Annotated in this window: 52 protein-coding genes, 2 tRNA genes and 1 pseudogene (2 of these 55 running past the window's edge); 21 read left to right on the forward strand and 34 right to left on the reverse strand. The window is 60.7% G+C overall.

From position 1 onward, the window contains the following. A protein-coding gene (locus tag FA90_RS13735) for an intradiol ring-cleavage dioxygenase (RefSeq protein WP_036169583.1) crosses the window boundary here: on the reverse strand, positions 1-219 show its start. Its footprint begins 675 nt before the window's first position; only the first 219 of its 894 coding nucleotides appear in the window; it begins with the start codon at positions 217-219; its stop codon lies off the left edge, out of view. Positions 220-408: 189 nt separating this feature from the next. Here FA90_RS13735 and FA90_RS13740 point away from each other — a divergent pair, with 189 nt between their 5' ends. Then, the gene (locus FA90_RS13740) at positions 409-873 is read left to right on the forward strand and encodes a hypothetical protein (RefSeq protein ID WP_081933847.1); all 465 of its coding nucleotides are present in this window, start codon (positions 409-411) and stop codon (positions 871-873) included. Positions 874-899: 26 nt separating this feature from the next. Here the strand turns inward: FA90_RS13740 and FA90_RS13745 are convergent, their stop codons facing one another. The 7 genes from FA90_RS13745 to FA90_RS13775 all read right to left on the reverse strand — a co-directional run bounded on the left by FA90_RS13745 (position 900) and on the right by FA90_RS13775 (position 6,750). Further along, positions 900-1,832 (reverse strand): CysB family HTH-type transcriptional regulator, encoded by a 933-nt coding sequence (locus FA90_RS13745; RefSeq protein WP_036169587.1) that lies wholly within the window; start codon positions 1,830-1,832, stop codon positions 900-902. Beyond that, on the reverse strand, positions 1,829-2,911 hold the full coding sequence (locus FA90_RS13750; RefSeq protein WP_036169589.1) for a sulfate/molybdate ABC transporter ATP-binding protein: 1,083 nt from the start codon (positions 2,909-2,911) through the stop codon (positions 1,829-1,831). The genes FA90_RS13745 and FA90_RS13750 overlap by 4 nt, the downstream gene beginning before the upstream one ends. Beyond that, positions 2,908-3,813: a sulfate ABC transporter permease subunit CysW gene (gene cysW / locus FA90_RS13755; protein WP_036169591.1), complete on the reverse strand. Its 906-nt coding sequence runs from the start codon at positions 3,811-3,813 to the stop codon at positions 2,908-2,910. Before cysW ends, FA90_RS13750 begins: the two co-directional genes overlap by 4 nt. Positions 3,814-3,823: 10 nt before the next feature. Further along, positions 3,824-4,666, reverse strand: a complete 843-nt coding sequence (cysT, locus tag FA90_RS13760) for a sulfate ABC transporter permease subunit CysT (protein ID WP_036169594.1) — start codon at positions 4,664-4,666, stop codon at positions 3,824-3,826. Positions 4,667-4,829: 163 nt separating this feature from the next. Continuing rightward, on the reverse strand, positions 4,830-5,603 hold the full coding sequence (locus tag FA90_RS13765) for a sulfite exporter TauE/SafE family protein (protein WP_036169596.1): 774 nt from the start codon (positions 5,601-5,603) through the stop codon (positions 4,830-4,832). A gap of 100 nt (positions 5,604-5,703) precedes the next feature. After that, entirely contained in the window at positions 5,704-6,342 is a 639-nt protein-coding gene (locus FA90_RS13770; protein WP_036169598.1) for a peroxiredoxin, read from the reverse strand. A 21-nt stretch (positions 6,343-6,363) separates the two neighbouring features. Then, positions 6,364-6,750 (reverse strand): diacylglycerol kinase, encoded by a 387-nt coding sequence (locus FA90_RS13775; RefSeq protein ID WP_036169600.1) that lies wholly within the window; start codon positions 6,748-6,750, stop codon positions 6,364-6,366. Positions 6,751-6,887: 137 nt separating this feature from the next. Here FA90_RS13775 and FA90_RS13780 point away from each other — a divergent pair, with 137 nt between their 5' ends. Beyond that, positions 6,888-7,673: an IclR family transcriptional regulator gene (locus tag FA90_RS13780; RefSeq protein ID WP_036169603.1), complete on the forward strand. Its 786-nt coding sequence runs from the start codon at positions 6,888-6,890 to the stop codon at positions 7,671-7,673. 29 nt (positions 7,674-7,702) lie between these two features. On the opposite strand, the gene pbpG is transcribed toward FA90_RS13780, so the two are convergent. Continuing rightward, positions 7,703-8,809 (reverse strand): D-alanyl-D-alanine endopeptidase, encoded by a 1,107-nt coding sequence (gene pbpG / locus FA90_RS13785; protein WP_051971782.1) that lies wholly within the window; start codon positions 8,807-8,809, stop codon positions 7,703-7,705. Positions 8,810-8,990: 181 nt separating this feature from the next. Next, positions 8,991-9,686: a nitroreductase gene (locus FA90_RS13790; RefSeq protein ID WP_036169605.1), complete on the reverse strand. Its 696-nt coding sequence runs from the start codon at positions 9,684-9,686 to the stop codon at positions 8,991-8,993. A gap of 304 nt (positions 9,687-9,990) precedes the next feature. Between FA90_RS13790 and phaP the strand changes: the two genes are divergently transcribed. Continuing rightward, positions 9,991-10,566, forward strand: coding sequence for a TIGR01841 family phasin (gene phaP, locus FA90_RS13795; RefSeq protein ID WP_036175662.1), 576 nt, complete (start codon positions 9,991-9,993; stop codon positions 10,564-10,566). A 146-nt stretch (positions 10,567-10,712) separates the two neighbouring features. Here the strand turns inward: phaP and FA90_RS13800 are convergent, their stop codons facing one another. From FA90_RS13800 to ltrA, 8 genes are all read right to left on the reverse strand, one after another. Continuing rightward, the gene (locus tag FA90_RS13800) at positions 10,713-11,435 is read right to left on the reverse strand and encodes an ABC transporter ATP-binding protein (protein ID WP_036169607.1); all 723 of its coding nucleotides are present in this window, start codon (positions 11,433-11,435) and stop codon (positions 10,713-10,715) included. Beyond that, entirely contained in the window at positions 11,435-12,205 is a 771-nt protein-coding gene (locus tag FA90_RS13805; protein ID WP_036169609.1) for an ABC transporter ATP-binding protein, read from the reverse strand. Before FA90_RS13805 ends, FA90_RS13800 begins: the two co-directional genes overlap by 1 nt. Continuing rightward, entirely contained in the window at positions 12,202-13,422 is a 1,221-nt protein-coding gene (locus FA90_RS13810) for an ABC transporter ATP-binding protein (RefSeq protein WP_036169610.1), read from the reverse strand. Before FA90_RS13810 ends, FA90_RS13805 begins: the two co-directional genes overlap by 4 nt. Before the next feature lie 13 nt (positions 13,423-13,435). Beyond that, positions 13,436-14,365, reverse strand: a complete 930-nt coding sequence (locus FA90_RS13815) for a branched-chain amino acid ABC transporter permease (protein WP_036169612.1) — start codon at positions 14,363-14,365, stop codon at positions 13,436-13,438. Between the two features lie 239 nt (positions 14,366-14,604). Continuing rightward, entirely contained in the window at positions 14,605-15,117 is a 513-nt protein-coding gene (locus FA90_RS13820) for an adenine phosphoribosyltransferase (protein ID WP_051971783.1), read from the reverse strand. Positions 15,118-15,127: 10 nt separating this feature from the next. After that, entirely contained in the window at positions 15,128-16,102 is a 975-nt protein-coding gene (gene ispH / locus FA90_RS13825) for a 4-hydroxy-3-methylbut-2-enyl diphosphate reductase (RefSeq protein ID WP_036169614.1), read from the reverse strand. A 38-nt stretch (positions 16,103-16,140) separates the two neighbouring features. Next, complete coding sequence (locus FA90_RS13830) at positions 16,141-16,596, reverse strand: peptidylprolyl isomerase (protein ID WP_036169616.1); 456 nt, start codon at positions 16,594-16,596, stop codon at positions 16,141-16,143. 112 nt (positions 16,597-16,708) lie between these two features. Next, complete coding sequence (gene ltrA / locus FA90_RS13835) at positions 16,709-18,412, reverse strand: group II intron reverse transcriptase/maturase (RefSeq protein ID WP_036169618.1); 1,704 nt, start codon at positions 18,410-18,412, stop codon at positions 16,709-16,711. Positions 18,413-19,643: 1,231 nt separating this feature from the next. Here ltrA and FA90_RS13840 point away from each other — a divergent pair. From FA90_RS13840 to FA90_RS25720, 4 genes are all read left to right on the forward strand, one after another. After that, positions 19,644-20,429 carry an AraC family transcriptional regulator gene (locus FA90_RS13840; RefSeq protein ID WP_036175667.1) on the forward strand — a complete coding sequence of 262 codons (786 nt, stop codon included), beginning with the start codon at positions 19,644-19,646 and terminating at the stop codon, positions 20,427-20,429. 94 nt (positions 20,430-20,523) lie between these two features. Continuing rightward, positions 20,524-22,113, forward strand: a complete 1,590-nt coding sequence (locus FA90_RS13845) for an FAD-dependent monooxygenase (protein WP_051972184.1) — start codon at positions 20,524-20,526, stop codon at positions 22,111-22,113. Positions 22,114-22,171: 58 nt separating this feature from the next. Then, positions 22,172-22,630 carry a DNA repair protein RadC gene (radC, locus tag FA90_RS13850; protein WP_081933848.1) on the forward strand — a complete coding sequence of 153 codons (459 nt, stop codon included), beginning with the start codon at positions 22,172-22,174 and terminating at the stop codon, positions 22,628-22,630. Between the two features lie 28 nt (positions 22,631-22,658). Further along, positions 22,659-24,368, forward strand: a complete 1,710-nt coding sequence (locus FA90_RS25720) for a recombinase family protein (RefSeq protein ID WP_081933849.1) — start codon at positions 22,659-22,661, stop codon at positions 24,366-24,368. Between the two features lie 336 nt (positions 24,369-24,704). On the opposite strand, the gene FA90_RS13860 is transcribed toward FA90_RS25720, so the two are convergent. The 6 genes from FA90_RS13860 to FA90_RS13890 all read right to left on the reverse strand — a co-directional run bounded on the left by FA90_RS13860 (position 24,705) and on the right by FA90_RS13890 (position 32,904). Beyond that, positions 24,705-25,508, reverse strand: a complete 804-nt coding sequence (locus FA90_RS13860; protein ID WP_036169624.1) for a helix-turn-helix domain-containing protein — start codon at positions 25,506-25,508, stop codon at positions 24,705-24,707. 902 nt (positions 25,509-26,410) lie between these two features. After that, entirely contained in the window at positions 26,411-26,815 is a 405-nt protein-coding gene (locus FA90_RS26485; protein ID WP_156116704.1) for a hypothetical protein, read from the reverse strand. A gap of 2,133 nt (positions 26,816-28,948) precedes the next feature. Beyond that, positions 28,949-29,389: a hypothetical protein gene (locus tag FA90_RS13880; protein ID WP_036169631.1), complete on the reverse strand. Its 441-nt coding sequence runs from the start codon at positions 29,387-29,389 to the stop codon at positions 28,949-28,951. 9 nt (positions 29,390-29,398) lie between these two features. Further along, positions 29,399-29,803: a hypothetical protein gene (locus tag FA90_RS13885; protein ID WP_036169633.1), complete on the reverse strand. Its 405-nt coding sequence runs from the start codon at positions 29,801-29,803 to the stop codon at positions 29,399-29,401. Positions 29,804-30,035: 232 nt separating this feature from the next. Then, positions 30,036-31,232 carry a reverse transcriptase domain-containing protein gene (locus FA90_RS25725; RefSeq protein ID WP_081933850.1) on the reverse strand — a complete coding sequence of 399 codons (1,197 nt, stop codon included), beginning with the start codon at positions 31,230-31,232 and terminating at the stop codon, positions 30,036-30,038. A 685-nt stretch (positions 31,233-31,917) separates the two neighbouring features. Next, positions 31,918-32,904, reverse strand: a complete 987-nt coding sequence (locus tag FA90_RS13890; RefSeq protein ID WP_036169635.1) for a DUF4917 family protein — start codon at positions 32,902-32,904, stop codon at positions 31,918-31,920. A gap of 450 nt (positions 32,905-33,354) precedes the next feature. Between FA90_RS13890 and FA90_RS25730 the strand changes: the two genes are divergently transcribed. Further along, positions 33,355-34,422: an AAA family ATPase gene (locus FA90_RS25730; protein WP_081933851.1), complete on the forward strand. Its 1,068-nt coding sequence runs from the start codon at positions 33,355-33,357 to the stop codon at positions 34,420-34,422. Beyond that, positions 34,415-35,122 carry an HNH endonuclease gene (locus FA90_RS26490; RefSeq protein WP_156116705.1) on the forward strand — a complete coding sequence of 236 codons (708 nt, stop codon included), beginning with the start codon at positions 34,415-34,417 and terminating at the stop codon, positions 35,120-35,122. The genes FA90_RS25730 and FA90_RS26490 overlap by 8 nt, the downstream gene beginning before the upstream one ends. Positions 35,123-35,393: 271 nt before the next feature. On the opposite strand, the gene FA90_RS25735 is transcribed toward FA90_RS26490, so the two are convergent. Then, positions 35,394-36,413 carry a DUF4365 domain-containing protein gene (locus FA90_RS25735; RefSeq protein WP_081934097.1) on the reverse strand — a complete coding sequence of 340 codons (1,020 nt, stop codon included), beginning with the start codon at positions 36,411-36,413 and terminating at the stop codon, positions 35,394-35,396. A gap of 324 nt (positions 36,414-36,737) precedes the next feature. Here FA90_RS25735 and FA90_RS13900 point away from each other — a divergent pair. Next, positions 36,738-36,998 (forward strand): annotated as a pseudogene (locus FA90_RS13900) (JAB domain-containing protein); the annotation flags it as partial. A gap of 30 nt (positions 36,999-37,028) precedes the next feature. On the opposite strand, the gene FA90_RS13905 reads toward FA90_RS13900, so the two are convergent. Continuing rightward, on the reverse strand, positions 37,029-38,672 hold the full coding sequence (locus FA90_RS13905; RefSeq protein ID WP_036169638.1) for a glycosyltransferase family 39 protein: 1,644 nt from the start codon (positions 38,670-38,672) through the stop codon (positions 37,029-37,031). A gap of 436 nt (positions 38,673-39,108) precedes the next feature. On the opposite strand from FA90_RS13905, the gene rpmB reads away from it, so the two are divergent. From rpmB to FA90_RS13925, 4 genes are all read left to right on the forward strand, one after another. Then, positions 39,109-39,345, forward strand: a complete 237-nt coding sequence (rpmB, locus tag FA90_RS13910) for a 50S ribosomal protein L28 (RefSeq protein ID WP_036169640.1) — start codon at positions 39,109-39,111, stop codon at positions 39,343-39,345. A 16-nt stretch (positions 39,346-39,361) separates the two neighbouring features. Beyond that, positions 39,362-39,529: a 50S ribosomal protein L33 gene (gene rpmG, locus FA90_RS13915; RefSeq protein ID WP_029755886.1), complete on the forward strand. Its 168-nt coding sequence runs from the start codon at positions 39,362-39,364 to the stop codon at positions 39,527-39,529. A gap of 148 nt (positions 39,530-39,677) precedes the next feature. After that, positions 39,678-40,622 (forward strand): hypothetical protein, encoded by a 945-nt coding sequence (locus FA90_RS13920; RefSeq protein WP_036169647.1) that lies wholly within the window; start codon positions 39,678-39,680, stop codon positions 40,620-40,622. 101 nt (positions 40,623-40,723) lie between these two features. Continuing rightward, positions 40,724-41,938, forward strand: coding sequence for a fatty acid desaturase (locus FA90_RS13925; RefSeq protein ID WP_036169650.1), 1,215 nt, complete (start codon positions 40,724-40,726; stop codon positions 41,936-41,938). A gap of 77 nt (positions 41,939-42,015) precedes the next feature. Here the strand turns inward: FA90_RS13925 and FA90_RS13930 are convergent, their stop codons facing one another. The 5 genes from FA90_RS13930 to FA90_RS13950 form a co-directional block, all read right to left on the reverse strand. After that, entirely contained in the window at positions 42,016-43,227 is a 1,212-nt protein-coding gene (locus FA90_RS13930; protein WP_036169652.1) for a fatty acid desaturase, read from the reverse strand. A gap of 132 nt (positions 43,228-43,359) precedes the next feature. Then, on the reverse strand, positions 43,360-44,712 hold the full coding sequence (locus FA90_RS13935; RefSeq protein WP_036169654.1) for a mechanosensitive ion channel family protein: 1,353 nt from the start codon (positions 44,710-44,712) through the stop codon (positions 43,360-43,362). 9 nt (positions 44,713-44,721) lie between these two features. Further along, a complete protein-coding gene (locus FA90_RS13940; RefSeq protein WP_036169656.1) occupies positions 44,722-46,026 on the reverse strand; it encodes an RsmB/NOP family class I SAM-dependent RNA methyltransferase in 1,305 nt (434 codons plus the stop codon). Positions 46,027-46,045: 19 nt separating this feature from the next. Further along, positions 46,046-46,657, reverse strand: coding sequence for a phosphoribosylglycinamide formyltransferase (gene purN, locus FA90_RS13945; protein ID WP_036169657.1), 612 nt, complete (start codon positions 46,655-46,657; stop codon positions 46,046-46,048). 72 nt (positions 46,658-46,729) lie between these two features. Next, entirely contained in the window at positions 46,730-47,179 is a 450-nt protein-coding gene (locus FA90_RS13950; protein ID WP_051971784.1) for a barstar family protein, read from the reverse strand. A 443-nt stretch (positions 47,180-47,622) separates the two neighbouring features. Here FA90_RS13950 and FA90_RS13955 point away from each other — a divergent pair, with 443 nt between their 5' ends. The 4 genes from FA90_RS13955 to FA90_RS13970 all read left to right on the forward strand — a co-directional run bounded on the left by FA90_RS13955 (position 47,623) and on the right by FA90_RS13970 (position 51,321). Then, positions 47,623-48,165: a glycine zipper 2TM domain-containing protein gene (locus FA90_RS13955; RefSeq protein WP_036169659.1), complete on the forward strand. Its 543-nt coding sequence runs from the start codon at positions 47,623-47,625 to the stop codon at positions 48,163-48,165. A gap of 289 nt (positions 48,166-48,454) precedes the next feature. After that, complete coding sequence (locus FA90_RS13960) at positions 48,455-49,294, forward strand: spermidine synthase (RefSeq protein ID WP_036169661.1); 840 nt, start codon at positions 48,455-48,457, stop codon at positions 49,292-49,294. An 83-nt stretch (positions 49,295-49,377) separates the two neighbouring features. Further along, on the forward strand, positions 49,378-51,132 hold the full coding sequence (locus FA90_RS13965; RefSeq protein WP_036175681.1) for a GspE/PulE family protein: 1,755 nt from the start codon (positions 49,378-49,380) through the stop codon (positions 51,130-51,132). Between the two features lie 113 nt (positions 51,133-51,245). Next, positions 51,246-51,321: transfer RNA gene (locus FA90_RS13970), tRNA-Lys, on the forward strand. A 235-nt stretch (positions 51,322-51,556) separates the two neighbouring features. Here the strand turns inward: FA90_RS13970 and FA90_RS13975 are convergent. Beyond that, positions 51,557-52,525: a diguanylate cyclase gene (locus FA90_RS13975; protein ID WP_036169663.1), complete on the reverse strand. Its 969-nt coding sequence runs from the start codon at positions 52,523-52,525 to the stop codon at positions 51,557-51,559. Between the two features lie 160 nt (positions 52,526-52,685). On the opposite strand from FA90_RS13975, the gene FA90_RS13980 reads away from it, so the two are divergent. Beyond that, positions 52,686-52,761: transfer RNA gene (locus FA90_RS13980), tRNA-Lys, on the forward strand. A gap of 67 nt (positions 52,762-52,828) precedes the next feature. Here FA90_RS13980 and FA90_RS13985 read toward each other — a convergent pair. Then, complete coding sequence (locus FA90_RS13985; protein ID WP_036169665.1) at positions 52,829-53,971, reverse strand: ABC transporter substrate-binding protein; 1,143 nt, start codon at positions 53,969-53,971, stop codon at positions 52,829-52,831. A 151-nt stretch (positions 53,972-54,122) separates the two neighbouring features. On the opposite strand from FA90_RS13985, the gene FA90_RS13990 reads away from it, so the two are divergent. After that, entirely contained in the window at positions 54,123-54,725 is a 603-nt protein-coding gene (locus FA90_RS13990; RefSeq protein ID WP_036169667.1) for a YigZ family protein, read from the forward strand. A 188-nt stretch (positions 54,726-54,913) separates the two neighbouring features. Continuing rightward, positions 54,914-56,077: an MFS transporter gene (locus tag FA90_RS13995; protein WP_036169668.1), complete on the forward strand. Its 1,164-nt coding sequence runs from the start codon at positions 54,914-54,916 to the stop codon at positions 56,075-56,077. On the opposite strand, the gene FA90_RS26495 is transcribed toward FA90_RS13995, so the two are convergent. Beyond that, positions 55,975-56,080 carry the 3' end of a hypothetical protein gene (locus tag FA90_RS26495; RefSeq protein ID WP_156116706.1) on the reverse strand. The gene runs 212 nt beyond the window's last position, so the window shows 106 of its 318 coding nt (coding positions 213-318); its start codon lies beyond the right edge, outside the window; its stop codon occupies positions 55,975-55,977. The genes FA90_RS13995 and FA90_RS26495 overlap by 103 nt on opposite strands.

The raw sequence follows: 56,080 nt of genomic DNA on the forward strand, positions 1-56,080 counted from the left end.
GCCGGTCGTGCCGGTCGTGGTGCCGCTGGTCGTGCTGGCCGCGCTCGCAATGGTTGCGCCGGCGACCGACGCGTCGGAAGAACCGGCGCCGCAGCCGGCCAGGGGCAGCGCCGCGGCGCCGGCTCCGGCGAGCAGCCAGCGCAGCGAATTGCGGCGGCTGGCGTGGGTGGCGAGCATGCGCTCGAGGGCTTCGGCAAGGCTGTCGTGCTGGTGTTCCATGGCGCTCTCTCGTGTGTTGAACGGGAGCGATTGTCGTTCTGCCCAGCGTTAAGCGCAGTCAAGCGGCGCAAAGATACGTAAATACGATCCTCGTGCGCCCTTTCGGCGGCGGACGGCCGCGTCCGAAAGCAATTGCAAACGGTCGTCCTGCCCCGATATACAGTGGAAACAGGACAGGGAGAACGTGCAATGAATACCCCTACATTGGCCAAGGCAACACGCTGGGCGTGCGCGCTGGCCGCGGGCGCTGCCTTATCCGGCTGCGCGACCTACGGTCCGGCCTATCCCGCCTATCCAGCCTATGCGGCGGCCCCGGTGACGGCTTATCCGGCCTCTCCGGCCTATGGCTACGCCTACGGCGATCCCTACTACGATTACTACGGCGGCTACGGTCCAGGCTACTTCGGACCGGGGCTGGCGCTCGATTTCCGCTTCCACGACCGCGGCTACCGCGGCTATCGCGGTGCGCCGGGCTACTATCGCGGCTATGCCAATCGCGGTCACGCATGGGGCGGACCGCGCCCCGGTGGCGGTCACTGGGGCGGTGGACATTGGGGCGGCGGTCGCGGCGGCTTCGGTGGTGGACGTGGCGGCTTTGGCGGTGGGCACGCGGGCGGCTTCGGCGGCGGGCACGGCGGCGGCGGCCACCGCTGACGCCTCCGCCGGTCACATCAGGGTACTTATTCCGCCAGCGCCACCTGCACCGCCTTCTCGACGTCGGCGCGCGTAAAACCCTGGGCGAAGCGCTCGATGAAATCGTAGGCGTACGCGCGCAGGTAAGCGCCGCGGCGCACCGCCAGGCGCGTCACGTTGGGCGCAAACAGGTGCGACGATTCGATTGCGCGCAAGCCGCGGTCGCGCCCGTGGTCGAACGCCATCGAGGCGACGATGCCGACCCCCATCCCGAGCGACACGTACTGCTTGATGACGTCCGAATCCATCGCGGTCAGCATGATGTCCGGGTTCACGCCGGCGGCGGCGAACGCGGCGTCGATGTGGCTGCGGCCGGTGAAGCCGACGTCGTAGGTAATCAGGGGATACTCGGCCAGGTTGGCCAGTTTCAGGGGTGTCTGCGACAGCAGCGGATGGCCGTCCGGCACCACCACCAGGTGGCTCCAGCGGTAGCACGGGAACGACACCAGGTCGGGGAAGGTCGACAGGCCCTCGGTCGCGATGCCGATGTCGGCGCGGCCGGACAGCACCCATTCGGCGATGTGTTCCGGCGCGCTCTGCTGCAAGGCGATGCGCACGCCCGGGAAGCTGGCGCGGAAGGCTTGCACCACCTGCGGCAGCGCATAGCGCGCCTGGGTGTGCGTCACGGCCACCGTCAGCGTGCCGCTGTCCTGCGCCGCGTATTCGCTGCTGGCCTGCTGCAGGTTCTCGGCCTCGACCAGCAGGCGTTCGATGATCTTCAGGATGCCCTTGCCGGGATCGGTCAGCCCGGTCAGGCGCTTGCCGTTGCGCTCGAAGATGACGACGCCGAGTTCATCCTCGAGCTCGCGGATCTGGCGCGACACGCCCGGCTGCGACGTGAACAGCGCGTTGGCCACGTCGGTCAGGTTGTAATTGCGGCGCGCGGCTTCGCGCACCGAACGCAGCTGCTGGAAATTCATATGCCCCCACCCTGTTCATTTTGATCGACGAAGACGTGCATGCGCTTCGGCCTGACCAGCAGGGTCTCGCCATCGCGCAGGTTCAATTCACGGAAGCGCTCGTTCGGGATGGTCGCCTCGACGATCTGGGCGTTGTCGGCGCGCTCCAGGTCGAGCTGGGCCAGCGGGCCGATCGCGTGCGCGCGGCGCAGCTTGACCACCACGCCGTCCTGGCCCGGGGCGTAGCGCTCGACGTCCAGGTCGTGCGGACGCACGTAGGCGATGCCCTCGCCGTTGACCACGTTGGCGTACTGCGGCGCGGCGAAGGTGGCGTCGCCGCTGGCCAGCACACCGTCGTTGACGCGGCCGTGGAACAGGTTGACGTTGCCCAGGAAGCCGTACACGAATGGCGACGCGGGCTGGTTGTACACCTGGGACGGCGTGCCGAGCTGCTCGACCCGGCCCTTGTTCATCAGGACCACCTGGTCGGCCACTTCGAGCGCCTCTTCCTGGTCGTGGGTCACGAAGATCGAGGTGACGTGCAGCTCGTCGTGCAATTGGCGCAGCCAGCGGCGCAGTTCCTTGCGCACCTTGGCGTCGAGCGCGCCGAACGGTTCGTCCAGCAGCAGCACGCGCGGCTCGACCGCGAGCGCGCGAGCGAGGGCGATGCGCTGGCGCTGGCCGCCGGACAGCTGCGGCGGGTAGCGGTCGGCGATCCAGTCGAGCTGCACCAGCTCGAGCAGGCGCTTGACCTTTTCCCGGATCTGCGCCTCGGACGGCCGCTCGCGCCGCGGTTTGACGCGCAGGCCGAAGGCGACGTTCTCGAACACGGTCATGTGCTTGAACAGCGCGTAGTGCTGGAACACGAAGCCGACCTGGCGCTCGCGCACGTGGCGGCTGGATGCGTCCTCGCCGTCGAGCAGCACGCGGCCCGCATCCGGGAATTCCAGCCCGGCGATGCAACGCAGCAGCGTGGTCTTGCCGCAGCCCGAGGGCCCCAGCAGCGCGGTCAGCTCGCCGTCGGCGAACTGCAGCGAGATGTCGTCCAGGGCCGTGAACTGGCCGAACTGCTTGTGGATGTGTTGGACTTCGATCGTCATGCTTCAGTGCTCCGGGTTGTCTTTTTCGCCTGGTTCAGGCGCCATTCGATGAAGGCTTTCACCGCCAGCGTGACCAGGGCCAGCAGCGCCAGCAGCGAGGCGATCGCGAAGGCGGCGGTGAAGCTGTATTCGTTGTAGAGGATCTCGACCTGCAGCGGCATGGTGTTGGTCTCGCCACGGATGTGGCCCGAGACCACCGACACCGCGCCGAACTCGCCCATCGCACGGGCGTTACACAGGATCACGCCGTACAGCAGGCCCCATTTGATGTTGGGCAGCGTCACGCGCCGGAAGGTGGCCCAGCCGGACGCGCCCAGCACCAGCGCCGCCTCTTCCTCTTCGCTGCCCTGCGCCTGCATCAGCGGGATCAGTTCGCGCGCCACGAACGGGAAAGTCACGAACACGGTGGCCAGCACGATGCCCGGCACCGCGAACAGGATCTTGACGTCGTGGTCCATCAGCCAGGGACCGATCCAGCCCTGCGCGCCGAAGATCAGCACGTAGATCAGGCCGGCGATCACCGGCGAGACCGAGAACGGCAGGTCGATCAGCGTCAGCAGCACGCTCTTGCCGCGGAATTCGAACTTGGCGATGGTCCAGCTGGCCGCCACGCCGAACACCAGGTTCAGCGGCACCGAGATGGCGGCCGCCAGCAGTGTCAGCCGGATCGCGGCCAGCGCGTCGTCGTCGAAAATGGCGTCCTTGTAGGTGTTCCAGCCGCCTTTGAGCGCTTCGGTGAACACCGCCACCAGGGGCACGAACAGGAACAGCGTCATGAACAGCAGCGCCACCGTGATCAAGGCATAGCGCACCCAGCGCGGCTCGAGCGTATTGGTGGCCTTGTGCGGCGCGGCGCTGCTTGCCGCCGGCTTGTTGTCGATCTTGTCGAGTACGGCACTCATCGGGGTTCCCTTATTTGCCGGCGCGCTTGCGCGACCAGGCTTGCAGCAGGTTGATCGCCAGCAGCAGGATGAAAGAGGCGACCAGCATCACCACGGCGATCGCGGTGGCGCCGGTGTAGTCGTACTGTTCGAGCTTGGTGATGATGAACAACGGCGTGATCTCGGACACCATCGGCATGTTGCCGGCGATGAAGACGACCGAGCCGTATTCGCCGGTCGCGCGCGCGAAGGCCAGCGCGAAGCCGGTCAGCAGCGCCGGCGTGATGCCGGGCAGGATCACGCGGCGGAAGGTTTGCCACGGGCTGGCGCCCAGGCTGGCGGCGGCTTCCTCGAGCTCGCGCTCGGCGTCTTCCAGCACCGGCTGCACGGTGCGCACCACGAACGGCAAGCCGATGAAGGTCAGCGCCACCACCACGCCGAGCGGGGTGAAGGCGACCTTGATGCCGAGCGGTTCCAGGTATTTGCCGATCCAGCCATTGCCGGAGTACAGCGAGGTCAGCGTGATGCCGGCCACGGCGGTCGGCAGCGCGAACGGCAGGTCGACCAGGGCGTCGACGATGCGCTTGCCGGGAAACTGGTAGCGCACCAGTACCCAGGCGACGATGCCGCCGAACACCACGTTCAGCGCCGCGCCGATCAGGGCCGCGCCGAAGCTCAGGCGATACGAGGCCATCACGCGCTCCGAGGTGACGGCGCTCCAGAACGCGTCCCAGTGCATCGTGAAGGTCTTGAGGAAGATCGCCGACAAGGGGATCAGGACGATCAGCGCGAGATAGAAGATCGTGAAGCCGAGCGAGAGCCCGAAACCGGGGATCACCCGGTTGGCGCTGCTGCGGCTTGTGAATATGTTCATGGCGGCCTTATTACCAATTCTTCTAATAACGCCGAATAATCTCACGCGTTACTTATATTGCAAACGATACGTTCTTCATTTGCATAGAAGATTCGGCTATAAGATTCGGCACGAAGACCTGGCTGTCAGGCGGCAGCCCGGGCGCCGGGCGCCCTGCATGTCATCAAGCGATCATCTTGTAGGCGACGCCGGCCAGCGTCATCGCCAGCACGCCGCGCAGAAAACCCTCGGGCACGGCGCGCGCGGCCCAGGAACCGAGCGTGATGCCCGGCACCGAGCCGATCAGCAAGGTCACCAGCAGCATCCAGTTGATCGAGCCGAGCCACCAGTGGCCAAAGGCGGCGATCGCGGTCAGCGGCACGGCATAGGCGATGTCGGTGCCGGCGATTTCGGCGGGGCTGAGCTTGGGATACAGCATGACCAGCAGCGTCGCGCCGATCGCGCCGGCGCCGATCGAGGAAATCGTGACCAGGGTGCCGAGCACGGCGCCGGCCAGCACGGTGGCGGCGGTCAGCGCCCTGCCCTGCAGCTGGCGTTCCGGATGCTTGTGCACCCAGCCCAGCATGCGCTTGCGGAACAGGATCGCGACCACGGTCAGCAGCACGGAACTGGCGATGGAATAACGGATGATGCCGCCGATGGCGGCGTTCAGGGGGCCGAAATGATGCAGCGCCAGCGTGGCGACGAGCGCAGCCGGCAATGCGCCCGCGCACAGGCGGCCGACGACTGTCCATTGCACGGTCCCGCGCGCGCGGTGCGTGAGCGTGCCGGCGCTCTTGGTGAGCGAAGCGAACGCGAGATCGGTGCCGACCGCGACCGACGGCGCGACCCCGAACAGCAAGGTCAGCAGCGGCGTCATCAGCGACCCGCCGCCGACCCCGGTCATGCCGACCAGCAGGCCAACGGCGAATCCCGACAGAATATATGTAATCGACATGCTTTACCCTCAGTGTGAGCCAAGGGTAAAGGGGCTCCACCGCAAAGCAAACGACAGCTTCCTTATTTGCTTATGCGGAGACTGTTCGCACGTTGCCGGCTTACTTGTTCGGCTGCGGCGTCAGGCGCAGGTAGGGACGCGGCGCCGTATAACCCTTCGGGAATTTCTGCTGCAGCTGGGCCGGGTCCTGCACGCTCAAGGGGATGATGACGTCGTCGCCATCCTTCCAGTTGCCCGGCGTCGCGACCGTGTAGCCGTCGCTCAGCTGCAGCGCGTCGATCACGCGCAGCACTTCGTCGAAGTTGCGGCCGGTGCTCATCGGGTAGGTGATCATCAGGCGCACTTTCTTGGCCGGGTCGATCACGAACAGCGAGCGCACGGTGGCAGTGGCCGACTGGTTCGGGTGGATCATGTCGTACAGCTCGGACACCGTTTTATCGGCATCGGCGATGATCGGGAAGCCGACCACGGTCTGCTGGGTCTCTTCGATGTCCTTGATCCATTCCTTGTGCTTGTCGGCCGGATCGACCGACAGCGCGATCGCCTTGACGTTGCGCTTGTCGAATTCCGGCTTGAGCTTGGCGGTCAGGCCCAGCTCGGTCGTGCACACCGGCGTGAAGTCGGCCGGGTGCGAGAACAGCACCACCCACGAGTCGCCGGCCCAGTCGTAGAAGCGGAGGCGGCCGGTGCTCGAATCCTGCTCGAAGTCCGGCGCGGTGTCGCCCAGGCGTAAAGTCATAATGTGTTCTCCTTGAATGGATTAGAAAAACCGGTTGTACAGGACGACGGCCCAGGTCGAAGCCGCCATCGCGATCGCCAGGGCCACCGCCGCGCTGCCCAGGTCCTTGGCGGCCTTGGACAGCGGATGGCGCTCCAGCGAGACGCGGTCGACCACGGCTTCGATCGACGCGTTGATCAGCTCGACCAGCAGCACCAGCCCGAGGACCAGGATCAAGGCCAGCTTCTCGAAGGCCGATATCTTCAGCAGCAAGGCCACCACCGCCGCCGGCAGCGCCACCATCAGTTCCTGGCGGAACGCGTGCTCGTTGCGCCAGGCATGAAGAAACCCGTCGATCGAATAGCGCAACGCGCTGGCGATGCGCTTGAGTCCACCCTTGCTTTTGAATTCGCTGCTGGCTTGATCCATGGTCGTGTCGAGGTTTACAAGATTGCCATTATGCCCGCATTGTTCGGCTCGGACGCGACACATCCTGTGTGAATTACCAATTTTTTTCACATTATGGTATAAAGTAGAGATATATACCGCACTGCACCAACCACATCATGAAAATGGAAACTCCCGAACCGGCGAAAACTTCCATCCAGGTGATCGAACGCATGGTCGCCTTGCTGGATGCCCTGGCCAGTTATCCGGACCCGGTCAGCCTCAAGGAATTGTCGAAGGTATCCGGGCTGCACCCCTCGACGGCGCACCGGATCCTGAACGACATGGTGGTCACGCGCTTCGTCGACCGCGTCGAGCCCGGCACTTACCGTCTCGGCATGCGCCTGCTGGAACTGGGCAATGTGGTCAAGAGCCGGCTGTCGGTGCGCGAAGCGGCGGTCGACCTCATGCGTGCACTGCACAACAAGACCAAGCAGACGGTCAACCTGTCGGTCCGCCAGGGCGACGAGATCGTCTACATCGACCGCGCCTTTTCCGAGCGCTCGGGGATGCAGGTGGTGCGCGCGATCGGCGGGCGCGGTCCGCTGCACCTGACCTCGACCGGCAAGCTGTTCCTGTCGGTCGACGAACCGAAGGCGATCCGCGCCTACGCCACCCGCACCGGGCTGGCCGGCCACAACAAGAATTCGATCACGGACCTGGCGCGCCTGGAGCGCGAGCTGTCGCTGGTGCGCGCGCGCGGGTATGCGCGCGACAACGAGGAACTGGAACTGGGCGTGCGCTGCATGGCGGCCGGCATCCATGACGACAGCGGCAAGCTGGTGGCCGGCCTGTCGATCTCGGCGCCGGCCGATCGCCTGCAGGACGAATGGCTGGAGGACCTGGTCGGCACTGCGGTGCAGATCTCGGCGACGCTGGGGCATCGGCCGCTGTCGGGAGCTTGAGGTCTCCGGATCCGGAGACCTTGATCTGATTAATGCACCAGCGGCGCCGCCGTCGCCGCCGACACCGTCACCGGCACGCCGCCGGCCGCGCTGGCCGGGATGGTCGGCGGCTTGATCGCCTCGAGCCACTTGCGCATGCGTCCGGCATCGGCGGTGCGCGACATCTTGCCCTTCGAGTCGAGGAACACCATGATCACGTTGCGGCCCTGGATCGTGGCCTGCATCACCAGGCAGCGTCCGGCTTCGTTGATGAAACCGGTCTTTTGCAAGCCGATGTTCCAGTCCGGCATCGCGACCAGGTAGTTGGTGTTGTGGTACTGCATCTGACGGCCGTTGGCCTGCACCACGTAACTCGGGTCGGTGGTGTACTGGCGCAGCAGCGGTTCCTGATGGGCGATCATGACCAGCTTGGCCAGGTCGCGCGCGCTCGACACGTTCTGGCTCGACAGGCCGTTCGAATCGACGTAATGCGTATCGTTCATGCCGAGTTCATGCGCCTTGGCGTTCATCGCCGCGACGAAGGCTTCGCGCCCGCCCGGGTAATTGCGGCCGAGTGCCGAGGCGGCGCGGTTTTCCGAGCTCATCAGTGCAATATGCAGCAGGTTGCCACGGGTCATGCGGGTGCCGACCGGCAAGCGCGAGCTGCTGAATTTCAGATGGTCGACGTCGTCGTCGGTGATGGCCAGGACATCATCGAGATTCAGTTGCGACTGCACTACGAGCAAGCCGGTCATCAGCTTGGTGATCGATGCGATCGGCAGCGCCACCGTGGAATTCCTGTCGTACAGGACTTCCGAGGTCTGCTGATCCATCACGAAGGCGACGTTCGAGCGCAGGCCGAGCGAATCCTGGATACGGTTCAGCCCGGCAAGCTCGCCCGCACTGAGCGCGGCCGCCGCGACCGCCACCGGGGCAGCACGGCGCACGCGCTCGTAGACCACGCGGCGCTTGCCATGCACCTTGACGACGCGGCGCACTAGCTGGTCGCCGTTATTGTCCGGCTTGATCTTGGCAAGTACGGCAACCTGGGCCGTGGAGCGCTTGACCGCGTGGTGGCGCCGGGTCTTGGCCTCGGCGACGGTCGGTTCGAGCACGAGCAGCATGGACATGGCGGCAGCCAACGCGAGCTTTAGCATTTGGAAATCCCTGGACGCAAACTGATGAGTACTTGAAAGCAGTGTAGCGGAAGATGAGTGCAGTACAAGAGAATGTAACACTCGCGCCACGAATTTGCTACAGCGCAATTTTCATGCGTTGCAGAAATCTCTTGACGATTCAACAGCTTGGCGCGAGCATTCAGTCGACAAGTATAGCGTGCTAGTCCATGAAGCGCGCAAACGTGGCGGCTGGCGCGCGCTCGGTCACCAGCGTGTTCTCGATCTTGTCCGGGTCGGCCCAGCCGAGCGCCATGCCGCATACCACCATCTGCTCGGCCGGCAATCCCAGCTGCTCGGCGATGATGCGGTGAAATTGCGTGAACGCCGCCTGCGGACAAGTGTCGAGCCCGCGCGCACGCGCCGCAATCATGATGTTTTGCAGGAACATGCCATAGTCGAGCCACGAGCCCTGCTCCATCACGCGGTCGATGGTGAAGATCAGCCCGACCGGGGCGTCGAAGAAGGCGTAGTTGCGGCCGTGCTGGGCCGCCATCCCCGCCTTGTTGTCGCGTTGCAATCCCAACAGCGCATACAGATCCCAGCCGACCTTGCGCCGGCGCTCGATGAAGGGTGACACCCATTCGCGCGGGTAATAGGCATATTCCTCGGTATGCTGCCTGGCCTGCTCGGGGTCGCGGTAGGCTGCCAGGATAGCCTCGCTCAAGCCGGCCTTGGCGACGCCGGTGAGCACGTGCACGTTCCATGGCTGGGTATTGGTGCCGGACGGCGCGCGCGCAGCCACCTCGAGAATGGCTTCGATGTCTTCGCGCGCGACCGGCGTCGGCAAAAAGGCGCGGATCGAGCGGCGCGCGACGATGGCGTCGTCCACTGCCTGCTGCTGAGGGCTGGTAATCATCGGCGCTCCTGGTGTGATCGGACCGGCCAAGTCTAGCATGCGCTGCAAGTGCATCGCCGAGCCGCGTTTACGGGAGAAGCGTTGTAACGGCGCAAATATATTTGCAGGAAAACGATTGCTTCCGTTGATATATCGCAATGCAATTGATTAGTGTTGTGCGCCGCGTCAAAAGTGCTTGACGCATAATCTCAAGGCAGTAAAATTGGACATGTTGCGGCGCACAATCCGCCGTGTCACATCAAATACACAACCTGCTGTACCGGTCCAAAAGCATTCCATACCCCATCCATTAATGGAGAACTACATGTTTGCATTCCCCGAGCAGTTTTCGACCGCGACCAAAAGCAATCTCGAATCCCAATTCGCCATGCTGTCGGCCCTGACCTCCAAGACGTTCGAAGGCATGGAAAAGCTGGTGGACCTGAACATCAGCACCGCCAAGGCCGCTATCGAAGGCTCCTCGGCAACCGCGCGCCAGCTGCTGGGCGCCAAGGATGCCCAGGAATTCTTTTCGCTGAGCGCTTCGCAAGCCCAGCCGAACGCCGAGAAAGCCATGTCGTACGGCCGCCAGCTGGCCACCATCGCCGCCGACACCAGCGCCGAGTTCTCGCGCGCCGCCGAGAGCCAGTTCTCTGAAGTCAACCGCAAGGTGATCTCGCTGGTCGACGAAGTGACCAAGAACGCCCCGGCCGGTTCGGAAACCTACGTGTCGGCCCTGAAAACCGCGATCAGCAACGCCAACGCCGGCTACGAGCAGTTCAGCAAGACCACCAAGCAGGCGGTCGAAGCGATGGAATCGAACCTGAACGCCGCCGTGTCGCAGTTCACCCAGGCTTCGCGCCAGGCCGGCGCCGCCGCCAACTCGGCTGCCGCTGCTTAAGTTTCAATCCGTTTCATCCGGTTTCAAATACAACGGCCCGGATCGCATAACGCGGTCCGGGCCGTTTGTTTTGCAGCGGCCGCATCGGCCAGCGCATTGACGCAGCTTAGTTACCCAACTTTATTCACCCAGCTTATTCACCCAGCTTATTCACCCAAATAAGCCGCCTGCACGCGCGCATCGTCCAGCATGTCGCGCGCCGGGCCGCTGATGGTGATCGCGCCCGATTCCATCACGTACGCGCGATGCGCCGCCTGCAGCGCCAGCTTGGCGTTCTGCTCGACCAGCAGAATCGTGATGCCCTGCTTCGACACGTCGCGGATCACCTCGAAAATCTTCTCGACCATGATCGGCGCCAGGCCCATCGACGGCTCGTCCAGCAGCAGCAGCGTCGGATGGCACATCAGCGCGCGCGCCATCGCCAGCATCTGCTGCTCGCCGCCCGACAGCGTGCCGGCCAGCTGGCCCGAGCGCTCCTTGAGACGCGGAAAGGTGGCGTACCACTTGTCGATATCGGCGTCGATGCCGGCTTTGTCGTCGCGCGTGTAGGCGCCCATCAACAAATTCTCGTGGATGGTCATGCGCGTGAACACGCCGCGCCCTTCCGGGACCATGGCCAGTTTCTGCTGCACCAGCTTGAAGGATTTGGCGCTGCCCAGGGCCTGGCCAAGATAGGAGATCGTGCCTTCGACCTTGCAGGCCGGCAGCGTGCCGGTGATGGCTTTCAGCGTCGTCGTCTTGCCTGCGCCATTGGCGCCGATCAGCGTGACCAGCTCGCCGCGCCGCACTTCCAGGTCGATGCCCTTGACGGCCTTGATGCCGCCGTACGCCACCTTCAGGCCGGCGATCTCGAGAACAATTTCACTCATTATCCATTTGCTCCACCCAGGTAGGCCTCGATCACCGCCTGGTTCTTCTGGATCTCGGCCGGCAAGCCTTCCGCGATCAATTTGCCGTACTCGAGCACCGAAATGCGGTCGCACAAGCCCATCATCAGTTTCACGTCGTGCTCGATCAAGAGGATCGTGATGCCGGCATCGCGGATCTTGATCAGCAACTCGCGCAGCGCCAGCTTTTCGGTGGCGTTCATGCCGGCGGCCGGCTCGTCCAGCGCCAGCAGCTTGGGATCGGTCGCGAGCGCGCGCGCGATCTCGAGGCGGCGCTGGTCGCCGTACGACAGCGTGCGCGCCGAGCGATGGGCATACTCGCCGATGCCGACGAAATCGAGCAGCTCCTGCGCGCGCGCGCGGATCGCCGCTTCTTCACGGCGTGCGGCGCCATGGCGGAAGATCGCGCCGAACACGCCCTGGTGCGTGCGCACGTGGCGCCCGACCATCACGTTTTCCAGCGCGCTCATCTCGCCGAACAGGCGGATGTTCTGGAAGGTGCGCGCGATGCCGGCCCTGGCCACCGCGTGCGGGGCGGAGGGCGAATACGGCTTGCCATCGAGCTCGAAGGTGCCGGTGTCCGGTTGATACAGGCCGGTGATCACGTTGAAGAAGGTCGTCTTGCCGGCGCCGTTCGGGCCGATCAAGCCGTAGACCTGCCCGTGCGCGATCTGGATGCGCACGTCGGTCAAGGCTTGCAGGCCGCCGAAGCGCTTGTTGACACCGGAAATGTTCAGCAATGCATTGCTCATGCCTGGCTCTCCTCGGCCTCTTCGGCTTCTTCCTTGGCCAGGGCTGCCGCCGGGCGGTCTTCCTTGTTCGGCGACGGCCACAGGCCGGCCGGGCGGTACAGCATGATCACGACCATGGCCAGGCCGTACAGCAGCTGGCGCAGCACTTCGGCCTCGATCACGACCTTGCCGAACAACGCCTGCTGGGCCGGCTCGACCACGTGGCGCAGCACTTCCGGCAGCGCCGCCAGCAGTACGCCACCCATCACCACGCCGGGGATGTGGCCGATACCGCCCAGTACCACCATCGCCAGCACGGCGATCGACTCGGTCAGCGAGAACGATTCGGGAGAAACAAATCCCTGGAAAGCCGCGAACATCGCGCCGGCCACGCCACCGAACGAGGCGCCCATCGAAAACGCCAGCAATTTCACGTTGCGCGTATTGATGCCCATCGCCTTGGCGGCGATCTCGTCTTCGCGGATCGCCACCCAGGCCCGGCCCAGGCGCGAGTGCTGCAGGCGGCCGGTCATGAAGATCGTGACAATGCACAGCAGCAGGAACAGGAAATAGTAGGCGTTCACCGACGGCATGCTCAAGGGCCCGAGATGCACGGTGGCTTTCGAGCCCGCCTCGCCCGCCAGCGATACCCCGAAGATGCGGATCGGGTCGATCAGGTTGATGCCCTGCGGGCCGTTGGTGAAATTGATCGGATCGTTCAGGTTGTTCATGAAGATCCGGATGATCTCGCCGAAGCCCAGCGTCACGATGGCGAGATAGTCGCCGCGCAGTTTCAGCGTCGGGGCGCCCAGCAGCGCGCCGAACAGCGCCGCGACCAGGCCCGCCAGCGGCACGATGAACCACACCGACAGGTGGATGCCGTCCTGGTGGATCTGCTCGCCAAAGAGCTTGACCAGCGCGTCACCCAGCGCCGGCGAATAATTCACCACCGATTCCAGCAAAGCGGCGAACTGCGGCGACGATAGCAGGCCGGTCAAATAGGCGCCGACCGCGAAAAAGGCGATGTAGCCCAGGTCGAGCAGGCCGGCAAAGCCGACCACGATGTTCAAGCCCAGCGCCAGCATGATGTACAGCAGGGCCATGTCCAGGATGCGCACCCACGAATTGCCGAACTGGCTGGCGATGAAGGGGAACGCGATCATCGCCGCCAGCAGCACGGCCATGCTGGCGTAGCTCTGGCGCGGCTTGTGCGTCGTATCAAAAGTCAGGAGAGCCACGTTTGATTCCCCTTTACGCGCGGTCCGCCACGCGCTCGCCCATGATGCCGGACGGCCGCACGGTCAGCACCAGGATCAGCACGATGAAGGCGAAGATGTCCTGGTAGTTCGAGCCGAGGAAGCCGCCGGTCAGGTCGCCGATGTAGCCGGCGCCGAGGCTCTCGATAATGCCCAGCACAATCCCGCCGATCATGGCGCCGTAGATATTGCCGATACCGCCCAGCACCGCCGCCGAAAAGGCCTTCATGCCCGGCACGGTGCCCATGGCAAACTGGATCGAGGCGTAATTCGCGCCCCACATCACGCCGGCCACGGCCGCGAGGGCGGCGCCGATGGCGAAGGTCGAGACGATCACGCGGTTCGAATCGACGCCCATCAGGCCGGCCACACGCGGGTTCTCGGCGACGGCGCGCATGGCGCGGCCCATCTTGGTCTTTTCGACCAGGAACACCAGCGCGGCCATGGCAACGGCCGCCAGCACCAGCAGCAGCACCTGGGTATGCGAGATCACCGCCCCGCCAATCGTGATCGGGTCCGACGACAGCAGCTGCGGGAACGGCAGCGGGCTGCGGCCCCAGATCATCATCGCGAAGGTCTGCAGCAGGATCGACACGCCGATCGCCGTGATCAAAGGCGCCAGGCGCGGCGCGTTGCGCAGGCGGCGGTAGGCGATGCGCTCGATCGCCACGTTGACCAGCATCGCCACCGGCATCGCGCCGACGATCGCGATCGCCAGCTGCACGCCGCCCGGCAAGCCGGGAAAGTGGGCGTTGAGCAGCTTGATGATCGTCAAGCCGACCATGGCGCCGATCATCAGCACGTCGCCGTGGGCGAAGTTAATCAGGTTCAGCACGCCGTACACCATCGTGTACCCGAGCGCGATCAGCGCATACATGCTGCCCAAGACCAGTCCGTTCAGGATCTGCTGGACAAATGTTTCCATGGTTTGCCGTGTTTCCTTTTCAAAAAAAACGGCATCCGGACCGATCCGGATGCCGCTCTTGGCCTGACAGTGTCTGTTGCGCGTCTTATCGCTTGCTCATGCGACAAGACAAAATCCGAGCGCCATCATCATAGCGAGGTTTTAGCAAAAGTAATATCGGAAATTTACGAGGCGGGCGAAATCACCGGCGCCGTGCGCTGCGAGGGCCGCCATGCACCAGGGAGGCGCGCCGTCTGCACTCAAACGTCGCGCAGCGTCACCACCGGCATGCTCAAATCGCGCTTGTCCTGGAAGAACGCGACGTCGAACAGCGCCGCTGCGCCGACCACGTCCTTGCCGATTCGCCGCAACAGCGTCGCCGCCGCCTCGATCGTGCCGCCGGTGGCCAGCACGTCGTCGACGATCAGCACGCGCCGGCCGCGGATGCGCTCCGGCTGCAGCTCGATGGTCGCGCTGCCGTATTCGCGCCGGTAGTCGACGCTGATCGCATGGCCCGGCAGGCGGCCCGGCTTTCTGGCCATCGCGAAACCGATTGCGCGCTTGTACGCCAGCGCGCCGGCGATCATGAAACCGCGCGCGTCCATCGCCAGCAAAAAATCGAAATCCAGCGCGGCCGTCTTTTCATACAGGCCGTCGATCGCCAGCTGCCAGTGCAGCGGGTTATCGAAAATGCAGCCGACGTCGATGAAATTGACGCCGGGTTCGGGGTAGTCCTGGAAGAACTCGAGAGGAATCGTGTCGAACGTGCTCATGCCAGGAAGGTCAAACCACCGCCTCTTCGCTGGACGGCGCCTTGCCGCCGCCTTCCAGGCCTTTCGGCAGCGGGAAGGTCACGTGCTCTTCCACACCCTCGAGCGCGCGCACGCTGGCGGCGCCGAGCTGCTTGAGGCGGTCGATCACGGCCTGCACCAGCACTTCAGGCGCCGAGGCGCCGGCGGTCACGCCGATGCGCTTCTTGCCGGCGATCCAGCTTGGGTCAATGGCGGCGGCATTGTCGACCATGTAGGCCGGCGTGCCCTTCTTCTCGGCGACTTCGCGCAGGCGGTTCGAGTTCGAGCTGTTCGGGCTGCCGACCACGATCACCACCTCGACCTGGGGCGCCATGAACTTCACGGCGTCCTGGCGGTTGGTGGTGGCGTAGCAGATGTCGCCCTTCTTCGGCTCGATGATGTTCGGGAATCGCTTCTTCAGCGCGGCGATGATCTCGAAGGTATCGTCGACCGACAGCGTAGTCTGCGAGACGTAGGCCAGCTGGTCCGGATTGGCGACCTGCAGCTTCTCGACATCCTCGACGGTCTCGACCAGGTGCATGCCTTCCTCGCCCTCTTCGACCTGGCCCATCGTGCCTTCCACTTCCGGGTGGCCGGCGTGGCCGATCATGATGATCTCGGCGCCCTGCTTGCGCATCTTGCCGACTTCGACGTGCACCTTGGTCACCAGCGGGCAGGTCGCGTCGAACACCTTCAGGCCGCGCGACTCGGCTTCCTCGCGCACGGCCTTGGACACGCCGTGGGCCGAGAACACCAGCGTATTGCCGGGCGGGACGTCGTCCAGGTCTTCGATGAAGATCGCGCCCTTGGTGCGCAGGTCGTTGACGACGTAGGCGTTGTGGACGATTTCGTGGCGGACGTAGATCGGCGCGCCGAACTGGCGCAGGGCGCGCTCGACGATTTCGATCGCGCGGTCGACGCCGGCGCAAAAGCCGCGCGGCTGGGCTAACAGGATCTCGTTTTCCATGAACAGGATGGGCTCTTGTGAATGAACTTGGGTACGGCTTACAGCACGGAAATCAGCTGGACTTCGAATTTCAGGGCCTGGCCCGCCAGCGGATGGTTGAAGTCGAACACGGCCGAGTCGGCGCGCAGTTCGCGCAGCACGCCGGCAAAGCGGCCACCACCCGGCGCGGCGAAATCGACCAGGTCGCCGACCTGGTAGTCGGCATCCAGCTCGGAATTCTCGTCCAGCATCTTCTTGGACACCGTCTGGATCAGCTCGGGGTTGCGCGGTCCGAAACCTTCTTCCGGACCCAGCTCGAAAGTCGTGTGCGTGCCCTCTTCCAGGCCGAGCAGGCGCTGCTCGAGGGCAGGCGCGAGCTGGCCCTGGCCCAGCATCAGCGTGGCGGGCGTGCTGCCGAAGGTGGTGACGATATCGTTGCCGTCGGCGTCGGCGAGACGATAGTGCAGCGTCAGGTAGGCCGATTCGGTCACGATGGGAGCGTTGGTGGTGGACATTGCTTGATGAAGGTGACGTGGAGGGTAGGAAGGGCCTGTTACCAGAACCCCTCCCCCCTAAGAACCGTGCTTGCGACTTTCACCGCACACGGCTCAAGCATAATAAAAGTTCCTACGCAGGAACCGGTTTCACAACTTGCAGATTAAGGCTGTGCACTCGGGTGTGACAATTTGGGTGCAATAATACGCGATTTTCAAGGGCATCGCTGCCCCCGGCCACACGGTAGACAATGTGATGGTCGTGCCATCCAGTCTCCATGTCCATCTCGCATCCGCACAGCGCACACAAGCCGCGTTGTTCCATGTACAACGTTGCCCATTGCTTTCGGTAGCGCATGTTCTTCAACATGCGCTCCTGCCGCAGAGCTTCGCCGTACGCTTCCCATTGCGGATCGTAGGGATGAAAGTCCCCCTTGATCTTCTTGTGGTACTTAATAGGAGTTCCCGCAAGCGGGTACAGTTCCATTACCTCTTTGTCACCTTCCCTTGTGACGACATCCGCAGCAAACACCCAGTTTCGACCGCCGATGGTCCGCCAATACTTCTTGCGAATCCAGCCAGCGTTCTTGTTCGGATGCCTGCGTTTGGCCCACCGCAGGAGCCGCCAATTCAGCAACGACTCCATGCGCGAGAAAACTCGTTTGGCAACTACGGTGCTGTGATACTGCGCCCAGCCCCGTAGCATTGGGTTCAGCAGTCGGATCAAGTCCTCTTGCTTTACCATCAGACGTTCTCCGATCGTCTTCCTCAGCTTTTCGTAGAACGCGCTAACGTTCTTCTTACTTGGCTTAATGAGCAGTTTTTCCTGATATTTCCGGAAGTTCCACCCCAGGAAGTCAAAACCTTGGTCGATGTGTACGATCCTCGTTTTAGCCTGAGAAAGACGCAATCCCCGAATTGCAAGGAACGCTTCAATCCATGGCTTGATTTCTGTCTCTAGCAACTCTTTCGAGCCGCCGGTCGCTACAAAATCATCCGCGTATCGCACAACACCGACTTTCAGCTTCTCGACCTTCGATTTGCCAAATCTTGTACCGAGGTGCCTTAGAAGCTCCACCTCAAGCCCATTCAGCGTCCAATTTGCCAATGCAGGGCTAATGATGCCACCCTGCGGCGTTCCCGCCGTGGTTGCCAGCAATTGCGTCCGGTCTACTACTCCGGATTTCAGCCACTTCCGAAGGATCGTTTTATCCATGCGAACATGGCGGATCAGCCAGTCGTGGTTGATGTTATCAAAGAAGCCCTCGATGTCCGCATCTAACACCCATCGCGCCGATGTTTCCTGGCGCAATCGGAGAAAAATCTGCTGCATCGCATCTGCCGTCGAACGGCTTTTCCGAAATCCATAGGAGTTCGGGTCGCTCACCGTTTCGAGTACCGGATCAAGAGCTAGCAGATGCAGCGCTTGCATGGCTCGATCCTTCATGGTCGGAATGCCCAAAGGACGTTCTTTCCCATTCGGCTTGGGGATATAGACCCTCCGTAGAGGCAGGGGTCGATACCGGCGCTTCTCCAACTGCGCAATTGCCGCAAACTTCTGCGAGGGCGTGTCCCACAACTGCTGATCCACGCCTGCGGTGCGTTTGCCTTGATTTTCTGTCACTCGTTTAACTGCCAGTGCCTTCGCACTAAACGAGCGGGTCAGCCACCGTTGCAAGGATTTCACCCTACGCCAGTTGCCTTCCTGTGTTGCCTTCGTTAAACGGATCTGCATGACTCTTACGTTCTTCTGAACGCGCCGCCAATCAATGGCGACCCACTCGGTAGGAACGTCCGAGGACGCAGAACCGATTGCATTGCATTCGATTACTTTCATTGCTGAACCTCGTCGTAGTTGTTATACCCGCCGAGGACGCAATTTCCCCCGAAGGGAAAACTGCATCCCTTCGGGGTTGGTAGAAATAGAACTACTTGTAGTCTATGTGATCGTTGACGACTATTACACCAGATGGAAGTCTGCACGCTTTCACGTCGAGACAAATTTTGAATCTCTATCCGACCGATTACAAGTCGGCATTCGCTTTCTCCATCCTCCCATACCCGCTCCGCCATGGGCTTCCCTTACGGGTTGCTTGCCTATCTCGATGTTCTGAGACAGGCGGCGAGTCGGGCTTACGACGTTTCCTGCGACACCAGCACGGCCCTACTGCGCCGCACATGACTGTTTAGGGTCTGACTATCCCCCGGTGGTTCTTTGGACGACGTGTCCCCAGTTTGCACAGGGACATCCAACCACGTACCGTTTTGGTCCAGGCCGCCAGCAGATTGGGCCTGTCAATAATCACGAGGGTTCAACCGTCAGTTCACATTACGTTACCCGTGCAGCCTCACCTAGCCCCTCACCGCCTTTCTGCTAGCAGTTTCCGTTCTCTCACTCGCGTGGGGGAACGCCGTTTTCACGGGGGTACATTGTCATCGGAGCTTCACACCTCTCCGTTGCCAGAGACGCATGTCCAATTAGGTGACAGGTGGTCGTACACCCGGTCACAGCTCCCTATCGCCGGATCGGCAACAGAGGTGTGACAAGGCATCGCAGAACTTGCACGATCTAGTTGACCCATCCTGATAATAAGGCGGGAGTTACTTTGCCTTGAATCCCTCGGTAGGAACTGAGGCTCTGAACTAGTTTTAGATTTTCGAACTTGTCGTAGAGAAACAACATATTGCGAGCCCTTGTGAGGCGGTAGCGCAGCTTTAACCCAATCCGAATCAGCAGAGACGCTGACCTGGACGTGTTAGTCCTGAGCTTTTAACAAGATAGTTGTTTGATTTTTACCCCAAAATTGCGGACGCAACTAGGGAGCCCTCGGTGTTTAGATGCCAGCCCCATAAGATTTAAATAATTAAATCAAGGACTTACCGATCGGCTTGCAGGATAGGTACAGCTTCAACTTACTGCCGCAAAGGCGGCGATCGCGAGAACGTCTCGCACGCAAACCGTTATTGTAAGCCACCGCCGCCGTTCCCGCCCGCCATTCGGGCTTTTTCGGCCGGTTTTGCGCCCATTTTTTGGGCATACGACACAATTCAGTGCGATCATAGGCGATATGCACCATCAGGAATTCGCCCCGCCCGCAGCCTTGCGCGACGCCGTTCGATGCTTCTGGTACAACAGAAGAGAGGGCGGCGCCGGGCCATCCTCGTTCGACGTCATGCCGGATGGGTATGCCGAGATCGTCTTCTGTTTCGGTGCGTGCAAGGTGTCGTATGCCGGTTCATGGTGCGACCTGCCATCGCCTTTCATGGTCGGGCTGCTCGACCAGCCTTTCACGGTCGCAGCTGGAGCACAGCTGGAAATCCTCGGCATCCGCTGCTTTCCCTGGGCCGTGTTCGCGCTGCTCGGCTTGACGCCGGCCGACGCTGGGGGGGTCCCGATCATGCCGGTGGCGCATCCGCTTGCCGATTTGCAGCCGCGCCTGGCGGCGCACGTGGAGGCAGGCCGCATCGACGCCGCGCTGGCCGAGCTCGAGCGCGCTCTGCTGGACGCGTTGCCGCGTCCGGCGATCGACGGCACCGCGGCGCGCGCCGGCATGGCGCTGCGGGCAAGCCAAGGCAAGCTGCCGGTCAGCCAGGCAGCCGCGGCGGCGCATGCGACGGTGCGCACGCTCGAGCGCAAATTCAAGCAATCGTCCGGGCATACGGTGAAGGACGTCGCCGCCCTGATCCGCTTCGAACAGGCGCGCAACCGTCTCTGGCACGAATCGAAGCCCGACCTGGCCGCGCTGGCGCAAGAGCTGGGCTATGCCGACCAGTCGCATCTGAGCCGCGAATTCAAACGCTACAGCGGCATGACGCCGGCGGCGTTCGCGCGACATCGCCAGCTTGGCAAATAGGCTGGCGCGCGTTCCGTCCCGGCTTGTCGCGTTTCGTTCCGTTTTGTCGCGTTTTTACAAGCCCGCGCGTGCCTGGGCCGCTATCGTGCGCGGCATGACCACCCCATCTCATTCCCCTGCCCATGACGTGATCGTGGCCGGCGCCGGGCCGGTCGGCCTGTTCCTGGCCTGCGAACTGGCCCTGGCCGGCTGCTCGGTCCTGATCCTGGAACGGGCCGCCGATCCGGACTCGGCGTTAAAACGGCTGCCGTTCGGCATGCGCGGCCTGTCGACGCCGTCGATCGAGGCGCTCGACCGGCGTGGCTTGCTGGACGAACTCATCACGTCGCCCCGTCTGCAGCTCCCGTTCAGCGGCACGCCTGCCGGCGCCAGGGCGCAGCGCGGCGGCCACTTTGCCGGCATCCAGTTCAGCGACGCCGAGGTCGACATGGCGTCCTGGCCCTATCGCTTGCCGAGCTCGACGGCGGTGCAGTTGATGGCCGAGATGGCCGAGATGGAAACCGTGCTGGCGCGCCGCGCCGGGCAGCTTGGCGTGGAGATCCGGCGCGGTGCGGGCGTGACCGGTGTGCGCCAGGACGCCGATGGCGTGCTGGTGCAAGCCGGCGCGCACTGGTTTGCGGGCCGCTGGCTGGTCGGCTGCGACGGTGGCCGTAGTGCGGTGCGCAAGCTGGCCGGCTTCGACTTCGCCGGTACCGAGCCGGAATTCACTGGCTATTCGGTCCATGCCGACATCGCCGATCCCGACAAGCTCAAGCCGGGCCGCAACCTGATGCCCACCGGCCTGTACGCCCAGTCCCAGCCCGGCTACCTGGTGATGCAGGACTTCGACGGCGGCGCCGGCCACGGCGACGCGCAAGCGCTCACACGCACGCGCCTGCAAGCCTTGCTGCGGCGCATTTCCCAGACCGGTGTGACACTCGGCGCCATCCATGCCGCCAGCACCTGGACCGACCGCGCGCGCCAGGCCACGCACTACCGCCAGGGACGCATCCTGCTGGCCGGCGATGCCGCCCACATCCATTCCCCGCTTGGTGGCCAGGGCTTGAACCTCGGCCTCGGCGACGCGATGAACCTCGGCTGGAAGCTGGCCGCCACCCTGGACGGCGCGGCGTTGGATTTGCTGGACAGCTACCACCTCGAGCGCCATCCGATCGGCGCCCGGGTGCTTGACTGGTCGCGCGCCCAGGTCGCCCTCATGCGGCCCACGCCAGACAGCCGCGCGCTGCGCGCCGTCATGCAGGACCTGATGCAGACGCGCGACGGCGCCACGTATGTTGCCGGGCGCGTATGGGGCATGCACACGCGTCTCGATCTGGGCGGCAGCCATGCGCTGACCGGCCGCAGCATGCCGAATTTCGCTTTTCCCGACGGCGTCACGGTCGACGCCGCGATGCGCGATGGGCGCGGCTTGCTGCTGGACTTTTCGACGACGGCGAACGTGCGCTACGCGTCGGTTGCCGCCGAATACGGCGCACGCCTGCGCTACCTTGTCGGCCAGGTCGAGAACCGCCTGGGCATCGGCGCGGCGCTGGTGCGGCCGGACGGCATCGTCGCCTGGGCCATCGGCGATGCGGCCGGCGGCGATGACCCGGACGGCATCGATGCGCTGCGGCGCGCCGTCGCACGCTGGTTCGGCGTCAAAGGATGTGGCGCATCAGTATCCCTATCGAGGCCGCGACCATAATGCCGAGTCGGGCAAGAGTCGGCCAAATTCGTGCGCCGGCGATCGAGCCGGGAGGCATATGGGCATCAACGAATGGTCGCAACAGGAAAGGCCGCGCGAGCGCCTGGTGCGTGAAGGACCGCAGGCGCTGTCCAATCCGGAACTGCTGGCCTTGCTGCTGCGCGTGGGCGTGCGCGGCAAGAGCGCGGTCGAGCTCGGGCGCGACGTGTTGCAGCACTTCGGTTCGCTGCACGGCCTGTTCGGCGCCAGCCTGAACGATTTCTCCGAAGTGAACGGCCTGGGCATGGCCAAGTACGCCCAGCTGCAGGCGGTGATGGAACTGGCGCGGCGCGCCATCGCCGAGCAGATGCAGGCCGGCCAGGCCTTGAGTTCGCCGGAAACGGTCAAGCGCTACCTGCGCATGCGTTTCGGCACCCAGCGCCACGAATCCTTCGTCGTGCTGTTCGTCGACGTCAAGAATCGCCTCATCGCTGACAAGGAACTGTTTCGTGGCACCCTCAACCAGCTTATCGTATAATATCTTCGTAATTGCTACGAGGAAATTTATGGACTATGACCTGGTCATATCGTATTGGCGCTATTCGGCGCGTAAGCAGAGGCTCGGGGATTCAGAGCGCAGACAGCTAGATGCGGCATTGAGCTATTGCGAGCGGCATGGTCTGACACTAGACCAAGAATTCATGAAGGGGGACCGCGGTGTCAGCGCCTACTCGGGTGCCAATCTAAAAAAAGGTCCGCTCTATGACCTCGTTGCTAGGTGCCGTGCCGGTGAGCTTCGTCCCAATACGCTCCTGCTCGTTGAGGCATTTGACCGCCTCACTCGCCTCCCCCTTACTGACGCATGTGAGCTCCTACTATCGCTAATTAATAGCGGCCTGACGGTCGTGACGCTCACTGATGAAAGAGTGTGGACTAAGGCCACCTTGAATAGCGTTTCGGACCTCACGGCGTCCATTCTTACTCTGGACCGCGGCCATCAAGAATCAGAGTACAAAAGCAAGCGTGTACGGTTGGCTTATGAGGCGAAGCGCGCTATAGGCTCAAATATTCCTTTTGGTAGCGCACCTGGCTGGCTCCACCGGCAAGATAAATTGTCCCCTTGGTGCGTCGACGAGGTGAAGGCTGAGTCAGTTCGACGTGTATTTGAGCTCTCTGCCTTGGGGCTAGGCTCGAAAGCAATTGCGGCTATCGCTAATCGGGAAGAGTGGCCCGTTCCTACTCGGCTGGCTCGTACAGGCCCCCGCTGGCATGCTCAAATGCCCGGCCAGCTTCTGCGCAATCGCGCTGTCTTAGGCGAGCATCAATATTATGAGCGTAGCTACGAGGCCAAGGCCCAGGCGCAGCACTGGAAAGGCCTAGCTACCGGTAAAATACTGCCGAATTTTTACCCTCGTATTGTGTCCGACGAGATGTGGCTGCGGGCGCAGGCATCTATTTCGACTCGCGGGGTTGCTCGCCGTCGAGACACTCACGGCTTTAACATTTGGTCTGGATTGCTCTACTGTGGGCACTGTGGAGCTCCGCTACATCGTAAATCCGAATCCCGTGGACAAAGCCGTGCCTCTATCGTGTGCTCCGACCGGCTGGCTGGCCTCACAGAGTGTCCTTCCTCTTCGGCCGCCTATCTCGACGCTCCGCTCCTGAACCGAGTTGTGAATCAGGCTCCCTCGGTATTCGGTACCCCTCAGGCAGACCAAACCCTCACAGCCATTGCGGCACTCGAGGCCCAGGAGAGTCAGCTGAAGCAACAGCTGGCTCGAATCGAGGATTTCATCGTCAAGGTCGGCGGCGACGCCGATTCTCTCTCTGTGAGGTATCTAGCTACTAAGGACGAAGTCGCACGAGTAAAGGTCGAGCTTTCAACCATGCGCGAGCAGCAGGCCCTGACTGCTGCGGACTACGTACTCGATGACGAATTCCTTTCAGAGGCGCTAGACCATCTCTACTCGACCAGTCCAGAATCTCGAGTCGTACGTGCCGAGCTACATCTGAAGCTGGCTCGCCTGATTTCGCACATCTGGGTCTGGGGCTATGACGTCGCCATCATTGAGTGGGAAGCAGAGGGCTGGAGAACCGTTATACCCCTGCGCCATAAGTCCCTTCCATCCCGCCTTAATCCACAAGCGAAGTATCACAAGCCAGTTCCTCCACGCGTGGTGCACGAGGGAGGTCCTGTCTATGCGTTGGTCGCCTCTGGAGATTACGAGTTTGAGCCCCCGCCGCCTCAACGACGCAACCAGGTGGCGTCGCATTGATGTGACACATCTCATCACGTGCATGTGCATGTGCCATTTTCTAACACATGCATTTGATTGAATCTGTCACCGTATCTCTACAATCACCTCACAGTGTGTAAGTTTAATCACACCTGAGGTCATCAAATAAGACGCTAAGTCGTGATTGATTCAATCACCCTAACAGAGATGGAACAGAGTTTTTAAGGGTGATTGTTCCAATCACCCTGTCGGCGCTACGCGCCTATTCGTTGGCCAGGTCGGCTGGCTGGAGCGCAGCGACCAGCATCACAGCGGGGTGTCGACGCAATAGCGGCGCCGATGACAAATGCCCCTTTCGGGGCCTTGTTGCCTGCTTTACATGTTTGGACCGAGATTGTTCTTGTGGATGATGTGTTGCGGTAGCTGCACGCCGTTGACCTGCATGTCGTAGAGCTGCCCCCGTGTGTATCCAGCATACTCGTCCACCTTTGCCCACTTAGGCTCTTCCTTGAAGTCCTCCAAGTCGACTTCTTCCTTATCGAACTCTCCCTTGATGCCTCCGGCCTTCGCTGGCAGCTCTTTCCTAGCTTTGGCGGGCTTTTTGGAGCCTGTCTGACGGTCTTGTAGCTTCTGAGCCTCTTGCGCTTCCCGGGCTTCTAGCGCGGCCAGAGCAGCCTCACTTGTTTCGTACTCGGTGGGGTCTCCCGCGATTTTGTAGACATCCTTTATGCCGCGGTTAAATTCCTCTACGGCTTTCCTATTGTCGTCGGAGATTTTTGCTTGGATTTCTGCCACTCTTTTCTTTTGCTCGTCCGACGTGCGCCTTTTTGGAGTGACCTTACGAAATTCCGTTTCCTTCGGGATTGTCACGAAGTAGACGTTCGGGAACCCCCTTCCCAGCCGTATACGGTCCACCCATCCCTTTTCGACGAGGGAACCCATAGCCCGGCTCGCGTTCTCCCGAGCTATACCCGTGCACTCTGTAATCGTCTCATAGCTCGGCGCAGACTTTCCGGTTTCCGAGTTGGCGTAGCGGCATAGGCACAGCAGAATTCGCCGTTCTTGGTCTGTCAGCCGCGAGTCTAGCAGTACCTCTACTGGTGTGACAATGAATTGGCCCGGCATGTTGTTGTAATAGCGCTTTTTCTCTGCCGGGGTACCTACAATGGTCTTCGTCATTTTTAGTCCCGGGCAGTTACGGCATCAACATGCCAAAAGTTCTGAATCTCGTAATCGCTGTTCAGCTGAATTACGTCGTATGAGCCCGGAATACGCACCTTATATCCGCATTCAAATTTGACATATTCGACGTAGTCGGTAAGGAAAATTTTCCACAACCGGTTCAGGAACCTCTTGTTTTTTAGGTATCCCCAGTGCTTAAGGAAGCGTTTATGTAAGGCAGTCAGTGTTTCTTCTGCGCGGCATTCGAAAAATGCTTTTTTGCTAGGTGTCATCTCGTTCCCCATGGAGTGATGTGATTGGATTTGTCACATCACTGTGTATGCACCTCCGTTTATACAAAGCTCTCCAAATTGCGCCGTCGTTACAAATTGTTACAACTTCGCTTTTTTTCGACTGTTTAGCTAGGAATTCACTGGAAAAAACCGTCCCTCATTGAAATATCTTCTATGGCATATAACTATTCGATAGCCTTTATCTATGCCAGTAAACGAGTCCCAAGCTGTGGTTTCTGCGGGCGCAAGCGAGGCGGCTCCAGCTAGCTTCCCTCCTTTTCTAGCCCACGCCGCACCTAACTAATTAATCAAAGGGGGAACAAAATGTGGACATATGAATTTGGTAGCTAGACCTCTGCGCCCTCGGGCATATAAATCTGGTAGCTAGACTGTGTCACCTTTATCTGGGCATATAAATTATGTTAGCTGTATTTCGCGCAGTTCTCTCTGGCACCGGCCGACCGTATGCCCTTTCGTGGTACACAAGAATCAATCTGCCATATCAGCCAAAAACTCACGATGAGCTAGTCATTCAATTGATTGTCGACCGCCTTATTCGGTAAAGCACAAGGGCCCTTATGGGCCCTTTTTCGTTGTCTTAGCCGGCTCACTTGGCCAACCTGATTTTTAGCTTCGCAGCGCTTGCCTGAAGAATTTAATCGGGCCTATACTTCCGATTAGTTCCAAGTCTCCGACTGCCTTTTTTACTCGCTTGGCTTTTTTTACTAGCTCAGGATGAGTATTCCTAACTACAAGTACCGCCTTGTACTCTCCGGTCTCTGCGTCTGTAACAAAGCCGTCCGCGCCGGCAAAACCCGCTTTATCCAGCATTCCTATTTCGATGGCCTTCCTTATGCCTGCCATTCCCATTACTGTCTTACCCGCGTGATGCTGCGCTATTAGGTAATCTACTGCCGTTCTTTGTCTTGCCGAATCCAGCTGTGATAGGTCATATCCGTGCCGGAATAGCTCATGCGTTAGTCCTTCGTTTGCCCTTGCTGCACCGGTTTTTGTGAGGATGTAGACGCTCATGCGTAGTGAGCTGTCACGGCGCTTCACCTCTCCCCGTTCTACTAGCCGTTTTAGTACTCGGTCCGCGCTCACTCGAGCGCTGTGTGGATTTCCACCTCCCCACACCCAAGTCGCCACTTGCGTCGCGCTGAGCCATCCTACCAGGCCGATGGCCTGCAGTACGTGTCTCTCGTTGTCGATTGCTTTTAGTTGGTTTGCTGTTTCCATCGTTGTACCCCCTCTATCTATTGGTACAGCGTATAGGTACAACGACGAAAATCCGCTCACTTGTCATTCCGGGTCGCGCTCTTGCGTGGCTGGACGCCCCGCCCGCACTCGTCGCTGTCGCTCCGTCCCTGTATACGGGGCACCCGCCCGAGCCACCGACTTCGTCGGCGGTTCGGCCGGGGGGCCCCACGCCTCCAGGCCGCCGACTATGTCGCCGTCCCCGGAGCCATGGGGCCCCCCGCCCTCCGGCCGTGCCCGGCTGCGCCCCATCCCAGCCACTTCGGCCCCTTGGGGGGCCTCGGTGCAGGGACGGCCCCCGCCAATCCTCTCGCTAGGGCTCGAGGACGTTTTCGCTGGACGCTCAACGCCCCCTTCGGGGTTGCGGCACTCGCCTCCGCTCGTGTCAGCTACCGCACAAGGGTATAGTTGGCACTCAACGCTACCGCTAACACCGCTAGGAGACCATCATGGATTTTGACATTCTGCGTAGAGCTACGCGTCCACTTACTCTTGCGCAGATTGAAGCTGTCGTGCGTGAGCGCACTGCGGGTTCGCGGGGTGAGTGCCTCACTCTCGAAGACGCCGGTCTCGCAGATGAAGTACGGCGGTTTTTAGATACGAAGCTCCCGCCTGGTGACTATACGGAGGAGGTCAACTAACTCTTGAGGTTACTGTGCATGCGCGCACTCGCAATGACGGTTTTTCGTATTTTAGTAATTTTCTTTCTAATAGGGCTTTTAACGAGGGCGCCTTGGCCTTTCGTCAGGGAAAACCGCTTGTTATTCCTCTCAATTTTGCTCTTTATAGCGGCTCCTATCGCGGCGGTTACGAAAGTGCTGCTAGCGAAGCGCCGCTCGAAAAAGAATTTTTTCCGTACTGAACAAAATTCCTTCGACGTCGCTATACATTATGTAGGTGCTTCTGATATCGACGTGAGAAGTGTGGTCCTACATACTCCCGAACCAGTCGAGCCCGGAAGCTACTACATGCTCTTGTCAATCTGCTTAGTCCCTACTGAAGGCCATAATTAAAACAGCTTTATTCGCATTTTTCGCGGGCCAATTTGGCCCGCTTTTTTTCAGTCGTTGAAGCTGCTTCCGTATGGATTTCCGTGGATGTCGATTGTGTCCGTCATCATAGGCAAGCCGTTAGTGTTGAATGCTGGGCCGTGCCCAGGCTCATCGCCACTCGACATGTCAGCTGCGTCGTCGATTACCGTCACGACTGCTTGGGATGTTTCTATCCACTCTGCCGCGTCGTCGTCATTGACATACATGCCCGACCCTTGCGGTCGAGATAGCACCCAAGCCAAGTACGCATGCGCTATCAGTACTGGTGCGTTGTACACGATGAGGTGGTCGAGAAATCGTAGGAGGTGCGGGTGCTCAGCCCAGGCGTAAACGTCAACGGCAACTGTCACAACAAGTGACAGCGATGCCAGCCCCGCAAACGCCTCTCTGAACCCGAGATAAGGTGCAGGCATGGTCGCATTTATTGTTATTATTCGATAGGTAATACTACACCGGATTGAGATATTTGTCCGAGCAGGAGCAATTCCGAAGTTAATGCAAGATGAGCCATGCTAGCATGTAGGCCAAGACCGATTTAGAGCATCTAATAAAAACCTTATGGCTGCGTTGCATTCGTCTCGCCGTACTAGCGTACTGTCTTCGACGATGCGTCTTGCCGGGGCGGCTCGTTAGACGCTCTTAGGCAGTAGATAGGCCTTGCCTGTTGTGGCATTCACGAAAACTTGGGGCTCGTTAGGCTGCCGCACGGGAAACTCCCCCGTCGACCCAAGCCGGTAGATGAAGATGGGCGCTGGCTCGCAGGATAGCGGTCGGAAGCCGTTATTTACCATTAGGCTAACCGGAAAACGCTGCTCGTTCTCTTCGTACATGTACATCGTGCCAATGTGCATTTCGCTCATGACTGCCACCTCTGCTCGTTTTTGAATCGACGCATTAGCTCCGTCTCCTCAAGGGGGAGACGGCTCATTATGCCGAAATAATTGGTCAGTGCGCGGCCGAGCATATCCTCTGCCTCGCGCTTGGGGTCGAACAAAATCTCGTCGTCCCCCTCTTCGTCCAGGTGCTTCGTGCGATTCCGTGCGTAGTTCATCACGTGAGTAATGCCCTTTTCGGTGGCGGGAGGGCCACCGATGTAGGCTGAGATTCGTAGCGCGCCGGCCCTCATGCCTTCAAAAGCGGAGTCGGTACCGCCTCTCGTCACGTAACCGCCTAGAATCTCATCGGCGCCGCCGGCCAAGTGCAGCGCTGCAAAGTAAGCACCGTCGAAATACATCTGCAGGCCGCACTCCAGCAACTCCTGGCCAACTTGCATCTTTGGGGTAACGCGTTCGAGCATCGACACCGCTCAGCCTTTCTGCGGCACGTGCAGGCTTATCTTCTTCGTCGCAGCGGTGTACACCAGGAACTTCATGGGGCCGAACGGGTTCAGCATGTCTGCGTCGGAACCCGGAGAGCCGCGATGCGGTTTGAGCCAGGCGGACGCCGTTACGTCCTTGCTGCCGTCTAGCTTCGTTGCAACCGCCATGCAGTCGCGCAGTGCTGTCTCGACTTTTGCGTTTGAGGGCTTTTTGCCAGTGAACGTCACGAGAATGCTGTAGATGTTTCCTCCGCCAGAAGCCGCATCTAGGTACTGTCGCTCAGCCACGGCTCCGGTCGACATGGCGCACTTGAGTGGGATTTTGGGTGGCTTTGCATAGACGGAGCCAGATACAACCGCAGCGAGCGCAGCAAAGGCGAATGCTTTTTTCATGGATTCCCCAGGTAGTTGGCATATGCCTCGATGCATTCTAACCCGCTGGCTCTGCTTGTCAAAAAGAAAAGCCTTCGGCTAAAGGGCTGAACGTTGCTGCTCAGGCGTCTAACGAAACCCCACGGCAAGGCGCATCCGTCGAAGACAGTACGGCGAGAAGGATGCAACGCAGCCATAGGGGGGTTTTAGAAGCTCTTAGTCTGCAAGGCTCTGCTTAGCCATTTTAAACAGCTTATAGACCAAGAAAAGTATGGGCCTCGGCTTTTAAAGAAGGTATGTTGATATTCAAATCTTGTTGATAAATCTTTAATAGACACTTCCGCTCAATATCTTTTAGTTCATTATGGACGTGCTCTATATTTCTACACACATCATATGCTGCCAAGTATCCATTTTTCTTTGCACTTAGCTTACTGCCAAGTGTTGCAAGCGTAATTCCTCTGCTCAGCAATTCTTTTACAGAACCGTAGTTAAGCATTTCCTCCCGTAGGCGCTGAATCTGCTTTTCAGAAAGACGTAGTTCATACGCTTTCTGCACGGGCGCCAACTCAAGTCCGAGGAACTCGGCAGGTTGCAAAGGTTCGTAAATCACAGACTTAGTTTTTTCGTCATTTAAGGCCGGAATCGCCAAACCGATTTTCTCGAATTCGGCCTTACAAAAGTCGGCGACGCTTAAACAGTCAACTCTGGAATCACAAAAAAATATTAGGTCATCAGCGTATCGAACTGCCCTAAATCCCTTTTTCTCTACTGCCTTGTCAAACGACTGTAAAAGCAGATTAGAAAAGAAAGGGGAAAGAGGCATGCCCTGCCGGACACCAATTCCTCTCCGTATCCCCAATTGCGCGATACGGCGCACGTTTGCCCTATTACTGCTTTCGACTTCACACTCCAGTGCGGACAGCAACAAGGGATGAAGACTACGCTCTTTGATACGTTTTTTTATCGCGGAACTAAGAATTTCTCGGTCTACTGAATCAAAAAACGAAGTAATGTCAGTTTTGAATACCCAAGCTTGCTTTCTTCTGTAGGCGCAAGCTAACTCGGCCGCTTGTTTGACAGAGCGCCCCTTTACAAAACCGAAGCTTATGGAGTTTGCTAACTGAAGATGATACTTATTAGCTAAAAAGCCAAGTAGCGTGCGCTGGACAAGACGGTCTATAACCGTAGGCACACAGATAAGCCTATATTTGCCAGACGGCTTAAGGATAAGCACAGGCTTTAATTGACTAAAGCTGAATCGCTTTTCAGAAACTGCTCGGTGCAACTTGCCAATATTGTCTTTGTAATTAATGGCAAAGTCATTGATGCTGACACCATCAACCCCTATAGTGTTTCTCGATACGGGTTTGGTATTGTGGAATAGGTCTTGCCAGGACTGGACGAACGACTTGTAGGTGAGGACTGCGGAATACGAATTACGACTCATTTAGGAAACCCGCTGGCATTGATTCTCCCGGACCAGCGGTCTAAGGCCCCGTCGACGACACCGGCTTTGCAGAGCGCCTCTTGCGAGTCCACCCTGCCGCTGATACCGCCGCTGACGCTCACGCGATTGCTCGCCGTTGCGCCATCATGCCGCTTGGTCACGTGCAGCGCAACCTGCAGAGATGCCTGAGGGTGCACCGAACAAACTTCCGCGGAGGTCGAATCTCCACCAATTATCATATTATCACACTCCATGTTAAAGCGCAAGCAAAATGCTAACGCCAGGGCAATCGGAGCGGCAATAACGCGCCGCGCCGAAGGCATAACTGAATGCTTGGACGGCTTGCGGACATTCGACTTTTGCGACGCACCCGCGCCCCTGCTTTCAGCCCGCTCTGCACGTTTGTTACTCGCCTTCCCAATAACTCCGGGAGTAGAAGACGGTCGCCGCGAGGCCCCGTCGACGACACCGGCTTTGCAGAGCGCCTCTTGCGAGTCCACCCTGCCGCTGATACCGCCGCTGACGCTCACGCGATTGCTCGCCGTTGCGCCATCAGGCCGCTTGGTCACGTGCAGCGCAACCTGCAGAGATGCCTGAGGGTGCTACCACAAGTCAATTCTACCTCAGCTACGGGAGCTCTACCATTATTTCAGCGCGACGGGCTTTTTAGTTGGTCTGAAAGGTTTCAGGGCGCCGGGTTGTTCCAGCAACCTGGACTTGCGGAATCAAAGAACACTACTTCTGTGACGTCGATGTCATGAAGGGTTTGTTCGGCGTGGCGCATGTAAACTTCGTTATTGCCATAGACAGAAACCGCTACCTTTTTGCAAGACGATTTCCTGAGTGAATTAACAATGTGCTGCTCCTGCTCAGCGATTCCCCATCCATAAATGACCAAGGAGCTTCCGATTTTAGGCAGCACTTCTCGGTTAACACGCTGTAGGTAAGATGAGCTCTTTATCGACTTGACCTTGTGGTCGGACGTCCCCTCGCAAACAAACAGGGGAACAGCCTGCCCTGACTCCCAGACTTCCAAGACACGAGTAAGTAGGTCCTGGCCGCGCGCCTTGAGCTTGCCCTCTTCGTCGTCCAAAGTACGTGCAAGTGCAAGATTGCCATGTGGATAGAAGAATAAGGTGGCACCCGCTGCTCCGTAAGCATCGGCCATGCGCTCCCAGTTGTCAGCGAAAGCCCCGCTGGCAAAACAGTCTTTGAACCAGTTGCCGAGTGCGTCCCGACTGTACATCGCAGCCCAATAGACGATGAGGTCGTAGTTTAGTGAAACCACCGTCTTGAAGCCTTGCATGAAGGTATAAATCGGCTTCAGGTGCACCACCGCATCGTCGTGGCTAATGTGCACTTCCCGGACCGTTTCAATGAGCGCAGTTCGGACCTGCTCGTACGCCTCCTCAACCTGGCCCGCGGCAATCCCGAGAGTTTCATTTACCACCTTCGCTTGCCACAAACGCCGTAACACAAGCTCGAAGTCATTAACGCCAAACGCGTCGAAGACACCGGCAACCTCGGGAGTGATGAAGTTGTGGTCTTGTGCTGCTTCAAACAGACCCGCGTATCCGAAACCCCGGTGAATCGCCATGCTGGCACCGTTGCCCAAGAGCAATCCCTCGCTGAAGTGCGCCTTGATTTCTTCCCACTGATGTATTTTTGTCATGTTATGGTGTCTTATTTTTACACAGCCGGTGAGCCGGTTACGACGTCGTCATCCCTTGACGTCCAGCAGCTTAGCTCGTTACCCATCATATCTGAACGCTAGGTAGGATGAAGCAATAGCTATTTCGAAGTTGTTGTGCTCTGACCCAAGGTAGTGCCCTGCAGTTCTTTTAACGATTAACTCTGCTGTCAGTCTTCAATTTTCGAGACGAATGCGCTAGTTCGGGTGGCGGTTTCGCTCTCGAACTTCCCTAACAGCCGGCTCGGTTAATGCTCAGCTGATTCTTCAATGCCCCTCGAGTTCAAGAATATTGCCGCTGCCACAGGATTACACAAGGGTAAAACCATGATAAAATTACAATTTCTTAGAGCGAACTGCTTTAAGGCTTGGCGTTATATTTTAATAAATAAAAATAAGATTCTTTAAATTATTTAATGATTGGGAGAAGAGATGACATTACCAGGCGCACATCCATTTACATACATTATTGGGAACAACGGCTCAGGCAAAAGCCGCGCACTCGAAAGTGATGCGCAGTTAAAGTCGAAGAGTTCCCCAGTAGTAGTGATTTCATCCTCAGTTAGCGATAAGTTCACCTATGGTGGGACTGTAAAAACTCGCGCTAACGGCAGTTACACGTACGCAGGGAATAGAACGGTTGGCAACGGCCTGCACACCAATACGCTCGCCGCTAACGTTGTCCTCAATTATGCACGTTTGATAAATCAGAGAGGCGAGGCGGAATTTTTAAAATTTTTGCCCAAGATGGGCCTTGAGCCATCTGTTGGCATTGAATACGTGAAAAAGAAGCGAAGCAAAGGCAGCGTGCCGTTCCTAAAATCGGAGCTCACCTCTTCTTTTATTCAAGAGTTTCAATCTGTTTTTAGCGACAAGACTAAGCCATTTGTGCCAATTTTCAAAAAGGGAGACAAAGAATATGATTTTCCTTCTCTGAGTTCTGGGGAGCAGTCTATGCTTGCCACTGCATTGCGGGTACTTACAAACCTGGCACCTAGAACTATTTTTTATATTGATGAACCCGAAATCAGCCTACATGTCGAATGGCAAGTAAAATGGCCAGGGATGATACAAGAGCTCGTAAGTAAGACCCAGGATGTTCAGGTATATGTGGCGACTCACTCGCCGGTGATTATCTCTAGCGCAATGAACTTAGGCATGCATTGCTACTCATTAAAAGATGACGTATATTCTGAAATTCTTGAACACGATTTGAATGTGGAGCGCCTTATTTTCAATGACTTTCATACGCTCACACCAGACAACAAGCACATATACAACGAATTCTCTCGAATAATCAGCACGATAATGGATGGCATCAATTCCGGTCGCGCCGGAGTAAAATTGAATGCAAGGGCGGAAGTAAAAATCTTAAAGCAGAAAGTCGAAAAAGCGGCGGCAATTGCACCTGCGCGTGCTCAGCTTTCACAGACCATGAGTGACTTCGAGCGCGCAGTTACGGAAATACTCAGCAGTGTTAGAGGTGGAACAAATGCGTAAAAAACGAACATTAGCTGATGAGTTTTGGAAGCGCATCTATCCTACGAAAAAGAATTCTCGAAAAATTGCAGAAGAATTAAGGAGACGTTTTCACTGGCGGACGCAGCACTTCCCAGTTCCCACAACCCTCTGGACGGAATTTTTCGCGGAGACAGCCGGTAGTTATATACACCGCAGTTTATCCTCGTATCTTTTGGAAAAACAGTCAAACTACTGCTGTTATTGTCAGGAGAGAATCTATACAAAAGTGAACGCCGCTATCGACCATGTTTTACCTCGTTCGTTTTATCCCCAATTTACTTTTACGTTTCACAATTTAGCGTTAGCGTGCGTCACGTGTAATGGACTTAAAAGTGACGAAAATTGGTATCAACTGCCATTTGCCGAGCTTAAATATTCGAAGCATCGGAAGTCACTGCAAGTCTTCCATCCCAAATTTCATGAATTCAACGAGCATATCGACATGTTTTGCATGCAAACAAATTACATATATGTAAGAACATACTTTGGAAGAACTAACCAAGGCAAGAAGCTATGTTTACAACATCTTAACAAAATTGCCGTCTATACGGCAAAAAGTAAGGCTAATACACAAGCCGTTAAAGCTATTGAAGACCTCAGAAAATTTATCGCAACCGCCGATACTTCAACTAATGCGTCTGAAAGAATATTTAAGTTGCTCGTCAATCGTCTCGCATAATACCTTAAGGCTGACGGTGTTTTTGCTGCGGCCTTTTTTACATTTAAGGTAGAAGTAAGAGGAAAGAAATCGAGAAAAAGAAGGTGGGTCAGGCCAATGGCTCGTCACCGGGAAGCTTTACCGTTGGAAATCTGAATTTCGACGATTCCTCTTTAAAGTTACGCTACACTAACCCACTTCGAAGCAAATCGAAATGACGTAAATAGCCAAATTAACAAAGAGCATCGACCTCATCCGCGTTTTTGCAATTTGATTTTTCAATTAATGCCACTCATCCATTAATTTCAGGAGACGTTATATCTTGAATAATCGCGTCCGAAATTTTTTCAGATATCTCTTCGTTATACTTCGCGCTCCACCCCCATTTTCTTGTTGCGATATTTAGTCCATCAAAACACTCCATCATAAACGCAATAGCTTTTTTAGGGTCCGCTTTTACAAAGAATCTGTCACCTTTTTTCTTTAAAGGTTTTGAATTAGGTGCACAGGTGCAAGTAGTCATCCACATCAGCGTTGACCAGCGTTCTTCGCCAGCACAGAGATACCATTCTCTTATCTCTTTTCGTGCTGCCGTGGCCCAACGCCTAATCGCTGGGATTTGGTACACTTCCCTATGGTCGTACTCATACCCGTAAGTCGCAATGTAAAGCTTTCCTTGAACGGCCAGTGCGAGTTTTTCGTTTCGCGTAATCCTTGCGATAAAATTTTTCAGATTTGATACATTTAAAGACTCAATATCTTTTCGAGGAATACTGTATTGAATCAATGAATCCTCCCCGATTTTGCTAAGCATCTCTTGGTCCCGCTCAAACTCCGATAAGTGATTCTCAGCATTTCCAAAAAGATTTTTTATTTCATCTATACTGCTTTTACATAGTTTTTTATCTTTCGGAATCGGATATCTCCAACCGGCGCCACCAAAGTCAACATTCTCTTTTTTTAAAACCTCCCAATAGCAGTCTTTTCCTTCCGGGTCACAAATTATTAATAAGAGTGGAGTGGGAAGATTTAAAAAGTAATTTAGATGTTCTTTACTATCTTTATACCAATGCATTTGGCCGCCAGGCGTTAGGTAGCTTTTCCCCGTCTTAACCTGAACAGCTATGAATTGCCCTGTCACACTTCCGTCTGGCGAAACGTAGTCTACGTACCCATCCACTCCAAAATCATGTTCTTGATGAGTTCTTCTAAAAACCCACCCGAAATCATCATTAAAAATTGTCGAAACAACATTAATTCCAATCTCTGCAGTTTTACCCGTATTTTGTCGTTTCGGAAAATTTCCAGTCATTTTTATCTTCAAAACCAAATATTCGGCTATCTCGACATGGTATAACGAAAAAGTAACCATTGACTATTAGTACTTTTTAAACACCAGAATTCTTGTTATAAATAAAAGCTAACAGTCAGAGCATACAAAGTAACACTAGAATAATGCGATTCGTAGAAAATTATGTTCGGGCCGTATACCGACGTCAAGCGGTAAATCATTTACTTCTGACGATTCAAGAGAGGGTGTTAGATACACCTTGAGGTGACACTATGCCAATAGACATGCATCGCGTTCTAAATATCGAGCGAGGTTGCTGCCGAAAGGACATCAGATAGACGGTAAGAGTTGTTTCGAAGTTGTTGCACTCTAACCCAGACCACAGTGTACCCACGCGAAGTCGTACGCGAAGCGATCGCCTGCAACGCCGCCAGCGTCCTGCTCGCCCACAATCACCCGTCCGGCATGGCGCAGCCGAGCGACGCCGACCTGAACATCACGCAGCGGCTGCGCGAGGCGCTGGCCCTGGTCGACATCCGCGTGCTCGATCATTTCGTGGTGGCCGGGCCGCTGGTGTATTCGTTTGCGGAGCACGGGCAGCTGTAGCGCCGCGTCGGTCGCGCTGCGCGGCGCTGCTCACGACGGCCCGGGCGCCTGCGCCAAGGCCGGCTGCGCCCGCACCGGCGCCGGTCCCGGCGCGGGCAGCATCATGCGCTCGACCGTGAAGCCGAGCATCCCCCTGCCCCCGAACCGCAGCGGCAGCTCGATACGCGCACGCGACAGCGGCCGCGCTGCCGGGTAGGCGGCGCGGAAGTCGGCGCCGAGGCCTTGCGGGTAGCCGTCCTGGGTCACCAGCAGCACCTCGCCGCGCAGCGGGCGGCGCTCGCGCAGCAGGTCGTCCAGCAGGACAGTTTGCGCGACGGTCTGCAAGGACGGCGCCTCGGCCCGGGCGAACAGCAGGTTGCCGGCCAACATGACGTCATTGGCGACCACGGCCTGCGCGCCCGGATACCGCTGCGCCAGCGCCTGCGCCAGCGGCGCGTACGGATAATGCGCCGCCACCGTCTTGCCGATGGCCGGGCCGAGCCAGATGCGCGCCGGCAGCAAGGCAAGGGTCGCGACCCCAGCCACGGCGCCGATGCGCAACAGCCGGCCTCCGGGCGCCTGCCGGCGCAGCGCGGGCAGCCAGACCAGCAGCGCCAGCGGCAGCGAAAACAGCACCGGCATCAGCCAGCGCTCCTTGATCGTCCCGACCACCCCGAGCAGCACCAGCAACCCCAGCTGCGCCAGGCAGAGCACATACAGCCAGAGAAAAAAGCGGCCGGCGGCGCCATCTCGCGCCCGCGCCATGCGCGCATCGCGCGCTCGCGTACGCACGCGGGAGGCCAGATCGGCGCGCACGGACCAGGCGGCGAACGCGAACGCGGCGGCGGGTACGGCGACGAAGGCCGCCAGCGCCGACAACAGGCCGAGCGCGCCGTGCAGCACGCGGCGCAGGTAAGGCGCGTGCTCGCCGCCGTCCTGCATCTTGTGCAGCGTGCCGCCGAAGGCCGCGTCGAGGTGCTGCGCCATCCAGGCGGCATGCGGCAGGAAAACCACCATGGCCACCAGCGCCGCGATCCAGGCGCGCCGGTGCCACAGCACCACGCGGTGCTCGTGCACCAGCAGACTGGCGCCGACCATGCCGCCCAGCAGGATGGCGAAGTTGTACTTGGCCAGCAGCCCGAGGCCCGCCACCAGGCCGAAGGCCGCGTAGCGCGCGGCGACCGGCCTGGCCAGCAGCGCGCCGTATGCCCACAGCAGGCCGCAGGCGAGCGCCATCATCAGCACGGAGTGGGTCTGGATGCGCAGCGCTTCCCAGCCGATCTGCGGCAACAGCAGCAGCGACGCGGCCGCCGCCAGCGCCCCGGCCCGGCCGACCCACGGCAGCGCGGCGCGATACATCGCCATGTAGATCGCACCCAGCGACAGGCCCTTGACGAGCGCCAGCGCGAAACGATCCGGTCCGAAGGCCTGGAAGGCCAGCCACTGCAGCCAGGTGTAGAGCGGCGGCTGGGCGCCGTAGCCGGGCCGCAGGTCGCGCGCCAGGTAGACCATCTCGGCTTCGTCGCGTTCGAGCCCGCCGTGCTCGCCCAGACGCAGCACGAGGTAAGCCACGACATAGGCGAGCACGGCCAGCAGCGGGCCCGGGACCTCGCTGCGCCGGCGCAGGACGGGCGCGCCATGGGCATCGAAGGCGTCGACCGGGCCCGGTGATGCGGCCAAATGCTCGTCGGACATGTCTCTCCTCGTCAAAGCAAACCGGTGGCGTGCGATCGCGCGCCTGCCTCTACTGAAACGCGAGCAGGCTTGCGTGGTCTTGAAGTCCGACAAACGCACGGTAATGCGGTTCGCATACGCGCGCCGGCGTGGTGTGCTTCCTACACTGCGATCGACAGGCGCAGCCCATGGCGACAACGATGACCTTGCGGGAGAAGGCAGATGTATCTCGACCGCCACGCTTGAATGTCCCCGAGCGTTCCGTGAGCGCCGTTTCAGGCACCGATAAGACTGTGTAAACAGAGGCTTAGCACACGAATATTGCGAAATTCGATAATTGTTAAATCTTTGCGATTTATGGAGAAACAATTTTTTTCCGCAAGTTGTTGATTACGCGACGGTTTTCAAGCTATACTCTCGTTTTTCCAAATCTGGAAGTTTATTCAAGGAGTGCGCTATGGCACGTGTTTGCCAAGTTACTGGCAAGGGTGTGATGGTTGGCAACAACGTCTCCCACGCTAACAACAAAACCAAGCGTCGTTTTCTGCCGAACCTGCAGAACCGTCGTATTTTCGTAGAATCGGAAAACCGCTGGGTCTCCCTGCGCGTCTCCAACGCTGGCCTGCGCGTCATCGACAAGCTCGGTATCGACGCTGTCCTGACCGACATGCGCGCCCGCGGCGAGAAAATCTAATTAGGGAGTAGTCACCATGGCAAAAACTGGCCGCGACAAGATCAAGCTGGAGTCGACCGCAGGTACTGGTCACTTCTACACCACGACCAAGAACAAGCGCACCATGCCGGCGAAGATGGAAATCACCAAATTCGACCCGAAGGCACGCAAGCACGTCGTGTACAAAGAAACCAAGATCAAGTAATCCGATCTGGTTCTTCTCAAAAAAGCCGCTCACACCGTGTGCGGCTTTTTTGTTTTTGATGCGCCTCATTCCGCATCGCGCTTCCACCGCCGAGCCCACCTGCCGCCGCTATAGTCGGTCCACCGATGACCGTCTTCGGAGGCACGCCATGCCGCGCCCGCTCCTTCCCTTCGTCCTTGCCCTCGTCCTCCTGCTGCCGGGCTGCGGCACACCCTACCGGCCGGCCGTCGTCGTGCGCGACAGCACGCCTTTCCCCGGCATCGCCGGCGTGATCGCCGCCAACCAGCCGCAAGCGGTCGACGTCATCCTGGTGCACGGCATCTGCACCCACGATGCCGCGTGGGCCGACGCCGCCATCGAGCGGCTCGCCGGCATCGTCGAGACCCATGCGCCGCCCTCCCCTGCGGCGGCCGCGCCCGGCGACGTCTGCAAGCCGACCCGCGCCAGGCTCAACGGCATCGCCAAGGACCGGCTGCTCGACGACTGCCTGTCCGACGCCCTGATCTACGAAGGCGCCAGCCACGAGGCGATGCGCGACGCCATGGTCGAAGCGGTATCGCAGGTGCTCGCAGAGCACCCGGACGACGGCGCCACGCTGGTCGTGGTGGCCGAGAGCCTGGGCAGCAAGATGCTGTTCGACGCCCTGGACAGCATGCTCGAATCGAACCAGCCGCGCACCCGGGCGCTGGGACGGCAAGCGGCGCGCCGCCTGGGCCTGGTCTTCATGGCCGGCAACCAGCTGCCGATCCTCGGGCTGGCCGAGCAAACGCTGGCGGCGCGCGCGATGCCGGCCCAGGACACGCTGCAGCGCTTCCTCGAGCTGCGGCGGCGCCAGAGCGCCCCGCGCGCCGGCGGCATCGCGCGCCTGGGCCTGGTCGCCTTCACCGATCCGAACGACGTGCTGTCGTATCGCCTGCTGCCGGCGCGCTATGCCGCGCCCGATGTCGCCGTGGCCGATGTGCTGGTCTCGAACGGCCGGACCTGGCTTGGCCTGTTCGAGAACCCCTTCGCCGCGCACCTGGACTACCTCGCCAATCCGGACCTGGGCGCGCTGGTCGCCTGCGGCTATCCGATCGCGCCCGGCTGCCGCTGAAATCGGCCGTGCTTCACCAAGCCGAGCCGACCGTCCCGCACGGCAACGGTTCGACGCGCGCGGCAATCGGCGTTAATCTCCAAGGGCCTCATCTTCGGGGGATGTCCATGGATCACGTCTTGCAATGGCTGGCCGGCGGACTGCTGCACTGGGGCCCGTGGCGCATCGTCGCCTACACGGCCATCACGACCCACCTCACCATCGTCGCCGTCACGGTCTACCTGCACCGCTGCCAGGCGCACCGCGCGCTCGACCTTCATCCGGCGGTCGCGCACCTGTTCCGCTTCTGGCTGTGGATCTCGACCGGCATGGCGACGCGCGAATGGGTCGCGGTGCACCGCAAGCACCATGCGCGCTGCGAACAGCCGGGCGACCCGCACAGCCCGCAGATCTTCGGCATCCGCAAGGTGCTGCTCGAAGGCGCCGAGCTGTACCGCCTTGAAGCCCGGGACGCACACACGGTCGCGCGCTACGGCCACGGCGCGCCCGACGACTGGCTCGAGGGCCACGTCTACGCCGCCTTGCCTTGGCAGGGCGTCGGGCTGCTGTTGATGCTTGACGTGGCGCTGTTCGGCGCGATCGGCGCGACCGTGTGGGCGGTGCAGATGCTGTGGATTCCGGTGCTGGCGGCGGGCGTGGTCAACGGCCTGGGCCATTTTGCCGGCTACCGCAGCTTCGACGGGCCGAACGCGGCCGCCAACATCCTGCCCTGGGGCCTGCTGATCGGCGGCGAGGAGCTGCACAACAACCACCATACCTTTCCGACCTCGGCCAAGTTGTCGGTGCGCTGGTTCGAGTTCGACGTCGGCTGGCTGTACATCCGCCTGCTGTGCGCCTGCCGCCTCGCGCGCGTGCGCACGCTCCCGCCACGCATGCACGCGCGAGGCGGCGCGGCCTTGCCGCTGGACGCGGGCAGCGTCGCCGCGGTGACGGCCGGCCGCCACTACCTGATGCGCGATTATGGCCGGATGCTGGTGCATGTATTCCGTGACGAGCTGCGCGCCGAACTGCGCCGCGCCGGAGACCGAAGGAGTGGCACCACTGCACGCATGCGGCGCCAGGCCGAGCGCCTGCTGCGGCGCGAGCCGGACAACCTGGCCGCGCACCAGCTGGCCGACTTGCGCCGGCTGCTCGAGCGCTACCAGCCGCTGGCGCGCCTGCAGGCGATGCGCGCGGAACTGCGCGCAGTGTGGGAGTCGACCGCGGCCGGTGAGCAGGAAGCGCTGGCGCTGCTGGCCGGCTGGTGCGAACGCGCCGAGCGTTCGGGGATGGCGCCGCTGCTGACGTTTGCACGCACGCTGCGCGCCTACCGTTGAAGGGGTGAGCTTTACCTGGCCTGGATACGACGACGCCCCTGCGTGAGGGGCGTCGTCGGGTTCACATCACAGCCGGATCAGGCATAGCTGCGCAGGCGCATCGAGAACTCCTTGAGCGACTGGATGCCCGAAGCTTCGGCGCGTGCGCACCAGTCCTGCAGCTGGTGCAGCAGCTGGTCGCGGGTCGAGTGCGAACGCTCCCAGATCGCGCCCAGTTCGACGCGCATCTCGTGCATGGTCTCCAGCGCCTTGCTGTGCTGGAACAGCTGGGTCAGCTGGGCCTGTTGCGGCGCGCCCAGCTTGGCCGGCTCGCGCTGCAGCAGCTTGCGGCTGCTCTTGAGGAAACGCGCTTCCAGCTCGGCCTTGTGTTTCAGGTGCTCGACTTCCTCGCTGAAAGCAGCCTTGACCGACTTGGCGTACTTGGCCATCACGTCGTAGCGGTTGGCGATCACGGCCTGCAGCGTGTCGAAGTCGGCAACCAGCTTGTCCTTGGCCAGCTTCGGCTTCGGGATGGTCTTCTTGACCTTGGCCAGGCCCACCATTTCCATCATGCGGATGTACATCCAGCCGATGTCGAACTCGTACCACTTGCTCGACAGCTTGGCCGAGGTGGCGAAGGTGTGGTGGTTGTTGTGCAGTTCTTCGCCGCCAATGATGATGCCCCACGGGATCAGGTTGGTGGCGGCATCGTTGCAGTCGTAGTTGCGGTAGCCGGTGTAGTGGCCCAGGCCGTTGATGATGCCGGCCGCGGTGATCGGGATCCACAGCATCTGCACGGCCCAGATCGTGATGCCGGCCACGCCGAACAGCATGACGTTCAGCGGCAGCAGGATCGACACGCCAACCCAGCTCCAGCGCGTGTAGAGCTTGTTCTCGATCCAGTCGTTCGGGCAGCCGTGGCCGTATTTGTCGAGCGTTTCCTGGTTCTTGGTCTCGGCGCGGTACAGTTCGGCGCCTTCCAGCAGCACTTTCTTGATGCCGTGGGTCTGCGGGCTGTGCGGGTCTTCGACGGTTTCGCACTTGGCGTGGTGCTTGCGGTGCACCGCAGCCCATTCCTTGGTGACCTGGCCAGTGGTCATCCAGAGCCAGAAGCGGAAGAAATGGCTGACGATCGGGTGCAGATCGAGTGCACGGTGCGCCTGGTGGCGGTGCAAATAGATCGTCACGCCAGCGATCGTGATGTGCGTCACGACGAGCGTGTACGCGACCATTTGCCAGACAGACAGCTCGAACAGGCCGCCATCCAGGAAGGACAAGACGGCATGCAGGGTGTTGCTCAGAAAATTCATTAAGACTCCACTAGGAACTGACATAGGCCATTCTTTCTCTGAAATGGTCTCTACGGAAAGGTATCGTACTCGGCGTACAAAGCAAGGCGCATTTTACGCGCAACCAATGTCGTACGGAACGTATTGGCGCAATCAGGGCGATTCGAGAGGGGAATTCGAGGCCGGCTGCGTGATCTGCGCCACAGCCGCAGTAATATGTGTGTCGAGTACGCGTAAATCAATAGACGGATAGCCAAGTTTGATGGCGCCGGACGCCACCAGTGCATAAATCCGCTTGTTGATGTCGGATGCGACGCCGCCGGTGCCGTTTTCCGGATCGCCGACCCAGAAGCCGAGCTCGAGCTCGTAGCCGTCCGGTCCGAACCGGCTCAGCGCTACGCCCGGGGCCGGTTCGGCCAGCACGCGCGGCGAGGCGGCGGCCTGTTCGGCCAGCAGCGGCATCGCCATGTCGAGGTCGGTGCCATAGGCCAGCGTGACGCGGGTCGAGGCGCGCACCGCGCGGGTGCTGAGCGACTGGTTCTGCACGGCGCTGGAAATCAGCATCTCGTTCGGCAATACCGATTCCACACCGTCCAGGCCTTGCAGCACCGTATAGCGCGTGTTGATCTGAGTCACCTTGCCTGCGTACTTGTCGACCGAGATCATGTCGCCGATCGACAGGCTGCGCTCCAACAAGATGATGAAGCCCGACACGTAATTGCTGGCGATGCGCTGCATGCCCAGGCCCAGGCCGACGCCGAGCGCGCCGCCGAACACCGACAACACGGTCAGGTCGATGCCGACCAGGCTCAGGCTGAACAGCACGCCGCCGACCATCAGCACCGCACGCCCCACCCTTGCCAGCGCGACGCGCAGCGAGCTGTGCAGCGCCTGCACGCCCATCAGGCGCTCTTCCAGCGCGGCGCCGGCCCACAGCGCCAGCATCAGCATCACCGCGATCGAGATCACGCCTTGCAGGATGTCGGCCACGCTGACCACGTCCTTGGCTTTGGGACCGTATTTCAGCTGGTAGCTGTCGAGCGCGTCCCAGATGTCCGGCCACAGACCGGTGATGTACAGCGCCACCGCCCCCCACGCGACCAGCACCAGGATGCGCTCGAAGGTGACGAAGGCCTCGCCCAGCTGGCCGCGCCGGGCGAATACGCGGTGCAGCAGGAAGAACACCGCGCGGATCGCCGCCAGCGACCAGAAAATCGGGATCGCCGCCTTGACGATGTTGACGTGAAAATGATGTTTCAGCAGCAGCGTCTTGGCCACGGTCAGCAAGCCCACGACCAGCATCGGCGCGGCCACGCGTGCGACGCTTTCGACGCCGGCGCGCAAGGGACTGCCTTCCTGGCCATGGCTGCGGCGCCACCAGACCCGCACCAGGTGCACGCTGAGCCAGCCGATCAGCGCGCAGGCCGCGATCGCCCCCACCTGCCACGGCATGCCGGGGCGGCTGAGGTCGTCGAGCAGGTCGTCGATCAGGCTGAACAGCGGCATCGTCCCGGCTTACTCCGAAACGGCGTCGTCGGACTCGACGGCGGCGGTTTTGGACGCGCCCTTATCGGCGCCCTTGCGCTCGAACACGGCGGCAAAGAAACCGTCGGTGCCGTGCTTGTGCGGCAGCATCTTCAAATACTCGCCCATCTCGAGCTCGATGCGCTGCTCAGCCAGCACCTCGCTCATCGGCACCAGCACGAAGTCCGGATGCGTGGCCAGGAATTGCGCGGCGATCGCATCGTTTTCCTCGTCCAGCAGGCTGCAGGTCGCGTAGACCAGGCGGCCGCCGAACTTCACCAAGCGCGAGGCGCCGTCCAGGATCGATGCCTGCTTTTCGGTCAGCTCGGCGACGCCCTCCGCCTGCTGGCGCCATTTCACGTCCGGATTGCGGCGCAGCGTGCCCATGCCCGAGCACGGCGCGTCGACCAGCACGCGGTCGATCTTGCCGGCCAGGCGCTTCACTTTGGCGTCGCGCTCGTGCGCGATGACGACCGGATGCACGTTCGACAGGCCCGAGCGCGCCAGGCGCGGCTTGAGCTTGGTCAGGCGCTTTTCCGAGACGTCGAAGGCGTACAGGCGGCCGGTACTGCGCATGATCGCGCCGATCGCCAGCGTCTTGCCGCCGGCGCCGGCACAGAAGTCGACCACCATCTCGCCGCGGCGCGCGCCGAGCAGCTGGGCCAGCACCTGACTGCCCTCGTCCTGCACTTCGATCGCGCCGCTCTTGAACAGCGGCAGGTTCTGCAGCGCCGGCTTCTTGAAGACGCGCAGGCCGAGCGGCGCGTACGGCGTCGGCTCGGCGGCGATCGGCGCGGTGGCCAGTTCGGCGATCACGTCTTCGCGATTGGCCTTCAGGCTGTTGACGCGCAGGTCGAGCGGCGCCGGCGTGTTCAGCACGGCGGCCAGCTGCAGGGTTTCCTCTTCACCGTATTGAGCGACGAATTTGTCGTACAGCCAGTCCGGCAGGTTGGCGCGCTGCTTCGGCGGCAGCAGCGAACGGTCGATGTCCTGGATGCGCGCCAGGAACGCGGTTTCGTCGTCGGACAAGCCGCCCAGCGCATCGATGCCGACCGCGTCGGCCATGCCCATCAGCACCAGGCGGCGCATGGTCGCGCCGCCGGCGAAATCGGTATAGAACGTCTTGTTGCGCAGGACCGAATAAATGCATTCGGCGATGGCGCCGCGCTCGCGGCCGCCGAGGCGCGGGTGGTCCTTGAAGTAACGCGACAGGGTGACGTCGGCCGGCGACGTAAAACGCAGGATCTCGCGCAATACCTCTTCCGCATTGCCGAGTATCGCGGGTGGCAATCTCATGGTGTTCCTTGATAAATGTTCAGTTTGGTTCGCTGATGCGAACGTTGCCGTCTTCGATGCTGAGCCTGTCTTCGACGAAGAGGCGCACGGCTTGGGGGTAAATCAGGTGTTCCTGGTCCAGCAAGCGCGTCGCCAGGCTGTCCTCGGTGTCGCCGGGGCGCACGTCGATGCGCGCCTGCAACACGGCAGGACCGTGGTCCAGCTCGGCAGTGACGAAATGCACGGTGGCGCCATGCTCGAGCACGCCCGCCGCCAGCGCCTGCCGGTGCGTATGCAGCCCCGGAAACAGCGGCAGCAGCGACGGATGGATGTTCAACATCCGGCCGGCATAATGCTCGACGAATGCGGGCGTCAAAATCCGCATGAAGCCAGCCAGTACGACCAGGTCGGGGGCAAACCCGTCGACGGTTTCCCTCAGCGCGGCGTCAAACTCCTCGCGCGTGGCGAAAGTCTTGCTGGCGACGACGGCGGTCGGGATGCCGTGTGCCTGGGCGAATTCGATGCCGGCGGCGTCCGCTTTGTTACTGATCACGGCGGCGATGCGCGCCGGCCAGGCTTGCGCCTCGCACGCGCGCACGATGGCTTCCATATTGCTGCCACGGCCCGAGATCAGGATCACGATATTTTTCATAAGCGCGCATTGTACCCTGAGGCATGGCATGGCCCCAAGGCAGGATCTGCCATCATCGGGGCTGGCAAGGGCTTATTGAAACGGTTGCGCGCCGACCCAGCCGACCGATTGCGGCGACTGCGGCTCTTCAAAAGAATAAAAGACGCGGAATGGAACTTTCTTTTCGGCCCAGAACTCGGCCGCGTCGCGGAACACGTCGAGCAGGGTTTCGCGCGCTTCCTTATCGAATTTCTGCGTATTCGGCAACTGGTCGAGCACGGCGATGAAACCCGGCTGCGGTCCGGCCTCGGCAATCACTTCGGTGAGGCAGCGACGCAAGGCGTCGAAATTCTTGCTGCACGGGCGCGGGAAATAAAACTGCTCGCCGATGCGGGCGCACACTTGCTGCTTGGTCAAGGCGTTCGTGCACAGGGCATAGAGGAAGTGATGACCCAGGCGCGCCGCTTCCTTCTGCAGCTCCGGAACACGGTAAGCGCGGATGGACTGCACAAGATTCGGCGGTACTCTCATCAACAAACTCATCTTTTCCTCAAGTCACCCAGTCTGTTTGCCTTGCCAGCGCATTGTTGGAAGCGGCAGCTGGTTTGCTTTCTCCTGTATCGTTTCCGCGCGCCAATAAACCCCAAGTCTCGTAAGGGTAACGTTTTGTGGTATGCGAATCAACCTGTATATGGACGAGCCGCTTTAAATTTGTAAAAAATGCCGCGTTCTTTATATGTATGTTGGCTGTTTTTCTACGCTTTTTCCCTCTGAAACACGACAATCGGCCGTTTACCGGCTGTTACAATTTGTTGCCACACGGATTGTTTGATAGTATGGACCCGCGCTAAGATTCAGACGTGGCAAATGCCGTTGAAAAGACAGGCATCTCGAGAAACGATTGCGACCCCATCCAGATGCAAGCCTGAAAGATGCCATCAGCAAAACGAGCGACACCAAAAGAACACGACCAATCGAGGTAGACAATGAACTTCAAAGCCAAACTGATTCTTTCCGCTCTGGGCGTGTGCGCCCTGCCGCTGGCCCAGGCTGGCGATTTCGAAGACTTCGGCCGCGTGGTCCGCGCGCAGCCGCGCGTCGAACAGATCCGTACCCCGCGCCAGGAATGCCGCACCGACTACGTCCAGACCCAGGTCGCACCGCAGCGCAGCCAGGGTGGCGGCGTGGTCGGCGGCATCGCCGGCGCACTGCTGGGCAGCACGGTCGGCAGCGGTAACGGTAAAGTGGCCGCCGCTGCCGCCGGCGCCATCGCCGGCGCTGCGATCGGCAACAACTACGACAATAACCAGAACGCCTACGCCCAGCCGCAGACGCAGGAACAAGCGGTGCAGCGTTGCCGCAACGTCGATGCCGTCGAACAGCGCACCACCGGCTACGACGTGACCTACGATTACCGCGGCCACACCTACACTACCTTCATGAACAGCGATCCGGGCGACCGCATCCGCCTGCACATCTCGGTGGATCCGGTGCAGTACGCCGACCGCGGCGACCGCTACCAGCGTTAATCGGCAGTCCACACCCGGCGCGGGAACGCCCCTTCCCGCGCTGTCAGCATCAGCGCAAGTCGGTTTTCACAAAAATTTACGCGGCCTCACGGGGCGTCGAGCAACCGTAGCGAGCGGCCGCAGTGGCGGTCGAGAAGCGCGGTCGTACGCAAGTACGGCTGGTCCGCCGCGGCGTCGCATCGCAAACCGGCAATGCAACCCGCAGCAGGTTTATCGATGCCCCTCTGCGGTGCTTGCACTGTAGAACCACATAAACGGATAATCGTGGAAGCCCCTTCCAGATCATCCTATGCTCATCAAACGCAAATCCATCGAACAGGCCGAGTCCTCGCGCCGCCCCGCGTCCGCGTCCGCCGCCAAAACCGCATCCAAACCCGCATCGCGCAAACCCAAGTTTGCCCCGGTGACGCTGTCCGAGCAGGACGGCGTGCGCTACCTCCACTTCGGTACCGAATGGGTGCAAGGCGCCATGCGCATCCGCAAGCCGGACTGGCCGGAGCTCGAATATGCGCAGCAGATGATGGCCTGGATGCTGTTCGTCGACGCGCCACGCGCCATCGCCCAGCTCGGCCTGGGTGCTGCTACTTTGACCAAGTTCAGCTATCGCCAGTTTCCTGAGGCGACCGTCACCGCGGTCGAATTGAACCCGTCCGTGATCGCGATCTGCAACTCGATGTTCAAGCTGCCGGCGGAAGATGATCGCTTGCGCGTGCTCGAAATGGACGCGATGGATTTCGTGTTCGACCCAAGCAACATCGAAGCCTTCGACGTCCTGCAATGCGATTTGTACGACGCCACCGCGCGCGGCCCGGTGCTCGATACGCCTGAGTTCTATCAAGCCTGTAATGCCTGCCTGAGCGAAGGCGGCGTGATGACGGTCAATTTGTTCGGCGACCACCCGAGTTATGCCAAGAACATCAAGGCGATGCGCTTTGCCTTCGCGCACGTGATCTGCCTGCCCGAAGTCCACGACGGCAACGTGGTCGCGCTGTGCTTCAAGACCCAGCCCGACCTCGACCCGGAACGCCTGGCCGCGCGCGCCGCGCAAATCGTCGCCGATACCAAGCTGCCGACCAAGTCCTGGGTCAAAGGCATCGCCGCCGCCGCCGCCGCCGCCAAGAAACGCTGACCATGACCCAAGCGCATCCGCCCGCCAGCCAGCCCGCAACACCGTCGGCCCCGACGCCGGCCACGCCCAAGCGGCCGCTGGCCATGGACTTGCAGACGCTGTTCTCGTGGCTGCTGGCCGATGGCATCGTCGAGAAGTCGACCGTCAAGCCGCATTTCGCACAGGCCCAGAGCATCCTCAAGAATGCGGTCGGCGCGATGCATCCGCTGACTGCGATCGCGCAATGCAAGATCGTCTCGGCCAAGGCGCCACACCGCTTGTTGACGCTCGATGTCCTGAGCGAATGGTGCGCCAGCAAGGTCGAGCTGCCCTTCCTGCGCATCGACCCGCTCAAGATCGATTTCACCCGGGTGGCGGACGTGATGTCGGCCAGCTATGCGGCGCGCTTTAACATCCTGCCGGTGGAATTGAAGGGCGACGCGCTGGTCGTGGCCACCGCCGATCCTTTCCGCACCGAATGGCAGGACGAGATCGCGCGCATCTCGCGCCGGCGCATCGAGCTGGTGATCGCCAACCCGCTCGACATTGCGCAATACATCTCGCAATTTTTCAGCCTCGCGAAGTCGATCCGCGACGCCAACAAATCGAGCGGCCAGGATCTGGCGCTGCGCAACAACTTCGAGCAACTGGTCGAGCTGGGCAAGAGCAACAAGCAGCTCGACGCCAATGACCAGCACATCGTCAACATCGTCGACTGGCTGTGGAGCTACGCCTTCGAGCAGCGCGCCTCCGACATTCACCTCGAACCGAAACGCGACGCCGGCGCGATCCGCTTCCGCATCGACGGCGTGCTGCACCAGGTCTACCAGGTGCCGGCCGTGGTGATGATCGCGATGACGGCGCGCATCAAGCTGCTCGGGCGCATGGACGTGATCGAAAAACGGCGCCCGCAGGACGGTCGCATTAAGACGCGCACGCATGCCGGCCAGGAAGTCGAGCTGCGCCTGTCGACCATGCCGACCGCCTTCGGCGAAAAACTCGTGATGCGTATCTTCGACCCCGACGTGGTCGTCAAGACGCTGCCCGAACTCGGCTTTCCGCTTGAGGACGCGCAACGCTGGGATGGGCTCACCAAACGTCCGCACGGCATCGTCCTGGTCACCGGCCCGACCGGCTCGGGCAAGACCACGACGCTCTACACCACCTTGAAGGCGCTCGCCACCAGCGAAGTCAACGTGTGCACGGTCGAAGACCCGATCGAAATGGTGGAGGCGTCCTTCAACCAGATGCAGGTCCAGCCCGGCATCGATTTGTCCTTCGCCGACGGCGTGCGTGCGCTGATGCGGCAAGATCCCGACATCATCATGGTCGGCGAGATCCGCGACCTCGAGACCGCCGAGATGGCGATCCAGGCCGCGCTGACCGGCCACCTGGTGCTGTCGACGCTGCATACCAACGATGCGCCCTCGGCGGTGATGCGCCTGCTGGAACTGGGCGTGCCGTATTACCTGCTCGGCTCGACCTTGATCGGCATCATGGCGCAGCGCCTGGTACGCACGCTGTGCCCGCATTGCAAGTCGGCCGACGGCGAACTCGCCGACGACGTCTGGGACAGCATCGGCGGCGCCCGGGACATCCCGAAGCCGGCGACCGTGTACCGCCCGGTCGGCTGCCCGGAATGCCGCCAGACCGGTTTCCGCGGCCGCACCGGTTTGTACGAATTGCTGACGGTGACGCCGGACTTCGCCCATTTGATCCGGGAAGAAACCGACCTGGCGGCGCTGCGCAAGCAAAGCGCCGGGGATGGCATGAAGCCGCTGCGCATTGCGGGGGCGTACAAGATCATCGAGGGGGTGACGACGGCGGAAGAAGTTCTCAAAGTGACGTCGGCGCACTAGGCGCTGAAGGCGACGGCGCACTGGCGCTGACGTCACCCGCACATTGATTAGCGGAAATCTTCCAGCACCTCTAGCGTAAATCAAAACTCGCCGCTATAATACGTGCCTTCTTCGGGTCGTTAGCTCAGTTGGTAGAGCAGCGGACTTTTAATCCGTTGGTCGCAGGTTCGAGCCCCGCACGGCCTACCAAAGAATTCAGCAGTAGCAAGGAAGGCGTTACGAGTGATCGTGACGCCTTTTTTGTTTTGCGCCTTTCTTCATGCCCGCGTCCCGCGCATGAGCAATTCCTCCATTCAAGAATTTCTTCCCGCGGCGAGGTGCCCTGGATCGGCACGCACGACGCCATCCAAGCGCGGCCTTCGGCACCGACGGCAACAGGGGCACGCAGATGGGCGGGCTGGTCGAGCTGGGATTGCTGTTCTGCTCAGCCCACGACGATATCGCCGTCGACCACCACCCGGTTGCGCCCGCCATCCTTGGCCGCATACAGCGCCTTGTCGGCGGCCTCGATCAACGCCGCGGGCGTGTTCAGGCGCTCGGCGTAGAAAGCGGCCACGCCGATGCTCAGGGTGACCACCGGCCAGTGCGCGTTCGGCGCGTGCGCCAGCGCCAGGCCGGCGACGTGTTCGCGGATCGCGTTGGCGTGCAGCGCGGCCTGCTCGAGCGAAGTGTCGGGCAGGATCGCGGCGAACTCCTCGCCGCCGTAGCGCGCGGCGACGTCGGCCGGGCGCTTCAGTTTGGCGGCCAGCGCCTGGGCGACCGTAATCAGGCAGGTGTCGCCCTGCTGGTGACCGAAATGGTCGTTGTAGGCCTTGAACGAGTCGATGTCGATCAGCAGCAGCGCCAGCGGCCCCTTCACGCGCTGGGCGCGGCGCAGTTCGCGCTCGAGCGCGACGTCGAAATAGCGGCGGTTGGCGATGCCGCTCAAGCCGTCGACGTAGGAACGCGCGCGCATCGCCTCGGCGTGGTCGAGCAGGCGCCGTTCGCGCTCGACGACGCCGCTGACGTCGCGGATCTCGATCAGGCAAAAGCATTCGCCGCCTTCGCGAAAGCCGCTCACCGACACCGCCTGGTCGATGCGTTCGCCGTCCAGGCTGCCGGCCTCGCGCAGCGGAAACGGTGCGCGGTTCTCGGTCTGCGGAACGTTCGTGTGCTGGCCGTCGAGCAGCGCAGCCAGCACGGCCGCTTCGACGCGCGAACCGCGCAGTTCCGGAAACACCTCGAGCAGGCGCCGCTCGCGCACGCGCGCGGCCGAGCGCGCGCAGCGTGGCGTCATCCAGCCGTTCCACACGACGATGCGCTGCTCGGCATCGAGCACGATGATGCCGCTGTTGACCAGGTTCAGGGCGCGTGTGGACAGCTCGGCGGCGATGTCGGAGACAGGCAGTGTCACGATGGGATCCGCAGTTGGAATTAATGTCTGTGAATCAACGAATCATACTGGAATCCAACCCCGCTGCGCAGTTTTTCGACGGCCCTGCCGCCGCAGGCGTTCCCGGTTTGCATATTGGCCCTTGGCCAATCGCCGATGAGCCGCTATAATGCTCGCCGTTGGGTCGTTAGCTCAGTTGGTAGAGCAGCGGACTTTTAATCCGTTGGTCGCAGGTTCGAGCCCCGCACGGCCTACCATAGTTTCAAGCAAAAACGCCAGCCTTCGGGCTGGCGTTTTTGTTTTCCTACCCTGCCCCAGCCGCCCTCAATACATGATCTTGCCCTTGCGCGTGATGATGCTCAGGTCGACGTAATTCGATCCATTGTGATTGCTCGGCGAGAACTGCACCGTGTAGCCGCCCAGGTTGGTCGCCCCCATCGTCTCGAGCGCATGCGTGAAGCCCTTGCGCGTGACGTCGCCCTTCACATGGCGCAGCCCTTCCACGAACACTTTGGCCGCGATGAAACCCTCCAGGCTGGCGTAATCCGGTTCGCGCCCCGGCTTGGCCAGGTACAGCTTGCGGTATTCCTTGACCACGGCGATCTTCTCGTCCCACGGCGACGGCATCACCTGCGAAATCATCACGCCGCTGGCGTCCGGGCCGAGCTCGTCCATCAGCGCCTGGCTGCCGACGAACGACACGTTCCAGAAAAACGGCACGCTGTCGCTGGCCTTGCGCATCGCGCGGATGAAGGCGGCGCTCGATTTATAGGCCGAGATCATGATCACCGCGTGCGGCTTGGCCGCCTTCATCTTGGCGACCGCGGCGGCGACGTCGACGCTGTTGCGCTCGACCGTCGCGGTGACGAACACGTCCTGCTTGCGCTTTTTCAGCGCCTGCGTCACGCCCTCGAGCCCGGCCTTGCCGTAGGCGTCGTCCTGGTACAGCACGGCGATCTGCTTGACCCCGATGGCGTCGAGGTGCTCGACGATCTTTTCGGTTTCGTCGGCGTAGCCATCGCGGATGTTGAAGACGTTGCGGTTGACCGGTTCGCGAAACGTCTGGGCGCCCGTCATCGGCGCGAAGAACGGCACGTCCCCCTTGTCGACCCAGGCCATGGCCGCGTTCGAGGTCGGGGTGCCGACGTAGCCGAACAGCGCGAACACCTTGTCCTTGTCGACCAGCTGGCCTGTGTTGGGGCCGGCGCGCGCCGGGTCGTAGCCGTCGTCGACAGTCTTGAGGACGATCTGGCGGCCGTGCACGCCGCCGTCGGCGTTGACGGCATCGAAGTAAGCCAGCGCGCCGTCGCGCATCGCCGTGCCGAGTGCGGAGGCCGGCCCCGACAGCGCCGCCGACTGGCCGATGACGATGCTTTTGTCGCTGACGCCATTCTCGGCCAGCGCCAGCCCGGCCGCCAGGGCCAGGCTCGCGCCCAGGAACATCTTGGTAAAATGTCTGGATACCATTGTCGACACCTATTGAAGTGGATCAAAGAGCGGGACAATCTTACTCCAATAGAGTTTCCCTGAGACAATACTTAGCGATACTTTACATTTCCTTTCAGCGCAGTGTTGTGCAAATGCGGCGCTCGCCCCGTTCGCCAACCCTGCGCCCACCATGCCCCAGACCATTCTCGCCCCCGTCCACCACGAACTGATCATCAAGAAAAGCCGTTTCATCGCCTGCGTGCAGCCGATGCCGGACCGCGCCGGCGCGCAAAAGGTGGTGGCCGGGCTGCGCGCCGGGCACCCCGGGGCGAACCACGTGTGCTGGGCGCTGCTGGCTGGTGGGCAGTCGGCGGCGGTCGACGATGGCGAGCCGAGCGGCACCGCCGGGCGTCCGATGCTCGACGTGCTGCGCCACCAGGACCTGGAAGGCGTGCTGGCGACCGTGGTGCGCTATTTCGGCGGGGTCAAGCTGGGCGCGGGCGGCCTGGTGCGCGCCTACACCGACAGCGTGGCGCAGGCGCTGCTGGCGGCCGAGAAAGTGGCGATCGTGCGCCAGCGCCACCTGGCCTGCACGGCGCCCTACCCGCTCGAAGGCTTGCTGCGGCGCGAACTGGACGCGGTCGGCGCCACCCTCGACACGGTCGAGCATGCCCACCAGGTCGGCTTCGCCTTCCACCTGCCCGAGAACAAGGCCGATGCGCTGGTCGAACGCCTGAACGAGGCCGGGAACGGCCGCATTGCCTGGCGAAAATCGAGCGAGCCCGACGCTTAAAAGCTGTTAACGCTATCATCCCGTCCTATACCGGACATCACGACTCCAAAGCGGACCGGTCCGATCCGAGTCGCTATAGTGACCGGTCTCCCTCCGCCTTTTCGTGACCCCGCGCGCATGCGTGCACGCAGGGCGGATCCTTTTTTTGCACGCCAGGCGTGCTCTTTCATTACCTCGAAAAAGAACACATGATCAAACGAAGCTTGGCGCCGCTCGCGCTCGGCGGTTTCGGCATCGGCATGACGGAGTTCGTCATGATGGGCATCCTGCCCGACGTCGCCAACGGCCTGCACATTTCGATCCCGCAAGCGGGTTACCTGATTTCCGCCTATGCCTGCGGCGTGGTGGTCGGCGCGCCGACCCTGGTCAGCATGCTCGGCCACAAGCCGCCGCGCAGCGTGCTGATCTGGTTCATGCTGATGTTCCTGGTGTTTAACGGCCTGTCGGCGCTGGCGCCGAATTTCACCAGCCTGCTGCTGCTGCGCTTCCTGGCAGGCTTGCCGCACGGCGCATTTTTTGGCGTCGGCGCCGTGGTCGCCACGCGCCTGGCCGAGAAAGGCAGGGAAGCGGCGGCGCTGGCCTCGATGTTTTCCGGCCTGACGATCGCCAACGTGATCGGCGTGCCGGCCGGCACCTGGCTTGGCCACCACATGAGCTGGCGGATCGTGTTCCTGATCGTCGCCGCGATCGGCCTGGCGACCGTGGTCATGCTGAAAAAGGTCGTGCCCTACATGGCAGGCACCCCGGGCGCCGGCCTGCGTGAGGACTTGAAGATCTTCCGCCGCGCGAGCCTGTGGCTGGCGCTGGGCATCACGTCGATCGGCACCGGCGGCTTCTTCGCCTGGCTGAGCTACATTGCCCCGCTGCTGACCGACGTCACCCAGTTCCACGCCGACATGATCCCGCTGATCATGACCGTGGTCGGGGTCGGCATGACCTTCGGCGTGAACGTCGGCGGCAAGCTGGCCGACCGCGTGCCGCCGCTGCGCGCGATCCTGATCCTGCTGATGTCGATGGTGTGCCTGCTGTGCCTGAATGCCGTGCTGGCCGGTTCGCAGGTGGCGATGATGACGCTGGCGTTCCTGATCGGCGCCAATGCGCTGGCGCTGGGCCCGCCGATCCAGATGCTGCTGATCGAGAATTCGCGCGAAGCCGAGATGCTCGGCTCCTCGCTGGGTCAATCCGGCTTCAATATCGGGAATGCCCTGGGCGCCTTCCTTGGCGGCATTCCGCTGACCCTGGGCTATTCTTACGCGTCGCCGCTGTGGGTGGCTGCCGGCCTGGCGCTGTCGGGCGTGGTGCTGGCCACGGCCATGCTGGCCCACGGCAAGAGGTCGGTCGCGCTGGCCTGACGC

The organism is Massilia sp. 9096, from assembly GCF_000745265.1.
Classification (GTDB): Bacteria; Pseudomonadota; Gammaproteobacteria; order Burkholderiales; family Burkholderiaceae_D; genus Telluria.

Excerpts from the sequence above, each read along its gene's own strand:
- FA90_RS13740 (WP_081933847.1), top strand. The coding sequence starts at position 409 with ATGAATACCCCTACATTGGCCAAGGCAACACGCTGGGCGTGCGCGCTG.
- FA90_RS13745 (WP_036169587.1), bottom strand. The coding sequence starts at position 1,832 with ATGAATTTCCAGCAGCTGCGTTCGGTGCGCGAAGCCGCGCGCCGCAAT.
- FA90_RS13750 (WP_036169589.1), bottom strand. The coding sequence starts at position 2,911 with ATGACGATCGAAGTCCAACACATCCACAAGCAGTTCGGCCAGTTCACG.
- cysW (WP_036169591.1), bottom strand. The coding sequence starts at position 3,813 with ATGAGTGCCGTACTCGACAAGATCGACAACAAGCCGGCGGCAAGCAGC.
- cysT (WP_036169594.1), bottom strand. The coding sequence starts at position 4,666 with ATGAACATATTCACAAGCCGCAGCAGCGCCAACCGGGTGATCCCCGGT.
- FA90_RS13765 (WP_036169596.1), bottom strand. The coding sequence starts at position 5,603 with ATGTCGATTACATATATTCTGTCGGGATTCGCCGTTGGCCTGCTGGTC.
- FA90_RS13770 (WP_036169598.1), bottom strand. The coding sequence starts at position 6,342 with ATGACTTTACGCCTGGGCGACACCGCGCCGGACTTCGAGCAGGATTCG.
- FA90_RS13775 (WP_036169600.1), bottom strand. The coding sequence starts at position 6,750 with ATGGATCAAGCCAGCAGCGAATTCAAAAGCAAGGGTGGACTCAAGCGC.
- FA90_RS13780 (WP_036169603.1), top strand. The coding sequence starts at position 6,888 with ATGAAAATGGAAACTCCCGAACCGGCGAAAACTTCCATCCAGGTGATC.
- pbpG (WP_051971782.1), bottom strand. The coding sequence starts at position 8,809 with ATGCTAAAGCTCGCGTTGGCTGCCGCCATGTCCATGCTGCTCGTGCTC.
- FA90_RS13790 (WP_036169605.1), bottom strand. The coding sequence starts at position 9,686 with ATGATTACCAGCCCTCAGCAGCAGGCAGTGGACGACGCCATCGTCGCG.
- phaP (WP_036175662.1), top strand. The coding sequence starts at position 9,991 with ATGTTTGCATTCCCCGAGCAGTTTTCGACCGCGACCAAAAGCAATCTC.
- FA90_RS13800 (WP_036169607.1), bottom strand. The coding sequence starts at position 11,435 with ATGAGTGAAATTGTTCTCGAGATCGCCGGCCTGAAGGTGGCGTACGGC.
- FA90_RS13805 (WP_036169609.1), bottom strand. The coding sequence starts at position 12,205 with ATGAGCAATGCATTGCTGAACATTTCCGGTGTCAACAAGCGCTTCGGC.
- FA90_RS13815 (WP_036169612.1), bottom strand. The coding sequence starts at position 14,365 with ATGGAAACATTTGTCCAGCAGATCCTGAACGGACTGGTCTTGGGCAGC.
- FA90_RS13820 (WP_051971783.1), bottom strand. The coding sequence starts at position 15,117 with ATGAGCACGTTCGACACGATTCCTCTCGAGTTCTTCCAGGACTACCCC.
- ispH (WP_036169614.1), bottom strand. The coding sequence starts at position 16,102 with ATGGAAAACGAGATCCTGTTAGCCCAGCCGCGCGGCTTTTGCGCCGGC.
- FA90_RS13830 (WP_036169616.1), bottom strand. The coding sequence starts at position 16,596 with ATGTCCACCACCAACGCTCCCATCGTGACCGAATCGGCCTACCTGACG.
- ltrA (WP_036169618.1), bottom strand. The coding sequence starts at position 18,412 with ATGAAAGTAATCGAATGCAATGCAATCGGTTCTGCGTCCTCGGACGTT.
- FA90_RS13840 (WP_036175667.1), top strand. The coding sequence starts at position 19,644 with ATGCACCATCAGGAATTCGCCCCGCCCGCAGCCTTGCGCGACGCCGTT.
- FA90_RS13845 (WP_051972184.1), top strand. The coding sequence starts at position 20,524 with ATGACCACCCCATCTCATTCCCCTGCCCATGACGTGATCGTGGCCGGC.
- radC (WP_081933848.1), top strand. The coding sequence starts at position 22,172 with ATGGGCATCAACGAATGGTCGCAACAGGAAAGGCCGCGCGAGCGCCTG.
- FA90_RS25720 (WP_081933849.1), top strand. The coding sequence starts at position 22,659 with ATGGACTATGACCTGGTCATATCGTATTGGCGCTATTCGGCGCGTAAG.
- FA90_RS13860 (WP_036169624.1), bottom strand. The coding sequence starts at position 25,508 with ATGACGAAGACCATTGTAGGTACCCCGGCAGAGAAAAAGCGCTATTAC.
- FA90_RS26485 (WP_156116704.1), bottom strand. The coding sequence starts at position 26,815 with ATGAGCGTCTACATCCTCACAAAAACCGGTGCAGCAAGGGCAAACGAA.
- FA90_RS13880 (WP_036169631.1), bottom strand. The coding sequence starts at position 29,389 with ATGCTCGAACGCGTTACCCCAAAGATGCAAGTTGGCCAGGAGTTGCTG.
- FA90_RS13885 (WP_036169633.1), bottom strand. The coding sequence starts at position 29,803 with ATGAAAAAAGCATTCGCCTTTGCTGCGCTCGCTGCGGTTGTATCTGGC.
- FA90_RS25725 (WP_081933850.1), bottom strand. The coding sequence starts at position 31,232 with ATGAGTCGTAATTCGTATTCCGCAGTCCTCACCTACAAGTCGTTCGTC.
- FA90_RS13890 (WP_036169635.1), bottom strand. The coding sequence starts at position 32,904 with ATGACAAAAATACATCAGTGGGAAGAAATCAAGGCGCACTTCAGCGAG.
- FA90_RS25730 (WP_081933851.1), top strand. The coding sequence starts at position 33,355 with ATGACATTACCAGGCGCACATCCATTTACATACATTATTGGGAACAAC.
- FA90_RS26490 (WP_156116705.1), top strand. The coding sequence starts at position 34,415 with ATGCGTAAAAAACGAACATTAGCTGATGAGTTTTGGAAGCGCATCTAT.
- FA90_RS25735 (WP_081934097.1), bottom strand. The coding sequence starts at position 36,413 with ATGACTGGAAATTTTCCGAAACGACAAAATACGGGTAAAACTGCAGAG.
- FA90_RS13905 (WP_036169638.1), bottom strand. The coding sequence starts at position 38,672 with ATGTCCGACGAGCATTTGGCCGCATCACCGGGCCCGGTCGACGCCTTC.
- rpmB (WP_036169640.1), top strand. The coding sequence starts at position 39,109 with ATGGCACGTGTTTGCCAAGTTACTGGCAAGGGTGTGATGGTTGGCAAC.
- rpmG (WP_029755886.1), top strand. The coding sequence starts at position 39,362 with ATGGCAAAAACTGGCCGCGACAAGATCAAGCTGGAGTCGACCGCAGGT.
- FA90_RS13920 (WP_036169647.1), top strand. The coding sequence starts at position 39,678 with ATGCCGCGCCCGCTCCTTCCCTTCGTCCTTGCCCTCGTCCTCCTGCTG.
- FA90_RS13925 (WP_036169650.1), top strand. The coding sequence starts at position 40,724 with ATGTCCATGGATCACGTCTTGCAATGGCTGGCCGGCGGACTGCTGCAC.
- FA90_RS13930 (WP_036169652.1), bottom strand. The coding sequence starts at position 43,227 with ATGAATTTTCTGAGCAACACCCTGCATGCCGTCTTGTCCTTCCTGGAT.
- FA90_RS13935 (WP_036169654.1), bottom strand. The coding sequence starts at position 44,712 with ATGCCGCTGTTCAGCCTGATCGACGACCTGCTCGACGACCTCAGCCGC.
- FA90_RS13940 (WP_036169656.1), bottom strand. The coding sequence starts at position 46,026 with ATGAGATTGCCACCCGCGATACTCGGCAATGCGGAAGAGGTATTGCGC.
- purN (WP_036169657.1), bottom strand. The coding sequence starts at position 46,657 with ATGAAAAATATCGTGATCCTGATCTCGGGCCGTGGCAGCAATATGGAA.
- FA90_RS13950 (WP_051971784.1), bottom strand. The coding sequence starts at position 47,179 with ATGAGTTTGTTGATGAGAGTACCGCCGAATCTTGTGCAGTCCATCCGC.
- FA90_RS13955 (WP_036169659.1), top strand. The coding sequence starts at position 47,623 with ATGAACTTCAAAGCCAAACTGATTCTTTCCGCTCTGGGCGTGTGCGCC.
- FA90_RS13960 (WP_036169661.1), top strand. The coding sequence starts at position 48,455 with ATGCTCATCAAACGCAAATCCATCGAACAGGCCGAGTCCTCGCGCCGC.
- FA90_RS13965 (WP_036175681.1), top strand. The coding sequence starts at position 49,378 with ATGGACTTGCAGACGCTGTTCTCGTGGCTGCTGGCCGATGGCATCGTC.
- FA90_RS13985 (WP_036169665.1), bottom strand. The coding sequence starts at position 53,971 with ATGGTATCCAGACATTTTACCAAGATGTTCCTGGGCGCGAGCCTGGCC.
- FA90_RS13990 (WP_036169667.1), top strand. The coding sequence starts at position 54,123 with ATGCCCCAGACCATTCTCGCCCCCGTCCACCACGAACTGATCATCAAG.
- FA90_RS13995 (WP_036169668.1), top strand. The coding sequence starts at position 54,914 with ATGATCAAACGAAGCTTGGCGCCGCTCGCGCTCGGCGGTTTCGGCATC.